The sequence below is a fragment of the Marinobacter sp. tcs-11 genome, from assembly GCF_002049515.1.
Taxonomy (GTDB): domain Bacteria; phylum Pseudomonadota; class Gammaproteobacteria; order Pseudomonadales; family Oleiphilaceae; genus Marinobacter; species Marinobacter nauticus.
The window spans coordinates 115343-173013 of the sequence record NZ_LLYU01000004.1; the positions used below are offsets into that span (position 1 = coordinate 115343).

51 protein-coding genes (2 of these 51 running past the window's edge) are annotated in these 57671 nt (G+C 59.4%); 27 read left to right on the top strand and 24 right to left on the bottom strand.

The features are described from left to right. The 7 genes from ARC85_RS06645 to ARC85_RS06675 form a co-directional block, all read left to right on the top strand. Nucleotides 1-707, top strand: the end of a protein-coding gene (locus ARC85_RS06645; RefSeq protein WP_014420393.1) for a dynamin family protein. The gene continues 1258 nt to the left of window position 1, outside the view; the window shows 707 of its 1965 coding nt (coding positions 1259-1965); the start codon falls outside the window, past its left edge; the stop codon is at nt 705-707. 171 nt (nt 708-878) lie between these two features. After that, entirely contained in the window at nt 879-2027 is a 1149-nt protein-coding gene (gene metX, locus ARC85_RS06650) for a homoserine O-succinyltransferase MetX (protein ID WP_121208266.1), read from the top strand. Continuing rightward, a complete protein-coding gene (gene metW / locus ARC85_RS06655) occupies nt 2024-2626 on the top strand; it encodes a methionine biosynthesis protein MetW (RefSeq protein WP_011784076.1) in 603 nt (200 codons plus the stop codon). Before metX ends, metW begins: the two co-directional genes overlap by 4 nt. Continuing rightward, nucleotides 2623-3075 (top strand): DUF4426 domain-containing protein, encoded by a 453-nt coding sequence (locus tag ARC85_RS06660; RefSeq protein WP_153740798.1) that lies wholly within the window; start codon nt 2623-2625, stop codon nt 3073-3075. Before metW ends, ARC85_RS06660 begins: the two co-directional genes overlap by 4 nt. 4 nt (nt 3076-3079) lie before the next feature. Beyond that, nucleotides 3080-3679 (top strand): RdgB/HAM1 family non-canonical purine NTP pyrophosphatase, encoded by a 600-nt coding sequence (gene rdgB, locus ARC85_RS06665; protein ID WP_153740799.1) that lies wholly within the window; start codon nt 3080-3082, stop codon nt 3677-3679. Between the two features lie 4 nt (nt 3680-3683). After that, the gene (gene hemW / locus ARC85_RS06670; RefSeq protein WP_153740800.1) at nt 3684-4832 is read left to right on the top strand and encodes a radical SAM family heme chaperone HemW; all 1149 of its coding nucleotides are present in this window, start codon (nt 3684-3686) and stop codon (nt 4830-4832) included. Beyond that, a complete protein-coding gene (locus tag ARC85_RS06675; protein ID WP_014420389.1) occupies nt 4832-5383 on the top strand; it encodes a hypothetical protein in 552 nt (183 codons plus the stop codon). Before hemW ends, ARC85_RS06675 begins: the two co-directional genes overlap by 1 nt. Before the next feature lie 2 nt (nt 5384-5385). On the opposite strand, the gene trmB is transcribed toward ARC85_RS06675, so the two are convergent. The 3 genes from trmB to ARC85_RS06690 form a co-directional block, all read right to left on the bottom strand. Beyond that, nucleotides 5386-6102, bottom strand: coding sequence for a tRNA (guanosine(46)-N7)-methyltransferase TrmB (gene trmB, locus ARC85_RS06680; protein WP_014420388.1), 717 nt, complete (start codon nt 6100-6102; stop codon nt 5386-5388). 71 nt (nt 6103-6173) lie between these two features. Further along, a complete protein-coding gene (locus tag ARC85_RS06685; RefSeq protein WP_153740801.1) occupies nt 6174-7706 on the bottom strand; it encodes a YifB family Mg chelatase-like AAA ATPase in 1533 nt (510 codons plus the stop codon). 66 nt (nt 7707-7772) lie between these two features. After that, a complete protein-coding gene (locus ARC85_RS06690; RefSeq protein ID WP_011784069.1) occupies nt 7773-8024 on the bottom strand; it encodes an accessory factor UbiK family protein in 252 nt (83 codons plus the stop codon). A 378-nt stretch (nt 8025-8402) separates the two neighbouring features. Between ARC85_RS06690 and glnK the strand changes: the two genes are divergently transcribed. Together glnK and ARC85_RS06700 are read left to right on the top strand one after the other, a co-directional pair. Then, a complete protein-coding gene (gene glnK, locus ARC85_RS06695; protein ID WP_011784068.1) occupies nt 8403-8741 on the top strand; it encodes a P-II family nitrogen regulator in 339 nt (112 codons plus the stop codon). A 67-nt stretch (nt 8742-8808) separates the two neighbouring features. After that, nucleotides 8809-10080, top strand: a complete 1272-nt coding sequence (locus ARC85_RS06700; RefSeq protein ID WP_011784067.1) for an ammonium transporter AmtB — start codon at nt 8809-8811, stop codon at nt 10078-10080. A 63-nt stretch (nt 10081-10143) separates the two neighbouring features. Here ARC85_RS06700 and speE read toward each other — a convergent pair whose 3' ends face one another. Beyond that, nucleotides 10144-11025, bottom strand: a complete 882-nt coding sequence (gene speE / locus ARC85_RS06705) for a polyamine aminopropyltransferase (RefSeq protein WP_011784066.1) — start codon at nt 11023-11025, stop codon at nt 10144-10146. A 138-nt stretch (nt 11026-11163) separates the two neighbouring features. Between speE and speA the strand changes: the two genes are divergently transcribed. After that, complete coding sequence (gene speA / locus ARC85_RS06710) at nt 11164-13077, top strand: biosynthetic arginine decarboxylase (protein WP_286714558.1); 1914 nt, start codon at nt 11164-11166, stop codon at nt 13075-13077. A gap of 27 nt (nt 13078-13104) precedes the next feature. On the opposite strand, the gene ARC85_RS06715 is transcribed toward speA, so the two are convergent. Beyond that, the gene (locus ARC85_RS06715) at nt 13105-14142 is read right to left on the bottom strand and encodes an AraC family transcriptional regulator (protein WP_286714559.1); all 1038 of its coding nucleotides are present in this window, start codon (nt 14140-14142) and stop codon (nt 13105-13107) included. Nucleotides 14143-14378: 236 nt separating this feature from the next. Between ARC85_RS06715 and ARC85_RS06720 the strand changes: the two genes are divergently transcribed. Together ARC85_RS06720 and ARC85_RS06725 are read left to right on the top strand one after the other, a co-directional pair. Further along, on the top strand, nt 14379-14978 hold the full coding sequence (locus ARC85_RS06720) for a sigma-70 family RNA polymerase sigma factor (protein ID WP_286714560.1): 600 nt from the start codon (nt 14379-14381) through the stop codon (nt 14976-14978). After that, the gene (locus ARC85_RS06725; RefSeq protein WP_206855169.1) at nt 14975-15613 is read left to right on the top strand and encodes a ChrR family anti-sigma-E factor; all 639 of its coding nucleotides are present in this window, start codon (nt 14975-14977) and stop codon (nt 15611-15613) included. Before ARC85_RS06720 ends, ARC85_RS06725 begins: the two co-directional genes overlap by 4 nt. Before the next feature lie 34 nt (nt 15614-15647). Here the strand turns inward: ARC85_RS06725 and ARC85_RS06730 are convergent, their stop codons facing one another. Next, nucleotides 15648-16382, bottom strand: coding sequence for an SDR family NAD(P)-dependent oxidoreductase (locus ARC85_RS06730; protein ID WP_286714561.1), 735 nt, complete (start codon nt 16380-16382; stop codon nt 15648-15650). A 176-nt stretch (nt 16383-16558) separates the two neighbouring features. Here ARC85_RS06730 and ARC85_RS06735 point away from each other — a divergent pair, with 176 nt between their 5' ends. Then, nucleotides 16559-18334 (top strand): acyl-CoA dehydrogenase C-terminal domain-containing protein, encoded by a 1776-nt coding sequence (locus tag ARC85_RS06735; protein WP_153740806.1) that lies wholly within the window; start codon nt 16559-16561, stop codon nt 18332-18334. Nucleotides 18335-18533: 199 nt separating this feature from the next. Here ARC85_RS06735 and ARC85_RS06740 read toward each other — a convergent pair whose 3' ends face one another. Then, complete coding sequence (locus ARC85_RS06740) at nt 18534-19691, bottom strand: helix-turn-helix transcriptional regulator (protein WP_286714562.1); 1158 nt, start codon at nt 19689-19691, stop codon at nt 18534-18536. 232 nt (nt 19692-19923) lie between these two features. Here ARC85_RS06740 and ARC85_RS06745 point away from each other — a divergent pair, with 232 nt between their 5' ends. The 3 genes from ARC85_RS06745 (at nt 19924) to ARC85_RS06755 (ending at nt 24760) form a co-directional block, all read left to right on the top strand. Further along, the gene (locus tag ARC85_RS06745) at nt 19924-21915 is read left to right on the top strand and encodes a hypothetical protein (protein ID WP_228224333.1); all 1992 of its coding nucleotides are present in this window, start codon (nt 19924-19926) and stop codon (nt 21913-21915) included. 148 nt (nt 21916-22063) lie between these two features. Further along, on the top strand, nt 22064-22870 hold the full coding sequence (gene tcdA, locus ARC85_RS06750) for a tRNA cyclic N6-threonylcarbamoyladenosine(37) synthase TcdA (protein ID WP_286714563.1): 807 nt from the start codon (nt 22064-22066) through the stop codon (nt 22868-22870). Nucleotides 22871-22891: 21 nt separating this feature from the next. After that, nucleotides 22892-24760, top strand: coding sequence for a cation:proton antiporter (locus ARC85_RS06755; protein ID WP_199453060.1), 1869 nt, complete (start codon nt 22892-22894; stop codon nt 24758-24760). Between the two features lie 15 nt (nt 24761-24775). On the opposite strand, the gene ARC85_RS06760 is transcribed toward ARC85_RS06755, so the two are convergent. The 4 genes from ARC85_RS06760 to ARC85_RS06775 all read right to left on the bottom strand — a co-directional run bounded on the left by ARC85_RS06760 (nt 24776) and on the right by ARC85_RS06775 (nt 28289). Continuing rightward, nucleotides 24776-25756 carry an NADP-dependent oxidoreductase gene (locus ARC85_RS06760; protein ID WP_113879497.1) on the bottom strand — a complete coding sequence of 327 codons (981 nt, stop codon included), beginning with the start codon at nt 25754-25756 and terminating at the stop codon, nt 24776-24778. 81 nt (nt 25757-25837) lie between these two features. Beyond that, the gene (locus tag ARC85_RS06765) at nt 25838-26308 is read right to left on the bottom strand and encodes an acyl-CoA thioesterase (protein ID WP_286714564.1); all 471 of its coding nucleotides are present in this window, start codon (nt 26306-26308) and stop codon (nt 25838-25840) included. After that, a complete protein-coding gene (locus ARC85_RS06770) occupies nt 26305-27393 on the bottom strand; it encodes an SMP-30/gluconolactonase/LRE family protein (RefSeq protein WP_286714621.1) in 1089 nt (362 codons plus the stop codon). Before ARC85_RS06770 ends, ARC85_RS06765 begins: the two co-directional genes overlap by 4 nt. A gap of 101 nt (nt 27394-27494) precedes the next feature. Continuing rightward, entirely contained in the window at nt 27495-28289 is a 795-nt protein-coding gene (locus ARC85_RS06775; protein ID WP_228224338.1) for an alpha/beta fold hydrolase, read from the bottom strand. Between the two features lie 384 nt (nt 28290-28673). Between ARC85_RS06775 and ARC85_RS06780 the strand changes: the two genes are divergently transcribed. The 3 genes from ARC85_RS06780 (at nt 28674) to ARC85_RS06790 (ending at nt 31871) form a co-directional block, all read left to right on the top strand. Beyond that, a complete protein-coding gene (locus ARC85_RS06780) occupies nt 28674-29714 on the top strand; it encodes an AraC family transcriptional regulator (protein ID WP_286714565.1) in 1041 nt (346 codons plus the stop codon). Continuing rightward, on the top strand, nt 29711-31147 hold the full coding sequence (cls, locus tag ARC85_RS06785; RefSeq protein ID WP_286714566.1) for a cardiolipin synthase: 1437 nt from the start codon (nt 29711-29713) through the stop codon (nt 31145-31147). The genes ARC85_RS06780 and cls overlap by 4 nt, the downstream gene beginning before the upstream one ends. Before the next feature lie 64 nt (nt 31148-31211). After that, nucleotides 31212-31871 (top strand): GntR family transcriptional regulator, encoded by a 660-nt coding sequence (locus ARC85_RS06790; protein ID WP_286714567.1) that lies wholly within the window; start codon nt 31212-31214, stop codon nt 31869-31871. Nucleotides 31872-31883: 12 nt separating this feature from the next. Here ARC85_RS06790 and ARC85_RS06795 read toward each other — a convergent pair whose 3' ends face one another. Together ARC85_RS06795 and ARC85_RS06800 are read right to left on the bottom strand one after the other, a co-directional pair. Beyond that, the gene (locus ARC85_RS06795) at nt 31884-34130 is read right to left on the bottom strand and encodes a patatin-like phospholipase family protein (RefSeq protein WP_286714568.1); all 2247 of its coding nucleotides are present in this window, start codon (nt 34128-34130) and stop codon (nt 31884-31886) included. Next, nucleotides 34108-34716, bottom strand: a complete 609-nt coding sequence (locus ARC85_RS06800) for a hypothetical protein (protein WP_286714569.1) — start codon at nt 34714-34716, stop codon at nt 34108-34110. The genes ARC85_RS06795 and ARC85_RS06800 overlap by 23 nt, the downstream gene beginning before the upstream one ends. Before the next feature lie 239 nt (nt 34717-34955). On the opposite strand from ARC85_RS06800, the gene ARC85_RS06805 reads away from it, so the two are divergent. Continuing rightward, complete coding sequence (locus ARC85_RS06805; protein ID WP_286714570.1) at nt 34956-35321, top strand: hypothetical protein; 366 nt, start codon at nt 34956-34958, stop codon at nt 35319-35321. 13 nt (nt 35322-35334) lie between these two features. Here ARC85_RS06805 and ARC85_RS06810 read toward each other — a convergent pair whose 3' ends face one another. Further along, nucleotides 35335-38082, bottom strand: a complete 2748-nt coding sequence (locus tag ARC85_RS06810; RefSeq protein ID WP_023008370.1) for an ATP-binding protein — start codon at nt 38080-38082, stop codon at nt 35335-35337. A 117-nt stretch (nt 38083-38199) separates the two neighbouring features. Between ARC85_RS06810 and ARC85_RS06815 the strand changes: the two genes are divergently transcribed. After that, nucleotides 38200-38433: a DUF2789 domain-containing protein gene (locus tag ARC85_RS06815; RefSeq protein ID WP_023011756.1), complete on the top strand. Its 234-nt coding sequence runs from the start codon at nt 38200-38202 to the stop codon at nt 38431-38433. Nucleotides 38434-38442: 9 nt separating this feature from the next. Here the strand turns inward: ARC85_RS06815 and ARC85_RS06820 are convergent, their stop codons facing one another. The 7 genes from ARC85_RS06820 to ARC85_RS06850 all read right to left on the bottom strand — a co-directional run bounded on the left by ARC85_RS06820 (nt 38443) and on the right by ARC85_RS06850 (nt 46922). Then, on the bottom strand, nt 38443-39828 hold the full coding sequence (locus ARC85_RS06820; RefSeq protein WP_014420365.1) for a GGDEF domain-containing protein: 1386 nt from the start codon (nt 39826-39828) through the stop codon (nt 38443-38445). Nucleotides 39829-39839: 11 nt separating this feature from the next. Then, nucleotides 39840-40814 (bottom strand): tyrosine recombinase XerC, encoded by a 975-nt coding sequence (gene xerC, locus ARC85_RS06825; RefSeq protein WP_286714571.1) that lies wholly within the window; start codon nt 40812-40814, stop codon nt 39840-39842. Continuing rightward, nucleotides 40811-41560: a DUF484 family protein gene (locus ARC85_RS06830; RefSeq protein WP_286714572.1), complete on the bottom strand. Its 750-nt coding sequence runs from the start codon at nt 41558-41560 to the stop codon at nt 40811-40813. Before ARC85_RS06830 ends, xerC begins: the two co-directional genes overlap by 4 nt. An 18-nt stretch (nt 41561-41578) precedes the next feature. Next, complete coding sequence (dapF, locus tag ARC85_RS06835) at nt 41579-42505, bottom strand: diaminopimelate epimerase (protein ID WP_286714573.1); 927 nt, start codon at nt 42503-42505, stop codon at nt 41579-41581. A gap of 14 nt (nt 42506-42519) precedes the next feature. Further along, nucleotides 42520-43770: a diaminopimelate decarboxylase gene (gene lysA / locus ARC85_RS06840; RefSeq protein ID WP_222447622.1), complete on the bottom strand. Its 1251-nt coding sequence runs from the start codon at nt 43768-43770 to the stop codon at nt 42520-42522. Between the two features lie 36 nt (nt 43771-43806). Continuing rightward, a complete protein-coding gene (gene lptM, locus ARC85_RS06845; RefSeq protein ID WP_286714574.1) occupies nt 43807-44001 on the bottom strand; it encodes an LPS translocon maturation chaperone LptM in 195 nt (64 codons plus the stop codon). A 71-nt stretch (nt 44002-44072) separates the two neighbouring features. After that, nucleotides 44073-46922: a class I adenylate cyclase gene (locus tag ARC85_RS06850; protein WP_286714575.1), complete on the bottom strand. Its 2850-nt coding sequence runs from the start codon at nt 46920-46922 to the stop codon at nt 44073-44075. A 127-nt stretch (nt 46923-47049) separates the two neighbouring features. Here ARC85_RS06850 and ARC85_RS06855 point away from each other — a divergent pair, with 127 nt between their 5' ends. Next, a complete protein-coding gene (locus ARC85_RS06855; RefSeq protein WP_286714576.1) occupies nt 47050-49494 on the top strand; it encodes an EAL domain-containing protein in 2445 nt (814 codons plus the stop codon). 72 nt (nt 49495-49566) lie between these two features. Here ARC85_RS06855 and ARC85_RS06860 read toward each other — a convergent pair whose 3' ends face one another. The 3 genes from ARC85_RS06860 to argH all read right to left on the bottom strand — a co-directional run bounded on the left by ARC85_RS06860 (nt 49567) and on the right by argH (nt 53825). Beyond that, nucleotides 49567-50169, bottom strand: a complete 603-nt coding sequence (locus ARC85_RS06860; RefSeq protein WP_121208241.1) for a DUF2931 family protein — start codon at nt 50167-50169, stop codon at nt 49567-49569. Beyond that, a complete protein-coding gene (locus tag ARC85_RS06865; protein ID WP_286714577.1) occupies nt 50169-52271 on the bottom strand; it encodes a T6SS phospholipase effector Tle1-like catalytic domain-containing protein in 2103 nt (700 codons plus the stop codon). Before ARC85_RS06865 ends, ARC85_RS06860 begins: the two co-directional genes overlap by 1 nt. 144 nt (nt 52272-52415) lie before the next feature. Next, a complete protein-coding gene (argH, locus tag ARC85_RS06870) occupies nt 52416-53825 on the bottom strand; it encodes an argininosuccinate lyase (protein ID WP_286714578.1) in 1410 nt (469 codons plus the stop codon). 59 nt (nt 53826-53884) lie between these two features. Here argH and ARC85_RS06875 point away from each other — a divergent pair, with 59 nt between their 5' ends. From ARC85_RS06875 to ARC85_RS06895, 5 genes are all read left to right on the top strand, one after another. Beyond that, nucleotides 53885-55003, top strand: coding sequence for a sensor histidine kinase (locus tag ARC85_RS06875; RefSeq protein WP_011784034.1), 1119 nt, complete (start codon nt 53885-53887; stop codon nt 55001-55003). Beyond that, nucleotides 55000-55758 carry a LytR/AlgR family response regulator transcription factor gene (locus tag ARC85_RS06880; protein WP_011784033.1) on the top strand — a complete coding sequence of 253 codons (759 nt, stop codon included), beginning with the start codon at nt 55000-55002 and terminating at the stop codon, nt 55756-55758. The genes ARC85_RS06875 and ARC85_RS06880 overlap by 4 nt, the downstream gene beginning before the upstream one ends. 85 nt (nt 55759-55843) lie before the next feature. Further along, a complete protein-coding gene (gene hemC, locus ARC85_RS06885; RefSeq protein ID WP_011784032.1) occupies nt 55844-56785 on the top strand; it encodes a hydroxymethylbilane synthase in 942 nt (313 codons plus the stop codon). Beyond that, the gene (locus ARC85_RS06890; protein ID WP_273031222.1) at nt 56766-57578 is read left to right on the top strand and encodes a uroporphyrinogen-III synthase; all 813 of its coding nucleotides are present in this window, start codon (nt 56766-56768) and stop codon (nt 57576-57578) included. Before hemC ends, ARC85_RS06890 begins: the two co-directional genes overlap by 20 nt. A 10-nt stretch (nt 57579-57588) precedes the next feature. After that, nucleotides 57589-57671: the beginning of a uroporphyrinogen-III C-methyltransferase gene (locus tag ARC85_RS06895; RefSeq protein WP_206769614.1), read on the top strand. Its footprint extends 1033 nt past the window's final position; 83 of the gene's 1116 nt are visible here — the first part of the coding sequence; it begins with the start codon at nt 57589-57591; its stop codon lies beyond the right edge, outside the window.

Here is a 57671-nt window from a genome sequence, read left to right on the forward strand (position 1 = left end):
GTTCATCGCGTCGGCTGATGGAATCCCAGGGTGACATGCTCACCAAGCTGGTCAGCGAAGATCGCTTTGAGCAGCACGCCAGCCAGGTACGGAAAATGATGTCGAAAAGCTGGACCACGGCCGGCATGAACCGGGCCATGGAACACTTTTTCGAACTCCTGGAGAGCGACCTCACTAACCTGCTGAGCGAAGGGCGGCTCGCGGAGAAAATGGTAGGCGCCATCTATCGCAGATACAACGAAGACACCCGCGCCCGGCACCTGGAGCCCATTCCGCTACGGGCCGGCCGGCATGTGATTGCCATTCGTGAATTGCGCAAGAAAGCCCGGCGTTTCCGCAATAACCCGAAGAATCTGCTGTCGGAACAGTCAACGGTGGTCCGCCGCTTCTTCAATGTGATGGTGAGCGAGGCCCGCACGCTGCATGGCCGGGTGCGCAAAGATGTAGAGCGCTGGCCACACGAAGCCCTGCTGCCAATCATGCAGTTCTCCATGGAACAGAAACAGCTGCTTGAGCACCAGATCCGCCGCCTGCGCGACATGGTTCGCACCGATCGGGACAGCCGGGCCGAACGCCAGCGTCTGGATCATGCCACGGCAGACCTGCGCAAGCAGCTGGAACTGGCCGACGCCATGATGCGCCAGATTCGCAAGCCGGCACCCACGATGATCCAGCAAAAAGTCGTCAATATTTCCGGCGCCATGTAACCAGGCACTGGCGAGCCGCACTACTTTGGTGCGACTCGCCAGACAGGCACCCTAAACGCCGGTTGCAGCAACCTCCCCCCGCCTTTAAACTGCAGTGCTGGCGCCAGTTCCGGTGCCAACCAAGGCCTGTGGCCAGACACCAGTGGACCGAACCAGGAACTCATCACACCCATGCCTGATTCCCTGCCCTCGGATTCCGTGGGCCTTGTAAGCCCGAAGACCATCCACTTCGACAAGCCGTTGGAGCTGGCCTGCGGCCAGACGCTGGAAAGCTACGATCTGGTGGTGGAAACCTATGGCAAACTCAACGCCGATGCCAGCAATGCGGTACTGATCTGCCACGCACTCAGCGGCCATCACCATGCCGCTGGCTACCACTCGCTGGATGACCGCAAGCCGGGCTGGTGGGACAGCTGTATCGGCCCCGGCAAGCCCATTGATACCAACCGGTTTTTCGTGGTCAGCCTGAACAATCTCGGTGGCTGCCACGGCAGCACCGGCCCCAACTCCAACAACCCGGAAACCGGGAAACCCTATGGGCCGGACTTCCCGGTCGTTACCGTGGCTGACTGGGTCGCCAGCCAGGCCCGACTGGCGGATCATCTGGGCATTCAGCAATGGGCCGCTGTGGTTGGCGGCTCCCTCGGAGGCATGCAGGCCCTGCAGTGGAGCCTGGACTACCCGGACCGGCTAAGGCATTCCGTGGTCATCGCCTCGACTCCACGCCTGACCGCACAGAACATCGCCTTCAACGAAGTCGCACGGCAAGCCATCACTTCGGACCGGGAATTTTTCGAAGGCCGCTATTACGACGAGAATCTGGTGCCGAAGCGCGGCCTGATGCTGGCCCGGATGGTTGGCCACATCACCTATCTTTCAGACGCCTCCATGGGCGAAAAATTCGGCCGTGAACTGCGTGAGGAAGCCTACAAGTTCGGTTTCGACGCCGAGTTCCAGGTGGAAAGCTACCTGCGTTACCAGGGCGAGCGCTTTTCCGAAACCTTCGACGCCAACACCTATCTGTTGATGACCCGGGCACTGGACTACTTTGACCCCGCCTACGACTTCGGCGGCGATCTGTCCAAGGCCCTGGCACCGGCACAATGTGAATACCTGGTACTGTCCTTCAGCACCGACTGGCGATTCTCGCCAGCGCGCTCCGAGGAAATGGTCAATGCCATGATTTCCGCCAGAAAGCGCGTAAGCTATGCCGAAATTGATGCACCCTGGGGCCATGATGCCTTCCTGATCCCGACCCCCAGATACACCGATATCTTTACTGCGTATATGGACCGGGTAGCACGGGAGGTCGGCGCATGAGAGCAGATCTTGAGATTATTCAACAGTGGGTGCGCCCGGGCCACCACATTCTGGACCTGGGTTGCGGCGACGGCACCCTGCTGGATTTCCTGCAACGGGAGCGCAATGCCACCGGATTTGGCCTTGAGATCAACCCGGACCACATCACCACCTGTATGGGCCGCGGCGTACGGGTGATCGAGCAGAACCTGGATACCCAGGGCCTCGACAACTTCGATGATGGCATGTTCGATATTGTCCTGATGACCCAGGCCCTGCAGGCGGTACGCCGCCCGGACAAGGTCATTGATGAAATGCTGAGGGTGGGTCGCGAAGGCATCGTCACCTTCCCCAACTTTGCCCACTGGCGACTGCGCTGGGGCCTGGCGCTGAGCGGCCGAATGCCCGAATCCGATGCACTGCCGTATAAATGGTATAACACCCCCAATATCCGCCTTTGCACTTTCAAGGATTTTGAAGCGCTGTGCCGGCAGAAAGGCATCAAGATCAAAAGCCGCCGGGTAGTGGACGGGCAGCATCAGAACAGCTGGCTGGCGCGGCTCTGGCCCAATCTGTTGGGGGAAATCGCCATATACCGCATCACACGGGAGAGCACATGATGAACCTTCTGACTGCAAGCAAGACACTGTTTCTGGCGTTCGGGCTCATGCTGGTATCGATCACCAGCCAGGCCGGGCAAAAGGATTTCGGAGAATATCAGGTGCACTGGAGCGTGCTCCCCAGCACCTTCCTGGCGCCGGAAGTGGCACAGGCCAACAATCTGCAACGCAGCCGGGGCATCGGCATCGTTAACATCTCGATCATGACCGACGACGAGCACGGCCAGATCCAGCCCGTCAGTGGGCAGGTGGAAGGCCAGGTCTCCAACGATATCCAGCAGGTGAACTTTCTGGCGTTCCGGCGCATTCAGGAAGGTGATGCCGTGTACTTCATTGCCCAGTACCAGTATCAATCCGGAGATCTGATGACGTTCAACGTCACGGCGCGCCCCAGCGGCCACCAGGAAGACCTTCCGATCCGTTTTTCCCATACCCTGTTCAACGACTGACACCATGGCCCGCAAACTCGTCATCGCCAGCAACAACAAGGGCAAGATCGCCGAACTGACTGATCTGCTCGCGCCACTTGGCTTGCAGCCGGTCGCCCAGGGTGAGCTTGGGGTATCAGAGGCCGAAGAACCGGCCGTTACCTTCGTTGAGAATGCCATTATCAAAGCCCGCCATGCAGCGAGAGTCACTGGCCTGCCTGCGCTGGCCGACGACAGTGGCCTGACCGTGGATGCCCTGGACGGCCGCCCGGGCGTTCGCTCCGCCCGCTTTGCCGGCGAAGAGGCAACCGACAATGATAATGTCGAGGCGTTGCTGGCAGCGTTGAAAGACACGCCTGAAGCAGAGCGCAGCGCTCAGTTTCACTGCGTTCTGGTTTATCTCCGCCATGCTGACGATCCCACGCCGATCATCTGCCATGGTCGCTGGCCAGGCCGCATTCTTGCCGAGCCGCGCGGGCAAGGCGGCTTCGGTTACGACCCGGCCTTTCTGGTACCGGAGCATGGATGCAGCGCTGCCGAGCTGACACGGGAGCAGAAAGGCAGGATCAGCCATCGGGGACGGGCTCTGGCCAGCCTTCTGGATCAACTCAGGGCGGAGCTTTAATACTGTGACCGCCACCCTGCCCGTGGCGGTCTGCCCGCCCTTGAGCCTGTACATTCACGTGCCCTGGTGCGTGCGCAAATGCCCGTACTGCGACTTCAACTCCCACGCTGTCAAGGGAGAGATTCCCGAACACGCCTACCTGAACGCCCTTCTGGACGATCTGGATCAGGATCTGAGCCTGGTACGGGAACGCCCCATTGAAACCGTGTTCATCGGTGGCGGAACCCCGTCCCTGATGAGCGGCGCGTTCTACCACCGCCTGTTCGAGCGGCTCCGGGAACGGCTAACATTCAGCCCCGAGGCCGAAATCACCCTGGAGGCCAATCCCGGCACGCTGGAGACCGGTCGATTCGAGAGCTTCCGGGAGGCTGGCATCAATCGGCTGTCCATCGGTGCTCAAAGCTTTGATCCGGCGCAACTGAAAACCCTGGGCCGGATTCACGACAGCGCGTCGGCCCACAGCGCCATTGAAGCCGCCCGCAAGGCCGGTTTTGATAACTTCAATGTCGACTTGATGCATGGCCTGCCCGGCCAGACACCGAGTCAGGCTCTGGATGATTTACAGGCAGCGTTGAGCTACCAGCCCCGGCACCTGTCCTGGTATCAGCTCACCATCGAGCCCAACACCGAGTTTTTCTCCCGACCACCCGCCCTGCCGGACGATGATCGGCTCTGGGAAATTTACCAGCGCGGGGGAGCTCTGCTGCGCCAGGCGGGCCTGGACGACTATGAAGTCTCCGCCTGGAGCCTGCCGGGCGCCCAGAGCCGGCATAACCTGAATTACTGGACCTTCGGGGATTATCTGGCCCTTGGGGCAGGCGGCCATGGCAAGGTGAGCCTTGCCGACGGGCGCATCCTGCGATACTGGAAGACCAGGCAGCCCGACGCGTATCTCAACCGGATCGGCTCCCGCACCGCTGGCAGTGAAGCCATAGAGCCGGAAGACCGGCCCCTGGAATTCATGATGAATGCGTTGAGACTAAAAAGCGGCACCGACGAAAGACTGTACGGTGAGCATACAGGTTTACCACTGTCGTCCATTGCGGTAAAACTTGAGCAGTTACGAAACGAAAACCTGATCGTCCCCGACCGTCTGCAGGCGACGGCAAAGGGGCAAAGATACCTGAACAGCCTGCTGGAGCACTTTCTCTGATGGACTCAGCCCAGCGCCCACCGCTTATTCCCATGCGCCCGATGAAGCTGCCCATGAAAGTTTCCCTGGTGGCTGCACTGGCACTGTGGCTGGTTCTGGTGGCGCTGAACCAGCCACTGCATACGGCCGCCGCGCCTCAGGGGATTGTCAGTTTACAGCTGGCCGGTACCGCCGAGCAGACTCACGCCATTCTGCGCAGCTGGCGGGACGGCAATCTCGCCATGGCACGGCTATCACTGTGGCTCGACTTTGTGTTCATCGTGGTCTATCTGGCCGCGCTGCTTCAATTAACCCGCCACTTCACGCGGGACAGACCGGGTATCCGGGAACGGATGGTCGCCCGCTGGGTGCGCGCCCTGTTTGTCATCGCAGGCATCAGCGATGTAGCGGAAAACATTGTTCTGCTCAATAACTTCAATCCGCCTTCAGATTCCCTGAGCCTGACCGCCACCATTCTGGCGCTGGTGAAATTCACCGGCCTGATACTTGGCATGGCGGGCCTGGTGGTCATCCGTGCTTCCCGCCGCAGGCCCCTGACTCACTCCCACTGAACTCAGTTGGTGCGATAAAACAACAAATCCCATACTCCGTGGCCAAGATTTTCGCCACGCTTCTCGAACTTGGTGATCGGGCGGTCATCAGGCTTGGGCGAATAACCACCTTGCTCCTGGGTATTGGCAAAGCCTTCTGACGCACTCATCACTTCCAGCATGTGCTCAGCGTAGTTCTCCCAGTCTGTGGCCAGGTGCAGAATACCGCCCACCCGCAGCTTATGGCGGATGCGCTGAACAAATTCCGGCTGGATCAAGCGGCGCTTGTGATGCTTTTTCTTGTGCCACGGGTCCGGGAAGAACACCATCACCCGATCCAGGCAGGCATCTGGCAGACACAGGTCAATCACATCATTGGCATCAATGCTGTAAACCCGCACGTTCTCGAGACCACGCGATTCCACTTCTTTCAACAAAGCGCCGACGCCCGGCAGGTGTACTTCCACCCCGATAAAATCCTGCTCGGGTGCCGCTTCGGCCATATCGGCAAGGGATTTGCCCATCCCGAAACCGATCTCCAGGTTGAGCATGTTATCGCGGCCAAACACCTCACGGGGGTCGATCATGCCATTGTCACGGCTCAGTCCGTACTTGGCCCAGTTGCGATCGAAGGCCTTCTTCTGACCTTCGGTCATCCGCCCCTGGCGCAGTACAAAGCTGCGAACACCGCGGCGTGTGGTGACCGGATTCGTATCCTGAGTCTCGTTCTGGTCAGTCATTCTGTGTCCTCAAGCTTCAAAGCGGATCTCGTGGAATAAACCTGGCACACAGTTTACCAGAGTCAGTAGCTTCAGGCGGAGACAACCGACCCCTGGCCAGTCTGACGGTCGAGTTGGCGGTAACCCAGCGCCTCCATCAGGTGCGACTGGCTCAGGTGTTCAGCACCCTCCAGATCCGCCAGGGTGCGGGCCAGTCGTAATATTCGATGGAGCGCCCGGGCCGACAACCCCAGTCGCTCCATGGCCCGGGTCAACAACCGCTCACTGGCCGCATCCAGCCGGCAAGCCTGATCCAGCAACGCTCCCGAGAGGCCCGAGTTGAGCATCCCACGAGCCTTCTGCCGGGCCCTGGCAGCCAGAACCCTGGCCCTGACACTGGCGCTACTCTCACCGGACGCCCCGGAACCGAGCAAGACCTCTCCGGACTGCACTGGAACCTCCACATGCAGATCGAACCGATCCAGCAACGGCCCCGAGATCTTTGCCCGATAACGCATCACCTGTGCCGGCGTGCACTGGCACTCGATATTGGGGTGACCACTGTAACCACATGGGCATGGGTTCATGGCGGCCACGACCTGAAATCGCGCTGGGAAAGTGACCTGCCGCGCCGCCCGGCTGATGGAGATTTCGCCAGTTTCCATAGGTTCCCGCAGCACTTCCAGGACCCGCCGTTCAAACTCCGGCAGTTCATCCAGAAACAACACCCCCCGGTGCGCCAGAGAGATCTCACCCGGGCGAGGACTGCTGCCACCGCCCACCAGCGCCACTGCAGACGCCGTGTGATGAGGCGCCCTGAATGGTGGCTGACGCCAGCCACCTGGCTTTAGCGGCTGGCCAGCAACGGAATGCACGCTGGCCACCTCCATGGCTGCCTCATCTGGCAAACCTGGCAGAATGCCCGGTAACCGGCTCGCCAGCATACTTTTACCGGTTCCTGGCGGGCCGAAAAACAGCAGATTGTGACCGCCAGCTGCGGCCACCTCCAGCGCCCGACGGGGCACTTGCTGGCCTCGCACCTCTGAGAGATCGGCCACAGACACCGCTGCGGAACCGTCTCCCGGCGTTTCAGATCGAGGAACAGGAACCAGCCTGGCACGGCCCGTCAGATGCTCACACACTGTCAGCAGATGGCTCGCGGCAAGCACATCATCACGGCTGGCAAGGGCAGCTTCCTCGGCGTTGTCCTGAGGTAGCAACAGCGAACGGCCTGCTTCGCGAGCCGCCAGTACCGCGGGCAATATCCCCTTGAGGGGCCGAAGCGCACCATCCAGGGACAGTTCCCCGAGAAACTCGTGGCTTTCGAGGCTTTCGGGGGGAATCTGGCCGGAGGCTGCCAGGATGCCCAAGGCAATGGGCAAATCAAAACGGCCACCTTCTTTGGGCAGGTCAGCAGGCGCGAGATTGATGGTGATTCTACGGGCGGGGAATTCGAAACCGGCATTCAGCAGTGCACTGCGAACCCGATCCTTGCTTTCCCTCACTCCGGTTTCCGGCAGCCCGACGATGGATAATGCCGGCAGGCCACCAGACAGGTGCACCTCAACGGTAACCGGGGGAGCAGACACGCCAATGCTGGCGCGCGAATGGACAATAGCGAGCATGACAACCTTCCATGGCACAGAACAATCAGTCGTTGCGGGCAGCGACCCTGCCGCCCGGGCAAACCATCAGGAACTCTGGCGTTGCTCCAGTTCGGCAACACGTTTTTCCAGGGCCTCAACCTTTTCACGGGTTTTCATCAGGACCGCCTGCTGGGCATCAAATTCTTCCCGGGTCACCAGCTCCAGCCGGGACAGAACCGACATCACCGTGGCCCGGGCCTGGGTTTCAAAATCTTCCCGTGCTGCCCGAGCCATATCGGGAACAAACTGGCCAAACTGACCCTGCAACTGAGAAAAAATTTCCTGGGGCCCTTTCATCAATCACCTCTCGTATCGGTTTTTCGGCGATATCAGACTATTTTCCGTGTCGCCGGGGTGTTTGCGGGAGTGTATCACACCCTACCCCCTGCCATACTGTACCCGGTCGGCATTATAATGGCCGCGGCCGATGGCCCGACTGCGCTGTTTTGAGACAATCACAGGCACAACGCACCACAACAGTGCATCAAGCTGCGCCATTTCGGCACAGACAATAATTAAGAGTTTGTTTTAAAAGCTATTTTTTGCGTTGGCATACCCGATGCTAAAGCCCTCGTACGCAATCCGCACAATTGATGTGCGAGGTGGCAGCATCCCGAACTCAACAACCGGCCGACGGGCCCTCACTGTTGGGACGGCTTTACCAAGGAGAAAGCAATGAAACTTGTGACAGCGATCATCAAGCCTTTCAAATTGGATGATGTCCGTGAGGCACTATCCGAGATTGGCGTACAAGGCGTAACCGTCACTGAAGTCAAAGGCTTCGGTCGGCAGAAAGGCCACACAGAGCTCTATCGTGGCGCGGAATACGTGGTGGATTTCCTGCCCAAGGTCAAAGTGGAGATCGCCATTGGCGACAACCTGCTGGACCAGGTCATCGAAGCCATCACCAAAGCAGCCAACACCGGCAAGATCGGCGACGGCAAAATATTCGTGACTGAACTGGAACAGGCTATCCGGATCCGGACAGGCGAAACCGGCGAAGAAGCAGTCTGATCCAGAACTGACACCTAGCCAACGCAAAAAACTTATAACCTGAAGAGCCTTGTGCGGAGGGCTTCCTATGGAAAGCAATCTCTTTCACCTGCAGTATGCAATAGATACCTTTTATTTTCTCGTGTGTGGCGCATTAGTCATGTGGATGGCCGCAGGCTTTGCCATGCTCGAGTCCGGCCTGGTGCGTGCTAAAAACACCACCGAAATCCTGACCAAGAACGTCGCGCTCTTTGCCGTGGCCTGCACCATGTACCTGGTGTGCGGTTACGCCATCATGTACGGCGGTAACGTCTTCCTCTCCGGCATCGCCGATGTGGACGTGGACGGCGTACTGGGTGACTTCGCCACCCGTGAAGACGGCTTCACCGGCGGCTCCATCTACTCGGCGGCCTCTGACTTCTTCTTCCAGGTCGTGTTCGTGGCCACCGCCATGTCCATCGTGTCCGGCGCGGTTGCCGAGCGCATGAAGCTGTGGGCGTTCCTGGTATTCGCGGTCTTCATGACTGGCTTTATCTACCCGCTGGAAGGCGCGTGGACCTGGGGTGGCGCCGATGTGTTCGGTATGTACAACCTCGGTGATCTTGGCTTCAGTGACTTCGCCGGCTCCGGCATCGTACACATGGCAGGTGCCGCTGCGGCCCTGGCTGGCGTACTGCTGCTTGGCCCGCGTAAAGGCAAATACGGCCCCAACGGTGAAATCCGTGCCTTCCCGGGCGCCAACATGCCGCTGGCCGCTCTGGGTACCTTCATCCTGTGGATGGGCTGGTTCGGTTTCAACGGTGGTTCTGTACTGAAACTCGGCGACGTAGCCAGTGCCAACTCCGTGGCCATGGTGTTCCTGAACACCAACGCAGCCGCTGCCGGTGGCGCTATTGCCGCCCTGATCACCGCTCGCCTGATGTTTGGCAAGGCTGACCTGACCATGCTGCTGAACGGTGCGATCGCCGGTCTGGTGGTAATCACCGCCGAGCCATCCACCCCGAGCGCGCTGACAGCCACTATCTGGGGCGCCCTGGGCGGCATCCTGGTGGTACTGAGCATCGTCACTCTGGACAAGCTGCGCATCGACGATCCGGTCGGCGCCATCTCTGCCCACGGTGTCTGTGGTCTGCTGGGCCTGCTACTGGTACCGGTTACCAACGGCGATGTGAGCTTCAGCGGCCAGATCATCGGCGCCCTGACCATTTTTATCTGGGTATTCGTGGCCAGCCTGGTTGTCTGGGGTATCCTGAAGGCCGTCATGGGTATCCGTGTGACCGAAGAGGAAGAATACGAAGGTGTCGACCTCTCCGAGTGCGGTATGGAAGCCTATCCGGAGTTTGTCAGCGGCAAGCAGTAACACCGCTACCTACCGGAACAAAGAAGGGCGCCCTTGTGGCGCCCTTCTTCTTTAAGCTCTGGTTCAACCCTCTTCCGGGCGAACCTCATCTTCCAGCGCATCCACCATAAACTGCGGCATGGCCAAGGCACCGTGGTGCACCCCGGCATTATAGTAACGGGTGACAAAGGGGCGGTTGTTGGCATCTTCCTCGCGGAAATACTTCAGCGGGTTTTCCTTGCTGCCCATGGTGCAGCTCCACCAGCCCGTGGGGTATACCGGCTGGGGGAATGGCAATGTCTGCACATGGCCAAAACCGGCTTTGTGCATGTCATCGTGAATGTCCTTGATGATGGTATTGGTGTGCAGCAGGGGGGATTCGCTCTGCTGCACGATGATACCGCCCTCCCTCAGGGCCAACATGGCATCGCGATAGAAATCCAGTGCGAACAGGCCTTCCGCAGGACCCACCGGGTCGGTACTGTCGATAATCAGCACATCAATGCTGTTCGGCTCGATATCACGCATCCACTGGATGCCATCACCGAAAAAGAAGTTGGCACGGGGGTCGCCATTAGCTTCGCACAGTTCTGGAAAATACTTCTCAGACATGCGGGTTACCCGCTCATCGATCTCCACCTGCCAGGCTTCCTGCACTCCAGGGTGTTTCAGCACTTCTTTCAGGGTGCCGCAGTCGCCACCACCGACGATGACCACTTTTTTCGGGTCCTTGTGGGTGAACAGCGCAGGATGGGTCATCATTTCGTGGTACAGGAAATTGTCCCTGGTGGTCAGCATCACACAGCCGTCCAGAACCATCAGGTTGCCGAAGGTTTCGGTTTCATAGATTTCGAGTTTCTGAAATGGCGTCTGCTCTTCATGGAGCTTGCGCTTTACCTGCAGGGAAAAAGCGGTGCCCTGGTCCTGAAATACCTCGGTGAACCAGCCTTCGTTCAATGCGGTCATGTCTGTCTCCCACTGTGTGCCGCTGCAATGTGCCGGGGCATCTGAAAGGGGCGTATTGTAGGTGCAGTGGTCAGCTCCTACAATGCAGCCTGTTACCGGCCCGCCGGCCGCCCCGGGTTTCCTGACAGGATAGCAACAATGGCTGAAACCGCTGCATCACCAGCCCACAAGGTCTACAACATCGCTCACTGGAGTGACGGATACATTTCAGTCAACGGTCAGGGCGAGGTTGAAATCTGCCCGGACCGGGGCAGAAGCGACGCCCGCATCAACCTGCCAGCGCTGACTCGTTCACTGGCCGATGCAGGTGTTCCCCTGCCGGTTCTGATTCGTTTTACCGATATCCTGCACGATCGGGTCAACAAGCTCTGCAATGCCTTCAACAAAGTCACTCAGGAGCAGGGCTACCGGGGCCGCTATACCGCGGTTTACCCCATCAAGGTAAACCAGCAGCGCCGGGTGGTGGAGGAACTGCTGTCAGCCGAACCGGCCGCCTCGGCCAACCAGGTGGGCCTTGAAGCCGGCAGCAAACCGGAGTTGATGGCCGTACTGGCGCTGGCAAAGCAGGCCGGTTCGGTGATTGTCTGCAACGGCTACAAGGACCGGGAGTACATCCGCCTGGCACTGATCGGCCAGAAACTGGGTCACCGGGTGTTTATCGTGGTGGAAAAGCAGTCGGAACTGCCACTGATTCTGGAAGAAGCAAAAAAGCTGGGCATTTCCCCGCTGATTGGCGTGCGAGCCCGGCTGGCGACTATTGGCAAGGGCAACTGGCAAAATACCGGGGGCGAGAAATCCAAGTTCGGTCTGTCTGCCAGCCAGGTACTGGATGTGGTGGATACCCTGAAACAGGCCGGAGCCCTGGGCACCCTGCAACTGCTGCATTTCCATCTCGGCTCACAGATTGCCAATATCCGGGACATCCAGACCGGCTTGCGTGAGTGCGCTCGCTTCTACACGGAACTGCACGCGATGGGCGCCCCCATCGGTACCGTCGATATCGGCGGCGGCCTGGGTGTCGACTACGAAGGAACCCGTTCCCGCAGTAGCTGCTCCATGAACTACAGCGTATTCGAATACGCCTACAATGTGGTGCACGTGCTGCAGTCCGAGTGTGACCGTCAGGGTATCCCACACCCGGACCTGATCAGTGAATCCGGCCGGGCGCTCACCGCGCATCACTCGGTACTGGTCACCAATGTGATTGACCGCGAATACCCGGACAACCGCGAGCCTACGGAACCCGCTGCTGAGGCCCCCGCGCCGCTGCAGGATCTCTGGCGAGACCTGGAAAGTCTTCAGGATGAGGACTCGCCCCGCTCACTGGCGGAAATCTATCACGACATCCTGCACGCCATGGCCGATGTCCACGCCCAGTTTGCCCACGGTTTGCTGTCCCTGCAGGAGCGGGCCCGGGCCGAAACCCTGTACGTGCGCTGCTGCCGGATGCTCCGGGCCGAGCTGGACAGCGCCAACCGGGCGCACCGGGAAATCATCGACGAGCTGAACGAGAAGCTTGCGGAGAAACTGTTCGTGAACTTTTCCCTGTTCCAGTCCCTGCCCGATGTCTGGGGCATCGATCAGATCTTTCCGGTGATGCCGATCAACGGGCTTAACCGGTCACTGAACCGGCGGGCCGTGATTCAGGATATCACCTGCGATTCGGACGGCCGGATTGATCAGTACGTGGACGGCCAGGGCATCGAAACCACCTTGCCACTGCCCGAACACGACCCGGAATCCCCCTTGCTGATGGGTTTCTTCATGACCGGCGCCTATCAGGAAATTCTTGGCGATATGCACAACCTGTTCGGCGATACCCACTCGGTGGATGTGAAGCTGGACCACCGGGGGCAATATCAGGTGGGGGAACCCATTACCGGGGACACCGTGGCGAAAGTACTGCGTTATGTGAATTTCGAGCCCGCCAACCTGCTTGAGGCCTACCGGCAGAAGTTCCGGCACAGCGGCCTGGCTGAAGAGCTGCAGCAAACGCTGCTGGCCGAGCTGTCCTCCGGGCTTGAGGGCTATACCTACCTGGAAGAAGGATAAGACGTCAGGACGGATGAAAAGGCGTGATCAGGTCTGATTGTCCCGGCGCCAGGCCGAGGGCGACATTCCTTCCCACTTGCGAAAGGCCCGGCCAAAATTGGACGGGTCGCTGTAACCCAGATGCTCGGCGATCTCGTCAATGCTCATCGCCGAATGGCGCAACAGCAGCTCCCGGGCCCGCTGATGTCGCACACTCTCCTGAAGACCATGAAACCCGCCACCCTCGGCGGAGAGCTGCCGCCGAAGCGTTCGTGGCGACACCCCCATTTGCTGCGCCACATCCTCGAGGCCGGGCAAACGCCCATCCCGGGCAGACTCCAGCAAACGCAAGACCCGATCGCTCACCGAGGCAGATGCTTCCATCTGGCGCATTTCTTCCTCGCACTGGGCTTCTGCCACCCGGCGGGCAACCGGATTGGACAGTGACATCGGTAACCCCAGAAACGACTTGCGAAAGCGCAACTGGTTTACTCCCGCCGAGAACGTGACCTTGCCGCCGAACAGATACTGGTAGCGCTCAACATCCTCGGGGCGAGGGTAATCCACCAGGCACCGCCCGCCATCCAGTAACTGAGTGCCGAATAACAGGTAATTCACGTCCATCAGGGTGGCCATCACCACTTCAATATTAAACCGATGAAGCTTCTCGGTGTCGTGGTGAATTTCCAGTTGAATCACTGCATCCTCATCCTCGACAAAGAACGCCAGCGACATGTAGGCAAACCGGATCCGGAAGTATTTGATCAACACCGCCAGCGCCTGCTCCAGGGTGTCGCAACTGATGGCAGCCTGGGACAGGGCTCCGTGCGCGGTGAATTTCAGACGTTTGCCGTATTCCAGCCCCAGGCATTCATCACCACAGCGGGTCAGTGCCTGCTGGCATAACGCAGTGAACTGATCGAGCGTAATGAAATTGTCGGGATGACGGAGCTGGCTGTTTCGAATACCGGTCACTGACACGAGATCCGAACGACGCACCCCACGCTCCTCTGCCAACTGGCAGAGAATTTCAGCGTAATGCACCCGCATAACGGGCAAAGAGCCACTGGAGAGCGTTGCGTTCATGGTCTGGAATTTTTGATCGTTGTTTTACCGATCAGACTAGCCCCTGCCGGGGCAACCGGCAATAACCCCGGTGACGCAGTTCTTCCGGCCTTCAGGCCATCCCGAGAATTTTTTTCAGAATCCATGAATCCGCCCGGTAATCCATTGCGTAAACACTCTCACTGACAAATCTGTGACGAGTGCATAGAATGATGACCATAGCCAGCTCAAATACGATAACTGTCAAGGAGCGCCCGGTGACAACACTGGAGCAGCAACCAACGAAAACCGAAGGGCGCAAAGACCCCTGGGGTGTTTTGTTGGAAAAAGTCGGCAAGCATCAGGATCGGGCGGCTTATCATGCTTTGTTCGAGCACTTTGCCCCGCAGATCAAGTACTACGCAATCTCGAACGGGCTGGCCAGCCACGCGGAAGAGCTGGTGCAGGAAGTCTTCGTCTCTATCTGGCGCCGTTCCTGTCTTTACGACTGGCGCAAGGCGGCCGCTTCCACCTGGATTTTCACCATTGCCCGGAATCAGCGCATTGATATGCTGCGTAAAATGCAGCGGACCAGTGTTGAGATGGCGGTGGAAACCGAGGATCTCTGGCAGATTCCGGGTGATAACGAAGACGAACCAGTTACCTCCCTGCACCGCCTGATGTCCGAGCGGCGCATCCGGGAGTCGCTGAGCCAGCTCCCGGAAGAGCAGATTACCGTAATCGCGAAGGTATATATGGAGCACAAATCCCATCAGATGGTGGCAGATGAGCTCAACATTCCTCTCGGCACCGTGAAAAGCCGGGTTCGCCTGGCACTGAACAAACTGAAAGTGATTTTGCAGGATCAAAACGTATGACACGGCACCATCCCGACAGCCTGAGTCTGATGGAGTACAGTGCGGGCAACCTGAGCGAGCCCCATGCACTGTGCATCCGCCTGCATCTGGAGCAGTGCCCCCACTGCCGTAGCCGGGTCGATACCCTGAACAGCCTGGGCGCGGTCATGATGGATCACCAGCCAAAGGTGACGGTGGCTGATTCGAGCTTTGATCAACTGATGGCGCGCATCGATAGTTCCCCGCAAGCATCATCTCCGGTGGTTCCTCAACCTAAGGTGAGCCCTCTGCAGAAACTGCTCGGGGATGACATCAATGCGCTGCCCTGGAAACGTCAGCTTGCGGACGTGAGTGTGCTCGACATTACCGACAAGTTTCCCGGCCAGAACGAGAGGGTCGTTCTGCAAAAACTGGTAGCGGGCGGCAAGGCGCCGGCCCATACCCACCGTGGCGATGAAACCACGATTGTGCTTCAAGGGGCATTTGCAGACCAGAAGGGCGTATTCAATCAGTGGGACTTTGTGGTTCTGAACGAACAGGACGAACATCGTCCGGTGGCCGTCGGCTGCGAAGACTGCATTACGCTGTCCGTGCTGAGCGCCCCCCTGAAGCTGACCGGGACCTTCACCCGCCTGCTCAATCCGTTCCTGCGTTAACAGTATGCTGCGGCGCCGCCGCAGCATGACTGCGCTACCATGGCAGATCACTGCCATCCCAACTGATAAAACGTCCATTATCCCTGGCATCAAGGCTTTCCAGAACCGAAAACAGATTGCCTGCCGTCTGCTCTGGCTCGTGTACCGTTAACCGCTCCAGCGACTGCTGAAACGGTTGGCTCAGCGGCGACAAGGTGGTGCCCGGGTGCAGGGAAACGCAGGCCAGTGGCGCGTAACGCCTCGACAATTCAATAGAAAGGTTCTTTACCACCATATTCATGGCCGCCTTGGAGGCGCGATAGGCGTACCAGCCCCCTAACTGGTTGTCCGAAATAGACCCCACCTTCGCAGACACCGCGGCAATACGCTTGAAGTGCTTTCCCCTCAGCGCCGGAGCGAGCCTCTGAATCAGCAGGGCAAACCCGACGCAGTTCACCTGGTAGCTTCGCATCATGCTTCGGCCATCAATATCCTCCAACCGTTTCTCCGGAAACAACTGGTCATCGTGCAGCAGGCCTGCGGCATAAATAACGGTGTCAACCGGACCAGAAGCTTCCAGCACAGCCTTGAACTCGGCGACATCAAGCACCTGCTCGTCTTCTGCATCCCAGGCCATCAATCTCACGCCAGAGTGATTTTTCAAAGCGTCCGGCGCCGTCTCCGGCATCCGGCACAGCCCAACCAGGCTCAGGTCCGGATAGCTCCTCAGATAACGTCGGGCCAATGCCGCACCGATGGCACCGGACACCCCCGCAATAACGGTCGTCATTCACCGATCTCCCGATTATCAATCAACACCATGCCGTTGATACGAAAAATCAATGCGTTCGGGCCATCCTGAAGCAAACCAAATAATTCAAACGCCCGTATGAAGAGAGGCTTCCAGATCAAAACGACGACATCCGGCGGTCGTTGAGACCGTCAAATCAAAACAGGAGAGTATCCATGCAATACCAGGCACCAGCGAACGATCTTCGCTTTCTGTTGTTTGATGTGTTGGGTGCAGACAAGCTGCACGAGCTGGAAAAATATGCCGATGCCACACCGGACCTGATCTCCGCGGTCATTGATGAGGCCGGCAAGCTGGCGGCAGAGGTCATTCAGCCCACCAACCAGGTTGGCGACCGTCAGGGCTGCAGCTACGACCCCGAAACCAAACTGGTCAAGACTCCAGACGGCTTCAAAGAGGCCTACCAGAAGTTTGTCGAAGGTGGCTGGACCGCGCTGGACGCGCCACTGGAGTTTGGCGGCCAGGGCCTGCCTCACACGCTGAAATTCGTGGTGGACGAGATGGTGTGCTCCACTAACCTGTCGCTGGGCATGTACCCCGGCCTGACGCATGGTGCCATCAGCGCCCTCTTTGCCCACGGCTCGGAAGAGCTTAAGCAGACGTATCTGGAAAAACTGATTTCCGGCGAATGGACCGGCACCATGTGCCTGACCGAGCCCCATTGTGGCACCGATCTGGGCCTGATTCGCACCAAAGCCACGCCGAATGATGATGGCAGCTACGCGATTGAGGGCACCAAAATCTGGATCACCGGCGGTGAGCACGATCTGGTGGACAACATTGTCCATCTGGTGCTGGCCAAGTTGCCGGGCGCGCCAGACACCACCAAAGGGATTTCCCTGTTTGTGGTACCCAAGTTCCTGCCAGACTCCGGTGAGCGCAATCCGGCCTTCTGTGGTGGCCTGGAGCACAAGATGGGCATCAAGGGTTCCGCCACCTGCGTCATGAACTTTGAAGGCGCCAAGGGCTGGCTGGTGGGCGAGCCCAACAAAGGCATGAGCGCCATGTTCACCATGATGAACGAAGCTCGTCTGATGGTGGGCATGCAGGGCCTGGGCCTGGCGGAAATGGCTTACCAGGAGAGCCTGGCATTCGCCAGGGAACGTCTGCAAAGCCGCTCCCTGAGTGGCCCGAAGAATCCCGACGGCCCGGCCGACCCGATCATTGTGCACCCGGACGTACGCCGCATGCTGATGCGCCAGAAAGTGCTGAACGAAGGCATGCGTGCACTGGCACTGTTTACCGGCCACCAGCTGGATCTCTCCGTGGCACACCCGGACGAAAAGGTGCGTGAAAACGCCGATGATCTGGTGCAACTGCTGACGCCGGTGGTCAAAGCCTTCCTGACCGATGAGGGCTACAACAACGCCAACTGGGGCCAGCAGGTACTGGGTGGCTCCGGCTTCACCCAGGACTGGCCGCTGGAACAACTGGTACGCGACGGCCGTATCGCCCGTATCTACGAGGGCACCAACGGCATCCAGGCGATGGATCTGGTGGGCCGCAAACTGTCGCTGAAGGGCGGGCAACTGGTACGCGCCCTGTTTGCCGAGCTGACGGGTTACCTGAAAGACAATCCTGATGCGCCCTACCGGGAAGAACTGAAAGGCGCCGTCAAGGGTCTTGAGCAGGCCACTCTGTGGCTGGCCCAGAATGCCCCGAAAGATCCGGAGCAGGCTGGCGCTGCGGCGACACCATATCTGCGTCTGACAGCCCTGACCGTCATCGGCTATCTGTGGTCCCGCATGGCTGCCGTGGCTGGCCAGCAGCTCGAAGCCGGCGCAGGTAACAAGCCACTACTGGAAAGCAAGCAGGTATCCGCCCGTTTCTATTTCGAGAAACTGATGCCTGAGGCGGACTGGCTGCTACGGGATATCCAGTCCGGCAAAGACAGCCTGATGGCCCTGGAAGATGAGCAGTGGATGGCCTAAGCGGCAGAGCTTCCGGTCAGGCCAAAAATCCTGGCCGGAAATGACCGACAAATGGCAATTTGTGACCTTCATCAAGACAGATCAGAAATTGATAATGGTCACGTTGATTAGTGTCTCTGAACTAGTCCAACCCGCCTCCTTGCGAGGCTGGTACCTTCTTGAAGCCGCGCTATGCGCGGCTTTTTTTATGGCCACGGCATTAAACAGAGCTGCAAGCCCGCGACAACAGTGACACCAACTCGCCCTGACGGCTCGTGCCGGTTTTCCGGAATATATTGTTAAGGTGGTACTTGACGGTTTCCCGTGACCGCCCCGAGGTTACCGCAATATCCGACAAGCTCTGACCACCAACAAGCTCCGCCGCTACCCCTGCTTCCGCATCCGTAAGATCGAACAGGCTCTTTAGCAGATCGTCGTTGATTTCGTTGCTCCAGCTCCAGTCGTGTAATGTAACGAGCACCCCCTGTGCCATGCTCTCTGCCCCGGCCGCTCCCTGCAGGGGAGTTACAATCAGCGTGATGCGCTGCGGCCCCTGTTCCAGGCTGAAAACCTGGTCATCGAGCTCCCGCCTTGCAATTGATGCCTCAACAGCCGCTGATAAAAGCACCGCAAACTGCCGCGCATTCTCGTTCCCATGGGCCACCAGCATGCCATCCTTGTTTACCCACAAACCTGCGTTGCGTTTAAGGATGTCATCTGCCTTGCCATTCCTGAAGGCCACCCGGAAGGATGCATCACAAATGATGATGCCCCGATCGACACGTTCAAGTACCAGTCGCTCAACCGCCGGACCACACCGCCGCTGCATCAGCCGGGTATACAGGCCCACGGCTCGGTGCAGGTGGGGCAGGAATCCATCGAAGACGCTGAGCTCTTCATAACTGAATTCAGGTTGGCCAGGAGAGCGCTGCATTCCGAAAAAGTTCAGGTAATGCCCGTCCATATAGGCAATCGCTCCGGCCGCTTCGCAAGCCCCGTAGCTTTCTAACCACTCTTCGGCCCGGGTATCGCGCCGCAAGCGCTTAACATCGGGGCCAAGATCGAGGTTACTGGCAACAAACCTGCAGCTACCCTGGCGGTTGACCGATATCGCTTTTTCAACCAATACGTCCCGGTGGGAAACATGTTCGGAATAGAAGCTAAGAGCCTCTTCGGGAATATTCACGGTCCAGGCACCGAGAAGAGCATTCTCCGCAGTGTTATAAATTGCAAACGATGCACTGTGGCCGTTAAACACCTGGATAAACCGCTGCAGAAACGGAAAGAAACCTTGTTCCGAGGTAACCGAATCGTAGATCAGGCCGATCAGTTCATGGAAGTCATGATTGAAAAAGCCTTCCCGGTCGGAGCAATGCACAGCGGTCCACTCTTGTATCGATGTTTCCTACACAATTTAGTGTAGGTTTCAAAGATATTCCAACCTCTCATAGTTACAAATTTCATACAAGTAGCCGGCCCGCACTCCCCAAACGGGTGGGGCGCCCCCCGACCACCCTTGCTATATCTCAATAACCCTTCCTCAGGGAGCCTTCGGGCAGAGCCTGGTTCATCCGGCGAATCAGGGTACTTTTTTGAATCAAGGAGTTGTTATGAACGGTTTTAAAAAACTGGCGTTGGCCGCAGCGGTCTCTTCGGTTGTTGGTATTGCGGGATGTGGAGGAAGTAGCGGTGGAGGGAGTACCGGGGGCGAGACAGTATCCGGAGAAACTATTTCAGGTACCGCCACCGCTCCTGGTGAAGAAGGTACTATAGCCAGCTTTACCCAGCCGAGTATTTTTGAAGTCGCATTGAACTTTGTTGTAGCTCCTGTCGCTGCAGCCATTACCGGGCTCAACCCCGTAAAAGGTGCCACGGTAGAACTCATTCGCGTGGATGATGAGGGCAACCAAATCGGCGACGTGCTCGCTCAAACCGCCACGTCAACAACAGGAAACTACAAGCTAACACTGCCGCAAGGCGTTAACCTTGCAGGTAATCTCGTGGTTCGAATTACCGGGCAAAACAATAAGCAACTGCGCGCACAGGTTGTCGAAAAAGACGTCGATATAAACCCGGTGTCCGAGTTTGTTCTTCGCAAGTTCATCGAGACGGGTGCCGACCTAGATCAGTTGGTTGTCACCGATGTGGTCAAACTAAGTGGCAAGGTTGAAGAGTTTGATCTGACTGCCGGGGCCAATCTTGATGAAATGTTCAGCACACTGGAGAGCGAAGTCGGCGATTTCGTAGAGAGCGAGGTTGCCGTGGTAGCCGGTGGCAAGGGTGAGGCCAGCACAGTCGCTGGCGATTACCGGAGCGCCGCCTTCGCACTTGAACTCCACGACGCTGAAAATCACAGTTCGGGCACCTATGCCCACAGTTTGTGGGCATCCAGTTTTCAGCTGGCAGACGGTGGCGAAAACGTCGTCAACGTCACCCTGGTCGATGAAGATGATCTCTACGGAAGCCGGGGAGGCCCATCCTTGTCCAGCGCTGAATGGCTCAACCATGAGTCCGAATTCGAAGAGGTTAATGAAACCTTCGACGGCATTCTGACCCAATCGGGCATCCTCGCTATCCAGGGCGAGTTCGAAGAGGAAATCGAAGAGGAGGAAGGCTGGCGCTGGCCTGCAGTAACCTACAATCTGGTGCAGGCTGGTGAGCGAGGCCTGTTTTTTGTCCAACCCAATGAAGCCAGCGTTCGTTACGCCGTGATCGATACCAACGACGACGGCACACCCGATGCGCTAGACCCCTCCCAGAAACTGGGCGACGAGATCTCCCGGTCTTTTGAGGTCTTTGCACGGCAACCAACCAACTTTCAGAGCAGCGACCTGTCAGGCCAGTTTGGCCGGGTTTATATCGCGTCTGAAATCACGACCGGTGAGCTGATACTGAAAACCGAAGTCAACACCATCACCTTCGACGGCAATGGAAACTTCAACTACGCAGAGGTCATGGAAGGACATGGTCACCAGATCAGTCTTTCAGCAAGTGGCCCGGGCTATGTGCCGATTACAGACCCAGCGGACACTGGCACCTTTGTTGTCGACAGTTCCGGTGATATCACAGAGGCCGGTGGTGAGCCTGCCGATGGTTTTATTAACGATACCGGCGACTTCATTGTCATGTCTGGCGGCGATGGCGAGCTTGGCAGTTACTCTGAGCTCGACATGACCCTGATGACCAAGCTGCCCACAGACAGTGGGCCCAGCGTGGCAGGCAAGCAATACCGGTTACAACTTATTTCGATGAAACTGGATACTCAGGAGCGTTTCCTGCTTTCCAGCAGCAAGTTCAATACTTTCCTGACCATGGCAAGTGAAACCGAAGGCGCAATCAGCGGTAGCTTCCTGGAAGTAGAAAAGACCACCCTGGGTGGGCAGCTATCTGTTTCTACCGACATGGTGGATGGTGCAGAGGCCTCTGCCAGCATCAGTGCCAACGGTGCAACGACGATAACCGTCGGTAGCTCTGAGGGTTCAACAACCTTGGATGGGTTCTTCAATGCAGACGCCTCACTTGGCTTGTTTGCACTGCGCTGGGAACCCACCGAGGGCGATCCGGATGAACTGGGGCTCGTGATTCTGACCGAGACAAACTAAGACCTGACCCGCAACCAAGCAGCGGCAAAAAGGCGGGCTCCCATGAGCCCGCCTTTTTGTTCTGAACCCACATGGTCGTCAGGAGGCTCGCTGCGGTACAATCTGCGCCAAATTCATGTTGAACTCTTCTGCCTACCGGAAAGCCTCAATGGCATCAAACCCTGCACAGACCGACGACTACGCTTTCCGCTTCGGAGGCATAGAACGCCTCTACGGCCGCAAGGCCCTGCATGCTTTCCGCCATGCTCACATCGCCATTGTTGGTCTCGGTGGCGTCGGTTCCTGGGCGGCAGAAGCTCTGGCGCGTAGTGGTATCGGCACCATCACCCTGATTGATATGGACGACATCTGTGTCTCCAACACCAACCGGCAGCTACACGCTCTGCAGGGCCAGTATGGTCGAACCAAAACCGATGCCATGGCGGAGCGGTTGCGCGCCATCAATCCCCAGGCGGATATTCGGGTGCACTTTGGCTTTCTCACGGTGAAGAATGTCGGCGAGCTGATCACCGAAGATATGACCGGCGTGGTGGATGCCATCGACAGTGTGAAGGCAAAAGCGGCGCTGATTGCCCACTGCCAGCGGCGCAAGATTCCGATCATCTGTGCCGGTGGTGCCGGGGGCCAGATGGATCCGACCCAGATCCAGGTTGCAGACCTGGCGAAAACCACACAGGATCCATTATTGGCCAAGGTCCGTAATATGTTGCGCCGGGAATACGGTTTTTCCCGAAACCCGAAACGGCGCTTCGGCGTAGAAGCTGTATACTCACTGGAACAACTGACCTATCCCGCCCCCGACGGCGAGGTATGTCAACAGAAACCGACAAGCGATGGCCCGGTGCGGCTCGACTGCGCCACCGGTTTTGGTGCTGCCAGCCCGGTGACCGCGAGTTTCGGCTTTTTCGCAGCGTCCCGGCTGCTGAACCGCGTCGCCCGTAAGGCCAACGCCTAATTCAACCATCGGGGCCCTTTTATGGCCGTAAGCACCACGTTAATTCTGGCCGGTATCGGCGTTTCTTCCCTGGTCTGTCAGTGGCTGGCATGGCGAGTACGCATGCCGGCTATCCTGTTCCTGCTCGCCGGCGGCATCCTTGCCGGCCCGGTGACCGGCTTCCTGCAACCGGAAGCCATTTTTGACGACCTGCTGTTTCCCGTCATCTCCCTGGCAGTGGCCATCATCCTGTTCGAGGGCAGTCTTACCCTGCGCTACGAGGAAATAAAAGGCCACGGCAAGATGGTGCGTAACCTGATTCCGGTGGGCACCATTGTCACCTGCATCATCGGTACCTTGGCCGCCCGCTGGATTCTCGAAGTGTCCTGGGAAGTCGCACTGTTGTTCGGCGCCATATCCGTGGTCACCGGGCCCACGGTGATTGCGCCCCTGCTCCGGGCTGTACGACCCACCTCCAAGCTGGCGAACATCCTCACCTGGGAAGGCATCATCATTGACCCGGTGGGCGCATTGCTGGCGGTTCTGGTGTTCGAGGGCATCGTTTCCTGGGGCCAAGGCAATGTTTTCAGCCATTCCCTCTATATTTTTGGCAAAACCCTGCTGGTAGGCTTTGCCATCGGTGCCGCCGCCGGCTACCTGAACGGCCTGGTCCTCAGAAAGCACTGGATTCCCCAGTACCTGCATAACGCCGGCACACTCACCTTCATGCTCGGTGTCTTTGCCATTTCCAATGAACTGGCCCACGAATCGGGGCTGCTCACCGTGACCGTGATGGGCATCTGGATGGCCAACATGAAGCAGGTTCCGGTCGACAGCATTCTGGAATTCAAGGAATCCCTCAGTGTCTTGCTCATTTCGGCCCTGTTTATCATTCTGGCCGCCCGTGTAGAGTTTGCAGCCATCGCCGAACTGGGCTGGGGCCTGGTTGCTGTGCTGGCCATCCTCATGCTGATTGCACGCCCCGCGAGCATTTTCCTCTCGGCCATTGGCACCACACTGAACTGGCGCGAAAAGCTGTACCTGAGCTGGATTGCTCCACGTGGCATTGTCGCTGCGGCGGTCTCAGCGCTGTTCGCATTCCAGCTTGAGCGAATCGGCTATGAGAGTGCCGGCGTACTGGTACCACTGGTGTTTATGCTCATCATCACCACCGTTACCCTGCAAAGCCTCACTGCCCGACCCGTGGCAAAACTGCTGGGGGTTCAGGAACCGCCCGCGCACGGCTTCCTGATTCTGGGCGCCAACCCGGTGGCCCGGCTGGTGGCCCAGGCCCTGAAAAAGCATGACATTCCCACCATGCTGACCGACACCAACTGGGAGAACGTGCGCCAGGCGCGCATGGAAAACCTGCCGGTGTATTTCGGCAACCCGGTGTCGGAACATGCCGCCACACATATGGACCTGACCGGGATCGGCAACCTCCTGATACTGTCGCCATACAAGCAGATGAACAGTCTGGCCACCTACCATTTTCTGGACTGGTTCGGAGATGATTCGGTGTTTGGCCTGGTGGAAGGCGACCAGGATCAGCGGGCGCGGCTTCAGACCGCAGGTAAGGTCCAGCGGACCCGGGGTCTGTTCGATGGTGTCAGCTATGCCAAGCTGGCGAGCCTGGTCAGCCAGGGCTACACCGTGAAAACCACGCAGCTAAGCGAAGAGTTCAGCTACCAGCAGTTTCTGAACCAGTATCAGAACCAGGCCCTGGTGTTGTTCGTACGCGACAGTCGGGACCATATTCACCCGGTCAAGGACATGGAAACCCTCGAGCCCGGTGACGACTGGGTACTGATCAGCCTGGTTCCCCCACAACCCCAGAAGGAACGTCGGGACCGGGAAGAACCTGCCGGTGAGAAGGGCGACAAAACGGCAAGCGGTGCCGCTCCAGCCTGACGCTATTCGCCTCCGTCAGCGGCAGTCGAGCACCAGCTTGCCACGGACGTGGCCGCCCTCCAGCAATGCGTGGGCGGCCTGCACCTGATCCAGCGGGAAAGCCTGTTCAATGTGAACCCGCACATCGCCGTCCTCAATCAGCTCGGCGATCTCGTCCAGGTGAAACACATCCGGCCTCACGGTCATACCATGGGCCCGAAGCCCCATGGCCTCGGCGGCACTGACAATGTCATCGGCGGTCACGGTAGGAATGGTCACCAGCACGCCGGTTTCTGACAAGGTATGCAGGGAGCGTTTGCCGGCTTCCCCTCCCACCAGGTCCAGTACCACATCCAGGCCATAGCACTCCTCAGCCACGTCGGTAGTGTGGTAATCAATCACTTCGTGCACGCCGAGCTCTGCCAGAAAATCCCGATTGGCCGGTGAGGCTGTTGCCACCACATGGGCACCACGCTCCAGCGCAAACTGAACCGCAAAATGGCCGACACCGCCCGCGCCTGCATGAATCAGTATCTTCTGACCGGATTCCAGCCTGGCCACCTCAAACAGGGCCTGCCAGGCCGTTAATGCCGCCAGCGGCACCGCGCCGGCAGTCACCAGATCAAGCTCATCAGGGACGATGGCCAACTCGTCAGCACGAGCCAGTGTGTACTCCGCATATGCACCACCGCCGGCCGGAAAGCCCACCATACCCATCACCCGGTCGCCCGGGGCCAGGGTGGTCACGCCCTCAGCAACGGCGACGACCTCACCGGCAACGTCGTACCCCGGCGTCCAGGGCAGCCGGTTTTCGATCTGTCGGGCGGCGAACCCCAGCCCCTTCCGGGTTTTCCAGTCAATCGGGTTCAAACCGGCGCCATGCACTCGGATAACCACTTCACCCTCCCGGGGCTCAGGCACCGGAGCCTGCGCCACCTGAAGCACCTCCCGCTCACCAAACTCGCCGTAGATCACGTGCTGCATGAGGATTGATTGACTAACGTCGGTAGGTTCCATGATTGCCTCCGGAGTGCATGGGGTCAGATGTCCCTCGAAGGGCATCAAGGATGAGACTAGCAGATATTTCCGGCGACGGCCCTAGCGCGGCAGGCCCCGGCCGCCGGGCACCAGGGCGCCGGACAGAATATCGACGAATGCTTTCGGGGCCCGTGCCGGGCGCTGGGATTTCATATCAACGCAGGCGTGAGTGGACAGGCCCCGCAACAGGGTTTTGCCATCGGCCCGGCGAATCAGCTGGAACTGTCGGGCCGAGCGGAAACGACCATCCCAGTCAGTCAACCAGGTGCCCAGCACCAACTGGTCGCCGGCATTGGCGGACATCAGGTAGTCCACGTCGGTGTGGGTAATGGCCATGGCCTTGCCGGTTTCCTCGTGCAGGGCCCAGGTCATGCCCAGACTCTCGATGTGCGCCCAGCTCACTTCCTCCAGCCAGCGGATGTACACCACGTTATTGGCGTGGCCAAGTCGATCGGTATCTTCGGCCTGAACCGTGATTTTCAGGGTGAACGGGCCGGGCAAATCCCAGCTCAGGGCGGGGGCATCAGTCATGGGGTTGCTTCTCCAAGGCCAGGGATGGCCTGCAACGGTAGCCGGCCAATACGGTCGTTGTGAAGTGAACCAAAGTATAGAACACCATCGTGGGGATTAACTGAGGTAATCTCCTGCAGATGAGTACCGCGAGTGTCGTGCAGGCTGGTCAGCATCTGGCCCTTGCTATCGAAGGCGACGACCAGACCGTAGTTCTGGGGCTTGGGCTTCAGGCTGTCCGGCAACTTGGCAACCAGATCCTTCAGCCAGGGGGACTTGTGCATGGCATCGACCCGGGGATTACGCAAGGTCGGGAAGGCGACCCAGTAACGGCCCACACCGTCCACCGCCAGGTTGTCCGGAAAACCCGGCAGGTTGTCGGCAAATACCTCAGCCCTGCCAGCCTTGGGGCCACTGATCCAGTACCGGAGAATGCGGTATTTCCAGGTCTCGTTCACCAGCACATAATCGCCCTGAGGGGCTACCGCCACACCGTTGGCAAAGTGCAGGTTGCCCAGCAGCACCTCGGTTTTCCGGGTCTTCGGATTGTATCTCAGCAGCCGGCCGTGAGGACGCATCTCCAGCAAGTCGAGTACGTAATCAGGCTGCTGGAAGCGGGAACTGGCGTCGGTGAAATAAATTCGGCCATCGGGGGCGATCACCACATCATCCGTGAACCGGAAGGGGGTGCCCTCGGCCTCTCGGGTAAGCACCGTGATGTCACCCTGAGGGGTAATGGATAACAGGCCTTTCCAGGCGTCGGCGACAATCAGATTGCCGTTGCTGTCAAACACAAGTCCAAGCGGCCTGCCACCGGTTTCCAGCCAGTGTTCCACCGTACCATCAGGGTGAACACGAACAATCCACCCATCCTGGGTACCGGTGTAGAGCACACCATCAGGGCCGATGGTGGTGTCTTCCGGGCCGTACACCTCGCCACGGGCAAGCAGATCCGCCAGCCGCAACCGTTCATTGGGCGCCAGCACACCGGTCATGGCCGGTGGCGAAGGCGCATCCCAGGCTTTACTGTCAATCGGAGACGGGGTCAGCAGAAAGCTGCCAAGCAACAAAAAGACAACCAGCAAGCCAACCAGCAACCATTTCATCATGCGCGCCCGTTCCCTTTTATGATTCTTTGTCCGCAGGCGACCCGGCGGATAACTCCGTGTGCCTAACCTTAGCAGACATCACAGGGTTTCTGACAAGATCAGGCCTGTTCCAGAAAACGCCGGCACAGCATGGCAAAAGCGTCCGGTTTTTCTGCGTGCAGCCAGTGCCCGGTGCCTTCAATGATTTTCAGCTCGGCGCCCGGAAACAGGGTACGAATCGTGTCCCGGTGTTTCTCCTGGATGTAGGCCGAATCCGCTCCCTTGATAAAAAGCACCGGCCCCTCAAACGGTCCCTGCCCTTCCGGCGCGGCCGCCAGCTTGCCATAACAGGCATCAATGACAGGCAGGTTCAGCCGCCAGCGAAACGTCACCTCATCATCGGCCTGCTCCTGGGCCGGAATACGCTCCAGGTTTTTCAGCAGGAACTGGCGCACGCCCGCCATTTCAACAAACGCTGCCAGGCGGGCATCCGCCTCGCTCCGGGATTTCACGCCACGAAGGTCCATCTGCTGCATGCCTTCAAGGATGGCGTCGTGGTGGGCCTTGTAGGTAACCGGCGAGATATCCGCCACAATCAGTGACTGCACCCGCTCAGGGTGCTTCAGGGCAACCTGCATGGCGACCTTGCCGCCCATGGAGTGGCCCAGCAGACTGGCTTTTTCAATACCCTGGGCATCCAGATAGGCAATGACATCCTCGGCCATGGCCGGATAGTCCATGTCGTCGGTATGGGGAGAGCTGCCGTGATTGCGTTCATCCAGAGCGTGAATCTGCCAGCCGTCTTCAAGCCGACGGGCAATACCGCCCAGATTTTCCAGGGAACCAAACAGTCCGTGCAGCAGGATCAACGGTTCGCCCTGGCCGGAAATTCGGTGGTTCAGTGCAACACTCATGGTCTGGCAGCCTCCGGTTATCGGATCAAACCGGATACACTACCACTGCCAGTTTACGGGGCAAGGGGAAATTGGTGCCAACCCCACGGGCAGAAAAAAGCCGGGCAGGGCCCGGCTGGAAGGTCACAGACATACGCCTGAAAGATCAGCAATAGAAAATGCTGTCCAGGTATTCAGCGAGTGCCAGAACGTTTCTGCGCTCGGTTTCGCTATGGGGTACAAAGATTTCCTGTTCCATACAACACCTCCACTTTGCAACGCATTACTTCAACCTGATAGCCAACATGCTATCGTTGAAGCAGTGGCAACCCGTTGACTCACTGTCCCAATCATTTGACATTTTGTATCAGTCCATCAGATAACAACCGGGAGCAGAACCCAGGCATGCAGCCCCAGACCGAATATCCGGAATCGCCCCAGGTGGCGGCATCCAGCACACTGGCGCTGGTGCATTATCTGGAAACACGGGGTCTTCTGGATCGTGTCCGGGTGGAACAGGCTACCGGGCTGACACTGGCGACTCTGAAAGATCCGGATCTGCGGGTACCCGCTTCTGCCCATTACCGTTTGTGGGAACTGGCCGAGCAGTTGACCGCCGATCCGGGCGTCGGCCTGCATGCCGGCCAGGTCATCGACCCCGAGCGCATGGGACTGGTCGGCCATGTGTTCTTCAACTGCGACACTCTGGGCGAAGCCGTGGTGCAGTATGTCCGGCTGCACCGACTGATCAACGAATCGGTCACCCTGAGTTTTGAGCAAACCCCGGACCAGGCCATCCTGACCTGGCAGCCGGATCATCCGGATCATTACTGTCGACAGGACATGGACCGCACCCTGGCCGCTGCCCTGTGCCGGACCCGGCATTTTATCCATCGCGGTATCGAGGCTGATTGGCTGGAAATTGCCCACCCGGAGCCGGCGTACGCCGATGAATATCGCAAACTGTTCGGTGGTACCGTCCATTTTGGCTGTGGCATTACCCGCATGGCATTTGACAGCAAGCACCTGGGCCACCCCATTCCGCACCGCAATCCCTACGTTTACTCAGCGGTGCTGAAACAGGTCAATGCGGTCATGGCCAGGCTACAGACCCGCCGCTCGTTCAGCCGCAAGGTGCGACGGCTCATTTCCCGTCAGATGGCCACCGACCGGATTGATGCTGACACCCTGGCCCGGCAGTGTCATATGAGCCGCCAGACCCTGTACCGAAAACTCAAGAAAGAAGGCATGAGCTTCCACGACCTGGTGGAACAGGTCCGCAAGGACAAGGCCCTTCGCTATGTCGCCGACGACCAGTACGCGCTTGGCGAAATCGCCTTTCTTCTGGGGTTCTCCGAGCTGAGTGCCTTCAGCCGTGCGTTCAAGCGCTGGACCGGTGTTGCCCCGGCCCAGTTCCGGGCCAGTCATCAGGGGCGCGAGTCATGATTTCAGAAAACCTTTCGCTGCTGGCCATTCCCCTGGCGGCGCTGTACCTGGCGGCGCTGGCCTGTATTTATCGCATCCTGCTCACCTATCGTACGGCCCAGGGTGCCATTGCCTGGATTCTCGCACTGGTGGGCCTGCCCTACATTGCCGTGCCCATGTTCCTGCTGTTTGGCCGCTATCGCTTTGGTGGTTACGTCAAGGCGCGCCGCATAGGCGATGAATCCCTCACCAACCTGTTGGATCAGTTTGAAAGCCAGACCACCTCCATCACCAATCCGGGCCAGGAGCATTTCAGCGATGAGCTGCCGGTGCTGTGCAAGCTCGGCCGGCAACCGTTCACCAGCGGCAACCGGTGCACGCTTCTGAGAGACGGCGAAGCCACCTTCGAAGCCTTGTTCGATGCCATGGAAGACGCCCGCCACTACCTGCTGCTGGAGTTCTATATTGTCCGCTCAGACCGGGTCGGCCAGCGCATCAAGGCCATCCTTGAACGCAAGCTGGCCCAGGGCGTGGAGGTCTGGTTCCTGTACGACGATATTGGCAGCGCGTTTCTGTCCCGCAAATGGCTGAATGAACTCTCAGCCGCCGGCGCCCGCATCGCCTCGTTTGGTGACGGCAATATCCGGCGCCGGCGCTTCCAGATCAACTTCCGTAATCACCGCAAGCTCCTGGTCTGCGATGGCAAGGTCGGCTTTGTCGGCGGCATCAACCTGGGCGACGAATACCTGGGCACCGCCATGGACCAGGAGCCCTGGCGCGACACCCATTGCCGGATAGAAGGGCCGGCGGTCACCGGCCTCCAGCTGGCCTGGCTGGAAGACTGGAACTGGGCCAGCAATACCCGGCCGGAGCTTAACTGGGCGTCCATGTCGTCGCCTCCCGGCGACCAGGAAGTGCTGGTGTTGCCCACCGGCCCGGCAGACACCTGGGAAACCTGCACGCTGTTCTTCCTGAACTGCATCAACAACGCCCGCACCCGGATCTGGATTGCCTCGCCCTATTTCGTGCCGGATTTCCAGATTATGAATGCCCTGCAGCTGGCGGCATTGAGGGGGGTAGATGTTCGCATCCTGATCCCGGAGAAAACCGACAGTCCACTGGTTCGCCTGGCCGCCTATTCCTACCTGGTACAGGCCAGTCAGGCCGGCATCGGCATCTATCGTTACCAGCCCGGCTTCATGCACCAGAAAGTGGTTCTGGTGGACAGCCGCTACGCTGCCATTGGCACTGCCAACCTGGACAACCGTTCCATGCGTTTGAACTTCGAGATTACCGCCGTTAACACCAGCCCGGCGTTCATCCGGCAGGTGGAAACCATGCTGGAGGAAGATCTGGGGGCCAGCCGGCGCATGACCGAAAACGACTATCGCCAGCGCTCCATCCTGTTCCGGCTGGGCTGCCGGGCGGTACGACTATTGGCGCCCCTGCTTTGATCTGGCCCCGGGCGGGCGCTTGTGCGAACATGAGCGCTCGACTGATGCTGTAAACGACCATTTCATGAACGCATTCAAGCCCAGAGAAACTCTGACCGAGCAGGTCGCTCGTCACATTGAAAACCTGATTGCCTTCGAGCAACTCCGTTCCGGCGAGCGCATCTATGAAAGTGCCATGGCCAAACAGATGGATGTCAGCCACGGCTCCATCCGGGAAGGCCTGCTGCTGCTGGAGAAGCGCCACCTGGTGCGTAACGTGCCCCGCAAGGGCGCGTTTGTCACCCCCCTGGACGAGCACTTTGTCCGCAGTCTCTACGAGACCCTGGAACTGTACCTGACCCACACCGGGCGAAAGCTGGTGCGTCAGTGGCAGCCGGCTGACATGCAGCGGCTGGAATCCCTGTACGAGCAGATGCGTGACCGCTTCCAGAAAAATGATCTGATGGCGTTTCTGGAGCTGGGGATTGAATACACCAAGGCCTCATTGGCGTACGCCGACAATTACTTTATTGTCTCTGCCATTGAGGATCTCTGGCCCTCAGCCAAGCGCTGCGCCTTTGTCGCCTTTCGCCACGGCGGCACACAGGTTCTGGAAGACAACCTGGCGCATATGGAAGAGTCCATCCAGGTGATACGGGAACGAGACGAACAGGCCCTGGCCGATATCCTGCACCGTTATGCCGTGCAGCAGTGTGAGCAGGTGCTGTCCGCTCTGAATCACTGATACCGCGAAAACTCAGTAGAACAGCTGAGTGAACGAGAAGCCGATATTGAGATACGCGGTCCATTCGTCTTCGTTGTTATAGGCGGCCGAGAGCTGTACCGGCCCCAGGAAGGTATCTACCCCGGCGAACACACTCCAGGATCGCACCAGCCCCGACCAGGTGGCGTCGTCCATCTGCTCCCAGGCATTGCCGGTCTCAAATCCTACGCCGGTGAACCAGGGCAGCACCGGCCCGCCGAATTCACGCCGGGCCCAGGCCGCCAGTAAAGCGGCATCATTTCCTGTGATCTCCCCCGGGGCGTAGGCTGACAACTGCCGAAAGCCGCCAAGGCGCGCTGCGTTCTCAACGCCCGGTTCACCGCTGATGACCTGCCGGGTATACAGCAAGCCGGTGAGATTGAAACGTTGCCAGGTGCCGGTTCCCAGCAACATGCCGGTGAGGGCATCGAACTCCCGGTCACTGCCAAACGCTTCCCGCTCTACTCTGGCCCGGATACCGGCAAAAGCACCGGATTTCGGATAGAAAGCATCACTCAGGGAATCATGCACCAGTTGCAGGCTGCCGTAGCCCTGATGCACCTTACCGGAAGGTGCAACCGGAACGCCCACTTCGTCATCCACGGTGGCATAGCCACGGACAAAACCCAATCGGATTTCGCCATCGCCGCCCAGTTCCATGCCAAGGGCCAGATCCACTTCCCGAAAGGTCACATCAATCTCGGAAATACGATCACCGTTGTCGTAGATGCTGTAATCATCCCGGCGATATTCCACCCCAACCACCGCAAACCGGTCATAACCGTAATCGAGAGGCTGGTACCATTGGCTACGCACCCAGGGCTGAGTGCCCAATTGAAGCCCCGTCTGCCATTCCGCGCCCAGGCGATTGAGTTCGGTCATCCGCAACCCGGTGGCCAGATTGAACCGGGTATCGCCGTCGAAGTTGTCCTCATAATTCAGGCCAAACGACAGGTAGTTGGGCCCCCAGCTCTTCTCCCTGGCCTGAATAATCAGCACGGGGCCGGCCTCGGACGGCCGCATGGACCAGGACACCGTCTCGTAATACCCCAGCCCGTAGATGCGTTTGAGATCGGCTTCCAGTTGTTCCACATCGAGCGGCTCACCCTCTTTCTGCCGGATCCGCTCGCGCAGAAAATCACTGGCCAGGCGGTCGCCCTTACGGAATTCGATCCGGACAACCGGCCCCGGTGCCAGTTCCTCGGCCCGGAGCCGGGCACGGTAATCCCGCCACTCCGAGTCAGACACTGCCAGCCGGTTCAGGGCCACAGCATGATCCCTGGCTCCGCTGGCCCCCAGCTCAAACAGCACCGGCGCGTCGTAGAAATCGGCAGAGGTGTAGCCTTGCAGATCTGGCTGGATCAGGATGTCGCGTTCGGTTAACAGGCCCAGCTGGAATTCGGTGTTGCGCCGGGTCATCAGCGTGGTGAGCTGCCCGACCACTGAAAAGGCCTCGCGCATGTCCTCTGTGGTCATGAGCGGATCGGTGATATCCACGGCAATGACCACATCAGCGCCCATGTCCCGGGCCACGCTGACCGGCAGGTTGTTGGCTACCCCACCATCCACCAGTAATCGCCCGCCTCTTTCCACCGGGGCGTAGACGCCGGGAATGCTCATACTGGCACGAATCGCGTCGGCCAGGTTGCCGTCGCCAATCACCACTTCAACGCCGGTTTCCAGATCAGTGGCCACAGCGCGAAACGGGATGGGTAGCTGATCAAAGTCATCCACCAGCGCGGCATTACGGGTCAGCTCGTTGAGAATAAAGCCGAGATTCTGGCCGGTAACCAGTCCGCCACCAAACCGAACGCCCTCGGAACCGACGCCAATGCCCGGCACCAGTGGCAGGCGCCAATCGTCCTGCTTTCGGCGCACCGGCTTATAGGCCCGGCCAGGGTCATCGCGAAAACTGGACAGCCAGTCCAGCCCGATAAACCGCTGTTCGATTTCTTCCACCGGCATCCCGGTGGCGTACAGGGCGGCAACGGCCGATCCGGCACTGGTACCGACCACCACATCAACCGGCACCTGCATTTCTTCCAGCACCCGCAGTACCCCGACATGAGCCATGCCTTTGGCACCACCGCCACTGAGCACCAGGCCAATGGTTGGGCGAGCGCTACTGGCGCCAGCATCGGCGAAAGCAGAAGGGAATACGGGCAGGACAAGCAGAATGCACAGTAACCAGGACGGCCAACGAGTGCTCACAATCCCGTCACGAGCTCTGTTTTTTGTCATCGTCGGCCAGTGACAGATGGGAAGTATCCGGCACGACCGGTGGGGGAAAATCCCGTTTTACCCCCAGATCACTGCCGGCCGGAGCCAGTGTCCAGTCATCAAGATGCTCAAACATCGGTGCCTCAGCCTCCTGATGCTCAACCAGAGTCACCCCGACCGGGTCCAGGCTCAGGCCGGAACCGGCCAGAATATCATCCACCTTTTCGCCGGCCACCGGTAGGCGGTCGCCCGGCTCAACCGCTGGAGTCTCACCGGATTTCGCCGCCGGTTGCTCTGGTTTCGGTGCCGGGGCCTGAGGCGGGGCAGGCGTTGACGCTTGAGCCTGAGCTGATGACGCCGGTGCGGGTTGGGCCGGCCCGGCTCCGGGCATGAGCTGAACATACGCCACCATCCCGTGTTTTTTCAGCACTGCCAGGTACTTCTCGGCCTGAACCTGCTCAAGTTTGTTACGAATGACCACCGGTTGCCCACTGAACATGCGGTCCAGCTGCTCGACGCTGGCCTTGAACAGAGCCCGGGCATTATTGCGAGCGGTTTCCAGATCGGTGCCTGGCGTGCACTCTCCTTTAAACACGAGCTGGTACATGGCTATCCCTCTGCTTTTACAACAACTGTTGGTCAATGATAGCTGAAATCACAGGCTACAACAGGCATTAACCAACGCCGGGCCTTACCATCCGGAAATCATTTCAGCATTGCAAACAATTGAAAAATCCAGCGCCCACAGGAGGAAAAGTACGCCACACTCTGCAACAATCAACTGTAACCAAACTTTACACTTGGTTACACTAACAAGAATCGCAGATTACCTTTCGGGAGCCTCACATGCGCACCTTTACTACCGCCCTTCTCTCTGGTCTGGTGCTCGGCTTGTCATCGGCGCAGGTATCCGCCGAAAACCTGGATGTATTGATGAGCCAGGTTTTTCAGGCCAACGAAGCCACCTACATAGGCTATGAAAGCATCGAGCGCGAGGACATTCCCGCCCGGGCCAGCGTAGACCGGAAATACCTGATTGTGGATTTCCGCTTTCCGAACCAACAGCCGGCCGCCGAACAACTCCCGGCCAGCGTACACAAAGTGTGCATGACCCTGCTGAAAGATCGTGAACTGATCCGCTCGCTGTCGGATTCCGGCTACGACATGGTGGCCGTGGCCTTTGACCGCCAGTCCCAGTTTGACTGCCTCTAGCCTGTAGCCCAGGCTATTCCTGTCCCAGTAGGCGGGGGAATGCATCCAGGGCGGTATTCACCGCGTCCAGATTAAAGGCCTCCACATCCGCCAGCAGCTTCTCACCGTAGCGCGTGACCGACGATGAGCGGTGCCGCTGCCCCCATTCGATAATGCGCACGGCAAAATCCTTCATCTGTTCCGGGTCGCCGCTCTCGCGCACTTCCTGCCATTCATTACCGAAGTCTTCAGCCAGTTTTTCCCGCAGCCAGCCCCGCTCATGCATGCTCATGGTCTGGGCCAGCAGGCGCTCGGATTCCTCCGGCGCGCCATCGTCATCAGCCTGCTCCACCGTCGCTTCTACCCTGGGCAGTACCACCTTGAACGTCGAGCCCACATTGGCCTCACTTTTCACGGTCAGTCTGCCGCCCATCATTTCCACCAGTTTTCGGCTGATCGCAAGCCCCAGCCCGGTACCGCCATAACGCCGGGAACTCTGGCCTTCCTGCTGCTCGAAGGCTTCAAAAATGCGCTCCTGCTGGTCCGGGGCTATGCCGATACCGGTGTCAGCTACGGTCACCACCAGCCGGTAGTAACAAACCTCGGAATCGGCATCCGCCGGCTCGCCCAGCGGCTTGGCGACCGCTCGCACGGTAACCCCGCCGTCGTGGGTGAATTTGATGGCATTGCCCACCAGATTAAACAGCACCTGTCGCAAGCGGGTTTCGTCCAGCATCATCGCCGAGGGCATACCCGATCCCACGCTTACTTCCAGGGTAATGCCCTGCTCCGTCGCCCGCAGGTCAAAGATGTGGCGGACATCACTGAGCAGCCGGCGCACGGAAACAGGGCCGAAATCCAGGCGCATCTTGCCGGCCTCGATCCGCGACAGGTCCAGAATGTCATTGATCAGCATCAGCAGGCTTCGACTGCCCGCCCGGATGGCATTGAGGTAATTGCGCTGTTGGGGATCTGTGACCGAATTGTAGAGCAGATCGCTGTAGCCAATCACCGCGTTCATAGGCGTTCGGATTTCATGGGACATGTTGGCCAGGAATTCGCTCTTGGCACGGCTCGCAGCCTCCGCTTCCCGGGCCAGCCGCTCCGCCTCAAGCTTGGCGGCACGGAGTTCATCCTCACTCCGGCGCAGCGCGTTCTCGGACCGGATTCGCTCATCCACTTCCAGTGAAAGTTTGCGGTTCCAGTACAGGAAGATCAGCACCACCACGATGGCTATCAGAATGATCCGCCGAACCACGGTGTAATCGGCTTCCTGTTCGATATCCAGGTGAATCCAGCGATTATAGATGGCTTCGGTTTCGGACGTCGGCAGACTGCCCAGCGCCTTGTTCAGAATGCGGTGGAGCTCAGGCTGGGCCGGGCTGACCGCCAGTCTCAGATCGTACTGGTAAGGGGTAATACTGGTAATCCTCAGGTTCGACAGACCGAGCCGTGCCACCGTGTAGCTTACCGCCGGGATATGCGTCACCATCACATCCAGATCGCCGTTGGAAAGCGCAAGCAGCCCGTCTTCCACGGTCTGCTGGGGATAGAGGTCGAGATTCGGATGATTAATCAGCAGATAGTCATGACTGGCCTGGCGGTTTACCACGCCGACCCGCTCATCCCGAAGTTCACGCAGGTCTCCGATAAAGCGACCGGTGTCGCGGATCGCCAGCGCAATGGGCACGTTGACATAGGCCCGGGTGAACAGGAATTCCTGCTCGGTACGAGGCGTGCGGGACATGCCGGGAAGCACGTCCAGCTCACCGGATTTCAGTTTTTCCTCGGCGCCGGCCCGACTGTCTACCGTCACTCGCTGGAAGCGAATCCCCAGATCCTTCTCCAGCCGGCTGAGCAAGTCGGCGACCAGCCCCGTGGGCCGGCCATCCTGTTCAAACTCGAACGGCGGCCAGTCCGGCCTCAGTCCGACGGTAATCTCCGAGTTACTGGCCAGCCATTCCAGTTCACCGGCGGTCAGGGCCACGTTTCGGGTCTCGACTTCGGGCAGCTCCCCCGCCAACCAGGACTGGCGAATATTGCGATGTTCCTGATGGGTCAGTGACGATACCGTGCGATCAAACACCCGAAACATGCGCTCCTGCTCAATGGGAACCTGCAGCACCACATCCACAGGTCGCCGATCCAGCAACACCGCCAGCCCGACACCATTGATCATCGCCGATTCGAGGTAGTCAGACACCACCGGAACCGGCCCGAGAAAAGCATCTGCCTCGCCCGACATAACCCGGCTGACCGCCTCACCCAGGCTGGAAACCGGTACCGGCGTAAAGCTTTCCACCGGGTCCAGCAGCGGAAACTGATTGGGGTCGTCGCCGACAATGACAACCTTCGCTGCCTCCAGATCAGACAGAGTCCGGATTGCCGGGTCGCCGGCATTCACAAACACCCCGTAGGTGAGTGACATCAAGGGCGCTGTGTGTCGCACGCCGGGAATAACCGGGGCGCCGGGCAGTCGGGTGGTCAGGATCAGGTCCGGCTCTGGCCGCTCAGTGCCCAGCATCTGGTTCATCAGAAAGGGCTCAATGGGCAATCCCAGCTTGGAGGACAAGCGGTTGAGGTAGTCCACCCAGATGCCCGCCATGCGCCCCTCCCCGGTATCGAACACCAGCGGCACCTGGGTATGCCTGACCCCCACATTGAAGCCATCCTGTTCTGCAAGCCAACGCAGATCTTCAACGCCCAGTACGGGCGCCGGCGAATTCTGGGGTGGATCCGCCAACACGGCCCCTTGAAAAAGCAGCAACAGGAGGCAAAACATGAACTGTGAACGAGACTTCACTGGATATCCTCGGCGGGTCCACTACATTTCAGGAAAACCATACCTGCAAACGGGCAGGATTGCATTTTGCCAATGAGCTGATGGAGGTACGTAACCATGGACACCAGCAAACACAGCCTGAGCACCCTGTTCGAACAACTGGGTCTGCCCTCCGGTCAATCGGAAGTCGAGCATTTCATCGCCCGACATTCACCATTACCCAGTGAAGTCGCTATCCAGGATGCGCCCTTCTGGTCAGAGAGCCAGTCCCATTTTCTGGAGGAAGGGCTGGAAGATGACAGCGACTGGGCGGAGGTGATTGATGAACTGGATGCCCTGCTAAGGCGCTGATTGGCTGGGTCAGAGCACCGACACCCGATTTCGGCCCTCATCCTTGGCCTGATAGAGGGCCCGATCAGCCCGGTCAAACACCGACTCTTCGGTGTCGTCGTCCTGAAAACCGGTCAGCCCCGCTGAAAAGGTAATGCTTACCGGCTCGCCGCTGAAATGGAACGGCAGGCCGGATACATGTTCGCGCAGGGAATCCAATACCTTGCGGGCTTCATCTGTGGGCGTTTCCGGCAGAAGCACCACAAACTCCTCGCCACCGAACCGGGCGATAAAATCCGTCGACCGCAGGCGAGTGCTCATCTCCCGGGCCACCAACTGCAGCACGCGATCCCCTGCCTTGTGGCCATAGGAATCGTTGATGCGCTTGAACAGATCCACGTCCAGCACAGCCACCGTGAGCGGGTGCCGGTAGCGCAACCAGCGATTGTATTCAAACGACAGCCGTTCCTGCCAGGCTTCACGGTTGGGCAGCTGGGTGAGCAGATCGGTCAGGGCTCGCTGACGCTCTTCACGCACCTGGGCCTGCATCTGTTCCGAATGGGCCTCCATGGCCGCGACTTTCTCCTGCATGGCTTCCAGTTGGTTCGCCAGCAGTTTTTCACGCTCGCTTTCCGACGTCCGGAACCGCTCCAGCGCACTGCCAATAAATTCCAGGCGTTGACTGACCGACTGCTTCAAAGCTTGAATATCCTCGCTGGCGCGGATGTCATCCCCCACCTTGTCCAGCTCGGCACGGATTTCCCGGTCCAGCGTTGCTGTGGCGTCCTGCCGGCCAGTCTGGGCGTCACTCTGCTGGGCAAAATGCTCCCGCAACGCCTGCAAGCGTTCATCCAGACGTTTCAGGAAGGCCTCGAATTCGCGCTGGCTGCGGGTAATGGCGGCAATCACCAGATCGGCGACCCGGTTCAACCCCTCCCGGAGCACTTCCCAGTCGTTGCTGGTCAGCAAGGTCTGCTGTAATTCCCGGGCTTCTGCTTCTGCGGCCGGCTCCAGGGAAGCCTGTTGCAACAGTTGCCCCAGTAACTGGCCGATGCGGCGTGCAATTCTCAGTCGCTGGGTGGTATCCGCCAGATCCACACCTTCTGCCGGGGCTTGCGGTTCCGGTGTGGGCGACACAGCCTGAGGCCCGGCCTGCTCGTCCAGCAGGGTAATCTGCCGGTCAATCTGGTCCTGCAGTTCCCGCCAGTGCTGCAGGTTGATCTGCTTCTTACGGATATCCTCCCGCAACCGACCCAGCAATTCATCCAGCTCCGGCCGCTGTCCTTCGGAGGCCAGACTGGTTCGTACCAGCATTCTTTCCAGCAGATTACGTTCGGATTCCCACTGTTTTTCCCGATGCTCTGCTTCTTCCAGTTCCCTGAGATATTTCTCTTTCCAGGAATCTTCAGATGCCATGAACTACTCCCTTAGTGGCCGGCACGATGCTCTTCCTCTTCACACCCGGTGCGATCGGTCGTTCGGCGGCGCGCCCGGGGATGGCTCTGATCATAAACCCGGGCAAGATGTTGAAAGTCAAGATGAGTATAGACCTGGGTTGTGGCAATGTCCGCATGACCCAGCAATTCCTGAACCGCGCGCAGGTCGCCACTGGATTCCAGCATGTGACTGGCAAAGGAATGCCTGAGCAGGTGGGGGTGCAAACGCTGGTCCGCGCCGTGCAGAATACCCCAGCGAGACAGGCGACTCTGGATACTGCGCCGGCTCAGGCGGGTGCCCCGCCGGCTGACAAACAGTGCCTTCTCACCCTCGGTGACCAGTGCCCGCCGGCAGGACAACCACTGTTGCAACGCCGCCACGGCCTTACGGCCGACCGGCAGCACGCGCTCCTTGTTACCTTTACCGAGAACGCGGATTTCTGGGCCCTTCAGATCCAGAGCCGACAGATCGGCCCCGGCCAGCTCCGCCAGCCGAAGGCCGGAGGAATACATCAGCTCGAACATGGCCAGATCACGGATTTCGAGGGGGTCTTCGGGGGTGGCATCCAGTAACTGGCCAATCTGATCAACATCCGCAACGCGGGGCAAACGCCGACCACTTTTCGGCGCCCTGATGTCCAGAGCTGGATTATCGCTCGCAAGCCCTTCGCGAAGCAGGTACTGGTAGAAGCGCCGAATCGACGACAGGTGCCGGGCAATGCTGCGCCCGCTCAGTCCATCCCGGCTGAGTCGGGCTACGTAGCGCCGAACATCGTGGGCAGACAGCTCTGACCAGTCGTTGAGGCTATTATCCGCAAGCCAGGAGATCAGGCGCTGAAGGTCGCGCTGATAGTGTTCGCAGGTACGGGGTGAATGCCGTTTCTCGGATTGCAGATGACCAATGAAGCCGGTCAGCGCCGCCAACTGGCTCGCTGATCCTTTGTGGTCACTCGCCGCCGCGCTCACCCCTGGCCGGTCTCCGCGGTCAGGTCCGTCACCGGAGCGCCGGTACCATGGCGCTTGAGCATGGGAGGCAAAAGCCGGCTCAGGGTGTCGCTGATGTAGCTCAGGAACAGTGAGCCCATGCTCTGATCAAAGTAACCGGGTTCACAACTGCCGACAGCAAACACACCCACCAGACCTTCGTGGCGCAGGGGTACAAGGGCGACGGAGGCGATGGGATCGTCACGGTCCGGGAACAGGAATTCACGCTCATTCTCACGGAACTGGCCACAAACGGCCCGTTCCCCCTCCAGCAGGCTTCCCAACCGCTCACGTGCCGCGGCCGCATCCACCATATGCAAGGCACCCTGTGACTGAAGCTGACCGGTTTCACTGAACAGAAGTACCGACGCGGCATCCAGGCCAAAATCGCCCCGGATACTGTCATCAATGGCAGCGGCCATATCCTGCAGATTACGGGCTTCAATCACCTGCATCAGCAGGCGTTTGCTTTTCTCGAACAACCGGTCGTTGTGGCGGGCGATGGACACCAGTTCCACCAGCTCCCGGCGTAACGTGTCCCGCTGTTCCCGGAACAGGTGCACCTGGCGCTCCACCAGGGAAATCGCCCGGCCGCTGTCATGGGGCAGAGTCAAACTGCGCAGGAGCTCGTCCTGGCCGATAAAAAAGTCCGGATTGGCCCTCAGATATTCTGCGACCTGTTCCCTGGTGAGTTCGCCGGCCTTCTGGCGGGCCGTTTGTTCTGTCATCGTGTTCTCCTGATCGGTTCAGGCCCCGTTTTTATGAGGTCGGGTGTTCGGGCGGGCACTCCTGCGGCGCCGGGGCTGGGGTTCGCCAGGCAGCCGCAACTGGCCTTCAAATACCGTGGTTGCAGGCCCTTCCATCATAACAGGGGCACCTTCCCCCTGCCATTCAATGACCAGCCGGCCACCGCGCAGCTCGACTTCGACCCGGCTGTCCAGCAGGCCACGGAGACAACCGGCCACCACTGCTGCACAGGCACCGCTGCCGCAGGCGAGTGTTTCGCCGGAGCCCCGCTCAAATACACGCAACCGGGCACGGCGGCGATCAATCACCTGCAGAAAGCCAATGTTGGCCCGGGCCGGAAACCGGGGATGCTTTTCCAACTGCGGGCCGAGGCTTTCAACCGGCGCCGTATCGATATTGTCCACCACCAGTACCCCGTGGGGATTACCCATGGAGATGGCCGACAGCTCGACCGTCTGGCCATTCACGTCGACGGTATACACATCCTTGCGCTGATCTGCCGCAAAGGGGATCGCGGGTGGATTGAGCTCCGGCACTCCCATATTGACGGCCACCAGGCCGTCCCGACCCACCTTGAGTTCAATCACACCCTTGGCGGTCTGCACCCGGATGACGCGTTTATTGGTCAGACGCTGATCGCGCACAAAACGGGCGAAACAGCGGGCACCGTTGCCGCACTGCTCTACTTCTGAGCCATCGGCATTGAAAATGCGGTAACGAAAATCCACATCCGGCAACCCCGGTGGTTCCACCACCAGCAACTGGTCAAAGCCAATGCCGAAATTGCGATCCGCCAGTTCCCGGATGGTGTCCGGGGCCAGCCGGAATGGCTGGCTGATGGCGTCTACCACCATGAAATCGTTACCCAGCCCGTGCATCTTGGTAAAACGCAGAATCGGGCCCTGGCCGCGTCGTTGCTGAGACATCTCGTTCTCCCCGCTCATTCCGGCAGGCAACTTTCCGGCGCCAGCTGGTCGTCCAGAGTTTCCCGGCGCCGCACCACGTGCACCTGATCTCCGTCCACCATCAACTCCGGGGGCCGGTTGCGGGTGTTGTAGTTAGAGGCCATAACAAATCCGTAGGCCCCGGCCGAGCGCACCGCCAGCAAATCGCCGGCTTTCAGGCGCAGAGCGCGATCCTTGCCGAGGAAATCGCCGGTTTCGCACACCGGGCCCACCAGGTCCCAGGGCCTTTCCTCACTGTCCTGATGGGGCCGAACCGGAATAATGGCCTGCCAGGCACTGTAGAGCGCCGGTCGGATCAGATCATTCATGGCCGCATCGATGATGGCAAAATTCCGGTGCTCGGTGCACTTCAGGAATTCTACCCGGGTCACCAGAATACCCGCATTCGCTGCGATGGAGCGCCCTGGCTCGAGCACCAGATCCAGCTCCCGATCGCCCAGGCGTTCATTGAGCGCTTTCACATAATCTGCCGGTTGCGGCGGGGTTTCCTGGTTGTAGGTCACACCCAGACCGCCCCCCATATCCAGATGGCGAATACGGATGCCCTGCTCTGCCAGGGTGTCGATCAGAGAAAGCACCCGGTCCAGGGCATCCAGGAACGGCGAAACTGAAGTCAGCTGTGAGCCGATGTGGCAGTCCACCCCGTGGATATCGAGGTTGGGCAGGCTGGCCGCGCGGGCATAGACTGCTGGCGCCTCAGCAATGTCAATGCCGAACTTGTTTTCCTTCAGGCCGGTCGAGATGTACGGGTGGGTGCCCGCATCCACGTCCGGATTCACTCGCAGGGAAATGGGCGCTTTCACTCCCAGTTCGCCAGCCACCTTGTTCAGGCGATCAAGCTCGGTGTCGGATTCGACATTGAAACAGCGAACGCCGGCCTCCAGGGCCCGCTTCATTTCCCACTCCTGCTTGCCAACGCCGGAGAATACGACTTTACCGGCATCCCCACCGGCACGGAGCACACGCTCAAGCTCTCCGGCCGAGACTATGTCAAAACCCGCCCCCAGACGAGCCAGCACATTGAGCACCGCCAGGTTGCTATTCGCCTTGACCGCATAACACACCAGATGAGGGCGATTCTTCAGGGCCTCATCGTAAGCACGGTAATGGCGCTCCAGCGTCGCCCGGGAATAGATGTAGGCTGGCGTACCAAAGCGCTCGGCGATATCGGCAACGGCAACGTCTTCGGCGTAGAGTTCGCCGTTACGGTAATTGAAGTGATCCATGCTGTTCCTGAAAGCTTAAGGTCGGGGTGGTCTGGCTCAGGGCCGTTCATTGTCCTCATCGGCATTCTCGCCCGCTTCTGCGGCTGCCGCGGTGTCACCAGTCTGCGATGGTACGGCGTCGGGCACCGGCGCGTTCCGGTACAGCGGCCCTTTCTGGCCACAACCGGATACCATCAAAACCACAAACACCGAGAGCGCGACGGCCAGGCGGCGCACAAGCCCAAGCTGCATACCCAATCCCCTGAGTGAATAATGGCCGAAGTATACCCGACACCCGGGCCGCACCGCGAGGATTCACATGATCAGGACAGGTGCTGGTTAAGGGCATCTTCCAACTGCGCCCGGTAGAACAGGTACTGGCTGGTCTGGATATCGCGCTGATACAGCTGTGGGTCGAGATCGTGGGGCAGATGCAGGTCAGTCAGATACACCGGATAGGGGTCCGGGCTCTGCCGCAGGGAGCGGATGTAATGGGCCACTGCTGGAATCAAACGGTCGCCATATTCCTGCACGGTAAACTCCTGATCGTTGCAATACAGATCAAAGCGCAGAATGCTGTCACCCTGTTGCACGCCCACCGCCTGCACTTCGAGGCCGGACACGGGCATTCCGGCGACCAGCTCTGGTCTCGGATCGGCCTGCCATCGGCCATCCCTGAGTACCAGTTCGTAACACCGGATACCGGCGACCGGCTCCAGATTATCTGCCTGGCGCAACTGCCGGCGCTCAACAACACTGTCCAGAAATCGCAATAACGGTGCCAGTAGATGACGGCGTTGCTGGGCCTTCAGCTGGCGATGCCACAGACTGCCGTACTCATCCACCACCCAGAGCTGGCCCTGGTCTCCCTGCAGCTGCCAGAATACCTGGATGTTACCGGCTTCGGAGGCTTCACATACCGCTTTCAATAGGGGAGCATCCTGAAAAGCATAGCGATCCGGCACCACCGGCAGAAAACTGTCCTGGGGCTGGAACAAGGCATCCATCAATGCCGCGCGGCTATCCAGGGCAACAAACCCCGGCTCCTGGCCATTGAACTGGAGCAGAAAATAACGCTGATCCATCTCGATGATATAACGCAAGGGATGAGGGCCGGTGCCGCCTGCAAAAAACTGTCGGAGCACATCGGCAAACAGCTCACTCACACGCCGGGCAATGGCCTGTCCGTGCCCCCGGCTGGGCGCCATCACTCGGATATCCGGCAATTCCGCAGGGTTGATCGCCACCTGAGCGAGCACATTCTTCAAACACTGGATCAGGGTGTCCCCGGCCGCGTAATGCTGCAGACTGACTTCGTGCCAGCTGTTCAGGGTAATCTGGTCGATGGTCACCACCAGGTTGTCCCGGGCTCCACTGAACCCGAGCGAGTCGTTGCGGGCGCTGAGTTTATGCAGCCCCCGCTCAGTCAGATGAGCCTGTGGGTCCACCGCCACATTCAGCAACAACAGGTTGCGTAAGGGCCGTACTGCACGGGACAGGGCCTGGCGGGGCGCCGGGGGCATAGGCACCGGCAGGAAACCAGCCAGCACATCCAGTATTTCCTTCAACTCGCTGACCGACGCCACGCTCTGGCCCGCTCGCACATTCAACCGTGTACTGCGACTGAGCAGACCGTTGCAGTAACACCAGACAAGCAACTCAGCCAGGTTGCCGGCGCGGCGAATAACCGGCTGCCAGAAGGCGTCGGACGGATCTTCAAGATCCCGGTACAACAGCCAGCCGTCTCCGGCTGCCCCCTGTTCACTGCGATGGTGAAACGACAGGTTCTCTTCTGCCAGCGAGGGCACCAGCCCCGGATTGATCAGCTCGACCTTACCGGCCTTGCGCTGGAAGGCGGCATAGAGCTTGCGGCCCAGCAGATTGATGTCATTGGCGCTGATCGACGCCTGTGCATCCTGTTCCCGGGCCAATCTGGCAAGCAGGCGGTAACTGTGGGTAAGCTCGGCAACCACCCGCCGGCGTAGTCCCATCACTTCCTCGGCACACCAGCGCTGACGATCATCCAGCCGGCCCAGATCCTCCGACGACCAGCCCCAGGTTTCAACCAGACTGCGCAACAACTGGACCCGCCAGGGATCACCCACCATACCCGCCCGGCTGAGCGGCAAGCCGGATTTCAGGTACAGGCTTCGGCGTACCAGCTCCAGCCGGTCTGCGCCGTCACGGGCCAGCAACCACTGCTCCAGTCTCTGGTACAAAAGCACGTAGGGGTCCAGGGCATCGGCGCTGATCACACCATTGTGAACCGCCTGCTTGAAGCTGGCCGAGAGCAGTGGTCGCTCCCGGTCGGTGGCGTAACATTCAATCAACAGTAGCTTGAGGATGGCTTTCCAGGGCGCATCGATTCCTTTGTAGAGCTGCCAGATACCAGCGCCAGGCAGTTCTGCGGGAGGAATGTCCGGCACCGCGCCAAAGTCGATGTAATCCCTGGCCTGGATAAACCGACACTCCACCAGCTGTCGCCGGCAGTGGTCGTAATCGGCCTCCCGGTCTACCGGGATCAGCCACCACAACGGATATTGGCCGGCGAGGTGAATGCTGGTGCGGTAGAACTCATCCAGCAACAGAAAATGCTGGGCGCTGCCGCAGTTTTCCCCGGTGACTTCCACGCGCTGTCGCCCGGCCCGCCAATCGGCGGCAGAGAACACAAACACGTGCAGCTCCACCCCCAGGCCACCGGCCCATTCCGACAGTTTTTCGGCTTTTCGCTCCAGGCACCGAATGCCCGACGCCGGCAAATCCTGACGGTGGCAGAGCCAGACATCCAGATCACTGGCCACCGAGTGGCCGAGGGTGCCAGGGCTTCCCATCAGGAACAGACTGTCCAGATCAGGCTTTCGAGTGCCCTTATCACGATAGTGAAAGCTACGGGCGTAACGGCGGGCCGCATCCAGCACTTCCGGGCCGGGCGTGTAACCATTGAAGCCGTCCGGGCAGTTACCATCCAGATAGCCAGGCAAGGCCGGATGGTTGCGGTGAAAAACCAGCGGCAACAACTCCAGCACCATCTGCTGCCGGTAAGTCAGTGCCGAGCACGCCCGCCGCCAGCGCTGCTCGTTAACCAGCAGAAACCGGTCCCGCAGGCGCCTGAGCGTCTTGCGGTCGATTCCATCCTCGAAATCGAGAACTATGGGCGCGGCGTGAACGGTCAAGAGAGCTCCGGCAAGAGGTTATTTTCGGCAAGATAGTCAGTATGATGAATGAATCGTGGCAAAACCTGTAAAAAAATAAAAGCACAGGCAGTGAACACGCTGCCAGCCCGAGCGAGGCACCCGAGCTGTGAAAGAGTTTCTGATTCAACGCTACCGGCCCGATCCGACGGGCCCCGTTATCCGGCCCACCCTGCTTCGGGTGGATGACGATGGCCGGATCATCCAGGCTGATCGCCATGCAGAAACCATGTTTGGCTACGACATCAGCGATCTGACCGGGCAGAAAGTCCAGCATATTCTGGCTTCCCGCCAGGACGATCCCTTCGCCCCCGCCCACCGACACCGGCTCGACAATGGCCAGACAGTGCTGGTGACGTTCCGCCACAAGGATGGCTTTTTCTTTACTGCCCTGCTCGGGCTGCGAATGGAGATCCGGGATTCAGACCAGGCCGCTACCGCCTCGATTACCCTCAGGGACAGCGATGCCATGGATAGCCGGATTCAACGACTGGCGGAGCAGAATGCCGGCTTTGGTCTCTGGGAACTGGACATGCCCAGCAACGAAATCAGCTGGTCCGAGGGCATGTATCGCCTGTTGGAGCTCAAACCCGGCAGCGAACTGACGCCTGAACAGGCGCTGTTTTACTGCCAGACAGGCCAGAACCGGGTACGAGCGATGTTCAGGCGCTGCATCCGCACCGGCCAGCCGTTTAGCATGGACCTGACCATTCTCACCAGCCGGCAACGGCCACAACGGGTTACTCTGGCGGGCCGTGCTCTGAAGAACGGCGGCCGGGTGCAAAAACTCGGCGGCGTGATGGTCAACCACAGCGAGGCGATGGTCCACGATCTGGAAAAACAACAGGCTCAGCAGATTCTTCAAGCCACGACCGCCGCATCCTCTGATCTTGTGGTGGCCATCGACACCGAGTTCAGGCTGCTGCATTTCAACACCCCCTGGTGCCAGCAGTTTCAACACGCCTTTGACCTGACGCCAAAGACCGGAGACAACCTGCGCAGCCTTCTGAAGGACTTCCCCAATGAGCGGAGACTGATCGAACGGCTATGGCAACGGGCCTTCGACCGTGAGCATTTTGTGGCAGAAATGCCCCTGAACCGCCAGGGAGAGGGACTGCCGATTTACGAGTTTCACTTCCAGAGCATCCGCGGAGACCGGGGTGAGGTCACCGGGGCCGTTCATGTCGCACGGGATATCAGCAACCGGATCCAGCACACCAGCAACAGCGATTACCGCATGCGACACGATCCGGTCACCGGGCTGATGAATCGCCGTTCCTTCATCGAACACCTGGAACGGGCCATGGGCCATCGCCACAAACGCCAGAGCACCGACGGCCTGCTGTTTCTGGACCTGGACAACTTCGAACAGTTCAACGAGGACGCTGGCAGCGGCACCTGCGACCGCTACCTGCGGGAACTGGCCGCCATGCTCGGGCTGCGCGTACGACAGCGTGATGCTCTGGCACGACTGGCCGGCGATACCTTTGCGCTGTTCATCGAGAATTGCCCGGAACCCAGAGCGAGAAAGATCGCCGAGGAAATCCGCGAACAGATTGCCCAGTTCAAGTTTGAATGGCAGGGGCAAACGCTGCAGACCAGCACCAGCGGTGGTCTGCTGATTCTGGACAGTGAGTTGCCGGAGCGGGCCGACACGCTGCTCACACAGGCTGCAGACCTGTGCCATACCGCCAAGACCTCAGGCCGGAACCGGATCCACACTGCCCATGCGCTACCGGATGCCGCCGGCGATACCGGCACAGACAAGCAGATGGAACAGCTGCGCCAGGCTCTGGACCAGCATCAACTGATCCTTGAGTTCCAGGCCCTGAAGCCGGTGGCGAGTGTGACCTGGGGCGACCATATTGAAATACTGTGCCGCATTCCCGGCCAGGAGCCGGACGACACCACCCTCCTGCCTGGACAGTTCCTGCCCCTGGCCGAGCGCTTTGACCTGGCCAAACGGCTGGACCGTCAGGTCATTCGTCAGACCCTGGACTGGCTGGGGCAGCACCGACTGCTGGAACCAAGGCTGAAATACTGCGGCTTCAACCTGTCTCTGGCCTCGGTACTGGATGACACCTTTTCCGATTTCATGGAACAGCTACTGGCACCCTCACCGTTCCGGGCGGAGTGCTTCTGCCTGGAGATCCGGGAAGCCCATGCCACCCAGTATCCGGACGAAGTGGCCGTGCTCTGCGATGCCCTGCATCGAATCGGTTGCCGAGTGGCGTTGGAGGGCGCTGGCGCCTCGGTGGAAAGCTACAGTCTGGCCGCCCACCTGCCGGTGGATATCATCAAACTGGACAGACGGGTGATGGATCATCTGGAAGATGACCCGGTTCAGCAAGTAATGGTGGATGCCCTGCATCGTATTGCAGAAGCCGCAGGCAAGGAGACCGTTGCCACCTTTATCGAGAGCGACGAGACCCTGAGAAAGGTCCGTACCCTGGGCATCCATTTTGGCCAGGGTTACCGGTTATCAAGACCCCGACCGCTGGCGGAGCTGAAGCCGGTGGGGGTTGAGCTGAGTACGGGCTGGATCGGCGGCTAAGTTATGTTGGGGGCAGGCTTCGTTCTACCCCGACCTCACACTGGGTCACTTTAGAACCGCTTCCGCGGCCGCTTACCAGCCCTCCATAGGGACGCCGTGTTCCCTGAGGTAGTCACCGTGTTTTTCGAGATAATTTCTGGTGCCTACCTCAAAATCATCCGGGTCACCCGGCACTTCCGTCGCCTGCATCCGCATCACCTCGATCTCATTGCCAATCTGGTTCGAAATCCAGACCACCACGGTACCGCCGGGCGCCAGGCCAATGGTCAGGAGGTTCCGGGGGCCTGAGCGCACATCAACCTGCGTAACATAGGTTGCGGGCTCCCGCATTCGGTCCAGCAGGTCTTCCGGCACCTGAATGATCTTGGTGTAATATTTCTGCTCCGCGTAGGAAAACCACTTGACCAGAATCAGTTCCGGAAAGGGGTCAGCTCTGCCCCCAGGCCCGGTTGGGCCACGGGCACCCTTCCAGCAGCACCCCACCGTGCCTATCGGCTGGCGCCAGCTCCGCTCCCCCGACTTCTCCAGGAACATATCAGTCACCCACACTTCATAGTGCTGTGGCGCCGCTATCCTGATCATCCAAAGAGTGTCGTCCGCCTTCGACCACGCCGAACAGCCGCTGCCCAACAGGGCGATGGCCATGACTCCCATGGCCAGAATTTTCTGAATCATTAGTCGCCCTCTGTCTGTGGATACACCAGGCGCTCGCCTGAAGGTGCTGGTGCATTGGGATGAAACCCCTGCAACTTCGCAGGCAAGCCCGCCACCATGGTCTCAATAGCGTTGTAGTGCGCCGAGTAATGGATATAGCGCTGGAGCAACAGATGCTCATATTCAGTAGCCAGTGAGGGGGCATCGCTCCCTTGTTCAACTTGCTCTAGAATTTGTTGCAGGATGGGGATCAGTTCCTCTGGCAGGGTATTGTCGGTTTTTTTGGTATCGATATCTTGCAGCGGCACACCGCTATCGGTGGCCAACCGATGCATCAACCTCACGGCCACCTGCGAATACTCCCCCCGCACCTGGCGCAGCATCCGCAACACCAGTTCTACCCGGCCATCCTGGGCCGGGTGCTCGTGGCGCAGGGTGACAATATCCAGCCGGGCTGGCCCTTCCGGGCCCTGGTCTTTCGGCCATGCCTGCAATTGCTCGGATTGCCGTACCGGCAGATTATATGGGCCAATCCAGCCTGCCGCCTCTATCTGTTGCCGCTTGGCCTCCAGGTTATCCCATTGGAGGGTTTGGTCCGGCCTGCTCAGCCGGTCGCGAGGCACCTGTAACCTGAGGCTTAACAGCACATCCTCTCGCTGGCTGTCGCCGTAGCCACCGCCAATATCGGAATGAACGCCCGGCAGGGAAATTTCCCGGAAGTTGGCCGGCAAGCTGCCGTCGCGGCTTCGCAGACTGTTCAGGGCAAAGTTCCTGCGGTGCTCATGGGCCGCGGTCAGGTGCACCGCCTGGCCCACCTTGCCTGGATCCAGGTACAACTCCACCGGGTGGTTGCGGTTGTTATGGGCCAACGCATCACCAGCAGCGAGGTTAACGATGGCGGCCACGGAGTCGAACAGCCCCACGAAGCGAATTTCTACCGTCTTCGGCCAGAGGATACCGCTGTCAGCCAGCATCTGGGCCAGCAGACCATTCTCCCCCTGATTTATCTCGTGTGCAGTATGGCGGCCAGCCGCCGCGCCCCGGCTGAAGCCGAACAGGTCCAACGTAAGTTTGTCGATGGGTTTGTCCAGACGGTCGGCGGGCAGGTTCTGCAAGACTTCTTTCACCCGCAAGGCCAGTTGCGAGAAAGCATAGTCCACCTGTGCGATAACGCCGGCCTCCCCCATGCCGGTGGCTGCGCTATACATCACATCATCCTCGCCAGTCTTGGTGCCAGCCCCAGGAGCATAAATTTTACGCCGGTAGGTGCTGGTACCCTCCTCCTCTTTTTCGTCTTCGACGTACAAATCCCAAAGCTTCGCCACATTGCTGGCCGCATTGGCGTAACTGTCGCCCAACATCAGACCCATCCGCCGCTCACACTCTTCCCGGCCGATGGTGTTATTTTCGTAGGGAATCAGGCACTCCTGCTCCAGCTGCTCAACGAAGGCCCGGGTATTGGCGGCGTTGTTCATGGTGCCATCGGTAAACAGGCCCACTTCCAGGTGTATCTTTGGGGCGGGTGCCTGAGAGGAGTCTGCCTTAGCGTCTTCGGTTGCGGATGCTGCAGACATCAACACGGGAGCCACCAGTGCGGAAGCCCCTAAGGGCAGGCTCAGCCGATGGTCATCCACGCTACCTTGAGCCGCCCGCTCCCGGCGCTGACGCTGCCGGTAGTTCATTGAGAACATGTTCACTTCCAGCGACCCGACACCCCAGGATTCGGATTGGCGCAACTGCTCGCAGGTGATGCCACAGTTGTTCAGCTCTGCTACTGCACACTCAATCTCAGATGGAACGTTCAGCCAACTGCCCTCTATCCGCCACTGGCCACCGGCAGGCAGACTGTTGTCTGGCCGCCAGGTCACCATCGGCGAGAAAGGCTTATTCCACTCCGAACAGACCAACATCAACTCGCCGTCTCTGACCGCCCGATGGACAGTTTCCGCTAGGTTCCGTCGGTCACCAGAGCCATACCTGAACAGCGATTGCATGCTTGAACGAAGATGGTTGTCCTGCTCAACCAGGAGGCGGGCCCTGTCGGCAGCAAAAAAAGGAGTTTCAACAAAGGGAATGTCGAGGACCTTCAATTCTGAAGGCCTGACCAGTTTCACAAAGCTCATCGTCAGCGTCCTTGTTGACGGTAGCAAGCAGGTAAAGTTAGCCGGACAATCCTAGCCGATATTGTGTATTTATGACAAAACCGCACCTTACGGTTTTGTCATAAACTTTTTTTCTAAACTGCCACGCCCATGACAGCCAATCGACTATGCCAGATTTTTCCGAGCGCGGGCCACCGCTGCACGTACCTGGTTTGGCGCAGTTCCACCCAGATGATCACGGGCCTGCACGGAACCTTCCAGGGTCAGCACGTCGAACACATCTTCGCCGATCACATCGGAGAACTGTTGAAGTTCCTCCAGCGTCATGTCTGACAGGTCACGACCTTCGGCGACACCGAAAGCAACTGACTTGCCGACAATCTCATGGGCATCACGGAACGGCACGCCTTTCTTGACCAGGTAATCAGCCAGATCCGTGGCGGTGGAGAAGCCCCGCTTGGCGGCTACCCGCATGTTGTCGGCCTTGGCCCTGATGGCCGGGATCATGTCGGCGTAGGCCTTCAGGCAGCCCTTGATGGTATCGACCGTGTCGAACAGCGGCTCTTTGTCTTCCTGATTGTCCTTGTTGTAGGCCAGCGGCTGGCTCTTCATCAGGGTCAGCAGGCTGATCAGATGGCCGTTTACCCGGCCGGTCTTGCCACGCACCAGCTCGGGTACATCCGGGTTTTTCTTCTGGGGCATGATCGAGGAACCGGTGCAGAACCGGTCCGGCAGGTCGATGAAATCGAACTGGGCGGAGGTCCAGAGCACAAGCTCTTCACTGAACCGGGACAGGTGGGTCATCAGCAGCGCGGCGAAACCGCAGAATTCAATGGCGAAATCCCGGTCGGAGACCGAATCCAGGCTGTTTTCAGTGGGCCGGTCAAAGCCCAGCAGTTCGGCGGTCAGATTGCGGTCAATCGGGTAAGTGGTGCCGGCCAGGGCAGCGGCCCCCAGAGGCATCACGTTCACCCGCTTGCGGCAATCCTGCAGACGATCGGCATCGCGCACCAGCATTTCGTACCAGGCCAGCAAATGGTGGCCAAAGGTAACCGGCTGGGCGGTCTGCAGGTGGGTAAAGCCGGGCATAATGGTGTCTGCCTCGCGCTCGGCCAGGTCCAGCAAGCCAGCCTGCAGGCGCGCCAGTTCCTCGGCAATCACGTCGATTTCATCGCGCAGATACAGCCGGATATCGGTGGCCACCTGATCATTCCGGCTGCGGCCGGTATGCAGTTTCTTGCCGGTGATGCCGATGCGATCGGTGAGCCGGGCTTCGATGTTCATGTGCACATCTTCCAGGCTGACGGACCATTCGAAGCGCCCGGCTTCGATGTCTTCCTTCACGCCCTTCAGGCCGTCGATGATCTGGTCGCGCTCGGCGTCCGTCAGCACACCCACCTTCGCCAACATGGTGGCATGGGCGATGGAGCCGGTAATATCATGATGATACAGGCGCTGGTCGAAGCCCACCGAGGCGGTGAAGCGTTCAACAAAGGCATCGGTAGGCTCGCTGAAGCGGCCACCCCAGGGTTTTTCGGAGGATGTGGTCTGGTCAGACTTTTTCTGATCCGTCATGGTCTATCTTTCCTGCTGACAGCCCGGCATCATCATGCCGGCAATGGATAAGTTAAAAGTTGCGGCAGTATAGCATTCCGGCCCCGGTTAAGGAGACTCCCCTGAAACCCGACAAAGGCATGAACCACAAGGACACCGACAGCTTCTACGTGCCCGATCTGTGTCGTGTGCGGGCCGTGTTCATGCTGTTGATTACCAGCGAACTGCTGGTTCTGGTGCTGGCCATCGTGCAGGCACAGAACAGCTGGATCGACTGGAACTACTTCGGTCTGCTGTCCCTGTTCGTGCAATGGACCACCCTCACCAGCGCCGCACTGATCTGTCTGTTGCGCCCCCGCCTGGCCCGCATGAGCAACAGCCGCGCCACGATGACCATCGCCGCCATTGTCTTGCTGGACGTACTGGCGTTCAGCCTGTTTGCCGACAGCGTATTGCACCCGCAGCCGGGCGTGGCGCTCTGGCAGGGCATTGCCAAGAAGCTGTTACTGGCACTGCTGATTGTCCTGATGGTGCTGCGTTATTTTTACCTTCAGCACCAGTGGCAGCAACAGCGTGAGGCGGAAATGCAGGCCCGGCTGACCTCCTTGCAGGCCCGGATCCAGCCACACTTTCTGTTTAACAGCATGAACACCATTGCCAGCCTGATTGCCACCAATCCGGAGCAGGCGGAAGAAGCAGTGCTGGATCTGTCGGAACTGTTCCGGGCCAGCCTGCGCACCGACGACCAGCTCATTCCCCTGAACCGTGAGCTGGAACTGTGCCAGCGCTACCTGGCGATTGAGTCTCTGAGACTGGGGGAACGCCTGCAACTGGAGTGGGATATTCAACCCGGGCTCGGGCAACAGGTAATACCACCCCTGACACTGCAGCCGCTGGTGGAAAATGCCATCTATCACGGCATTCAGCCGCGGCCGGAAGGCGGTGTCGTCCGGGTCGAAGTATCGGCCAAGGATCACTTTGTCTACCTTCTGGTGCAGAATCCCGCGCCGGAATCTACGGAACGCCAGCATCAGGGCAACCGGGTCGCCCTGAGTAACACCCAGGCCAGACTACAGGCACTGTTTGGCGAACCGGCCGTGCTCAAACACAGTCGCCAGGGCAATACCTACACCGTCACCCTTCGCCTGCCCCGGCGCAGCATCAACACCAGCAACCGTCAGTCACGAAACAGGCCATGAATACCGAAGACAGCAAACGCGTACTGATTGCCGATGACGAACCCCTCGCCCGCCAGCGCATTCAGCGCCTGCTGGAAGCCCTGCCGGATTACCGGGTTTGTGGCGAAGCGGTGGATGGCAACGACACCTTGCGCAAAGTGGCCGAACTGGAACCGGATATCCTGCTGCTGGACATCCGTATGCCCGGCATGGATGGCATGGAGGCAGCCGACCAGCTCAGCAAGCTCCACAATCCGCCCGCAGTGATTTTTTGTACCGCCTATGACCACTATGCCATCCAGGCGTTCGAGGTTCGCGCCGTCGCCTATCTGCTCAAACCGGTCCGGCGTGAGGCGCTGGCCGATGCTCTGGCCCGGGCCGGCAAGCTGAACCGGGTACAGAGGCAAGCCCTGGCGCAAAGTACCGATGCCGGTAACGACCAACTGGCGGTGCGCACGCACCGAGGCACCGAACTGATCGACCTGTCAGATCTGTACTACTGTGAGGCCGACCAGAAGTACGTGACTCTGCACCACCGCCACGGCGAGACGGTGTGCGACTACACCCTGAAAGAACTGGAGCAGGCTTACCCGGATCACCTTCTGCGCGTCCACCGACACACACTGGTTGGCGTGCGCTTTATCCAGGGGCTGCGGCGGTCGTCCGATGGACAGAATCAGCTGGCACTGAAAGGCAATGCCACCCTGCTGCCGGTCAGCCGCCGCCATGCCAGTACGGTCCGCCAATGGTTACACGAACACCAACCCTCCCCCTGAGGGGGTAGGCGGGGGTTCACCGCGGGACTTTTTTTCTGCCACAAGGTAACCTTGGGGCACATTTTCCCGAACGACAGTGAGTGACATGTCCAAACGTACCCTTCGCATTGCAACCCGCAGCAGCGCACTGGCGCTGTGGCAGGCGGAATTCATCAAGGCCGAGCTGGAAAGGCTGCATGACAACGTTGACGTTGAACTGATCAAGATCAAGACCCAGGGCGACAAGATCCTGGACGTCCCCCTGGCCAAGATCGGCGGCAAGGGCCTGTTCGTGAAGGAGCTCGAAGAAGCCATGCTGGACGGCCGTGCCGATCTGGCCGTGCATTCCATGAAAGACGTGCCCATGGAATTCCCCGAGGGCCTGGGGCTGGTCGCCATTTGCGAGCGTGAAGACCCCACCGATGCCTTCGTCAGCAATCAGTATGAACACATCGACCAGCTGCCTGAGGGCGCGGTAGTAGGCACCGCCAGCCTGCGTCGGGAAGCCCAACTGCGGGCCAACCGCCCGGATCTTCAGATCAAGGTACTGCGTGGCAACGTGAATACCCGGTTGGCGAAACTCGATGCCGGTGAATACGACGCCATTGTACTGGCCAGCTCCGGCCTGAAGCGTCTCGGCTTCCACGACCGTATCCGTTACTGTCTGCCAGACACGTTTTCCCTGCCAGCCGTTGGCCAGGGTGCTTTGGGCATCGAATGCCGGGTCGGTGACACGGAACTTCTGGAGCTGATTGACCCGCTCAATCACACCGACACCTGGGACCGCGTCAGCGCTGAGCGGGCGCTGAACCGTCGCCTTGAAGGCGGTTGCCAGGTGCCCATTGCCGCCTATGCCCTGCTGGAAGACGATAACACCCTGTGGCTGCGGGGCCTGGTTGGCGCAGTCGATGGTACCCAGATTTTCCGGGTGGAAGGCCGTGCCCCGCGCGCCGAAGGTGAACGCCTGGGCCGTGAACTGGCAGAACAGCTGCTGTCCATGGGGGCCGACAAGGTGCTGGCTGAAATCTATGGCCACACCCCACGCTGAGTTTCAGCAACCGTCTGAACTCCAGGGCCGGCGTGTATTGATCTGCCGGCCCGAGCCCGAAGCCAGCCGCCTCGCCGAGGCCTTTCGTAAGGCCGGTGCCGATGCCCGGGTGATGCCGATGATGGCGCGCGAGCCTTTACCGGAAACCCCGGAGCAGCGCGGCATCCTGCAGCAGCTGGACAACTTTTCCCACATCATCGCGGTCAGCCCCTATGCCGCCCGCCGGCTGATGGAGGAAATCGACCACTGGTGGCCTCAACTTCCCGCCGGCCTGCAATGGTACGGAGTGGGCGCCGGCACCGCCGCGGTCTTTCGCGAACATGGCCTGAAACCGAGAATGCCCGCCGAAGGCTGGACCAGCGAAGCGTTGCTGGCGCTGCCATCACTGCAGCGCGTTGACGGAGAGAAAGTTCTGCTGGCTCGGGGCGAGCATGGCCGGGAACTGATTCGTGAGAGCCTGGCGCAACGGGGCGCACGGATTACCACCCTGCCCCTGTACCGGCGCGTGCTGCCGTACTATTCTGCAAAACAGGTGAAGGCTCTGGTTGCCGACTTCCACCCCGAGGTGGTGATTGCGCTTTCCGGCGAAACCCTGAACAATCTGGTGAAGCTGGGCCACAGATACCAATTGGCTCTGACGCCCGACATAATCGTAGTACCTGCGGAGCGTGTAGCGGAACAGGCGCGCGCGCTGGGCTTCCGCAAGCCACTGGTGCCCGGTAGCCTGAACGATGACGACCTGGTCATCAGTGTTGCTTCCTGCCTGTCGCAGGAGGCCGGTGACAACGGATAACCAAGTAAGGATGCCCGTGACTGAAACAACAAAACAACTCCCCGCTCCCGTACAACCCGCCAGGCCAGAACGCCCACGCTTGTGGCCAGTGTG

What these genes read in the sequence shown, in the direction of transcription:
- metX (WP_121208266.1), top strand. Translation starts at nt 879, where the DNA reads ATGCCTGATTCCCTGCCCTCGGATTCCGTGGGCCTTGTAAGCCCGAAG.
- ARC85_RS06830 (WP_286714572.1), bottom strand. Translation starts at nt 41,560, where the DNA reads ATGACAGAACAAACGGCCCGCCAGAAGGCCGGCGAACTCACCAGGGAA.
- ARC85_RS06890 (WP_273031222.1), top strand. Translation starts at nt 56,766, where the DNA reads ATGGCCACACCCCACGCTGAGTTTCAGCAACCGTCTGAACTCCAGGGC.
- argH (WP_286714578.1), bottom strand. Translation starts at nt 53,825, where the DNA reads ATGACGGATCAGAAAAAGTCTGACCAGACCACATCCTCCGAAAAACCC.
- dapF (WP_286714573.1), bottom strand. Translation starts at nt 42,505, where the DNA reads ATGTCTCAGCAACGACGCGGCCAGGGCCCGATTCTGCGTTTTACCAAG.
- tcdA (WP_286714563.1), top strand. Translation starts at nt 22,064, where the DNA reads ATGGCATCAAACCCTGCACAGACCGACGACTACGCTTTCCGCTTCGGA.
- cls (WP_286714566.1), top strand. Translation starts at nt 29,711, where the DNA reads ATGATTTCAGAAAACCTTTCGCTGCTGGCCATTCCCCTGGCGGCGCTG.
- ARC85_RS06860 (WP_121208241.1), bottom strand. Translation starts at nt 50,169, where the DNA reads ATGATTCAGAAAATTCTGGCCATGGGAGTCATGGCCATCGCCCTGTTG.
- lptM (WP_286714574.1), bottom strand. Translation starts at nt 44,001, where the DNA reads ATGCAGCTTGGGCTTGTGCGCCGCCTGGCCGTCGCGCTCTCGGTGTTT.
- ARC85_RS06810 (WP_023008370.1), bottom strand. Translation starts at nt 38,082, where the DNA reads ATGTTTTGCCTCCTGTTGCTGCTTTTTCAAGGGGCCGTGTTGGCGGAT.
- ARC85_RS06795 (WP_286714568.1), bottom strand. Translation starts at nt 34,130, where the DNA reads ATGACAAAAAACAGAGCTCGTGACGGGATTGTGAGCACTCGTTGGCCG.
- speE (WP_011784066.1), bottom strand. Translation starts at nt 11,025, where the DNA reads ATGACCGCATTGAACGAAGGCTGGTTCACCGAGGTATTTCAGGACCAG.
- ARC85_RS06805 (WP_286714570.1), top strand. Translation starts at nt 34,956, where the DNA reads ATGCGCACCTTTACTACCGCCCTTCTCTCTGGTCTGGTGCTCGGCTTG.
- ARC85_RS06780 (WP_286714565.1), top strand. Translation starts at nt 28,674, where the DNA reads ATGCAGCCCCAGACCGAATATCCGGAATCGCCCCAGGTGGCGGCATCC.
- ARC85_RS06730 (WP_286714561.1), bottom strand. Translation starts at nt 16,382, where the DNA reads ATGACGACCGTTATTGCGGGGGTGTCCGGTGCCATCGGTGCGGCATTG.
- metW (WP_011784076.1), top strand. Translation starts at nt 2,024, where the DNA reads ATGAGAGCAGATCTTGAGATTATTCAACAGTGGGTGCGCCCGGGCCAC.
- hemC (WP_011784032.1), top strand. Translation starts at nt 55,844, where the DNA reads ATGTCCAAACGTACCCTTCGCATTGCAACCCGCAGCAGCGCACTGGCG.
- ARC85_RS06790 (WP_286714567.1), top strand. Translation starts at nt 31,212, where the DNA reads ATGAACGCATTCAAGCCCAGAGAAACTCTGACCGAGCAGGTCGCTCGT.
- ARC85_RS06745 (WP_228224333.1), top strand. Translation starts at nt 19,924, where the DNA reads ATGAACGGTTTTAAAAAACTGGCGTTGGCCGCAGCGGTCTCTTCGGTT.
- ARC85_RS06755 (WP_199453060.1), top strand. Translation starts at nt 22,892, where the DNA reads ATGGCCGTAAGCACCACGTTAATTCTGGCCGGTATCGGCGTTTCTTCC.
- ARC85_RS06715 (WP_286714559.1), bottom strand. Translation starts at nt 14,142, where the DNA reads ATGAACGCAACGCTCTCCAGTGGCTCTTTGCCCGTTATGCGGGTGCAT.
- ARC85_RS06735 (WP_153740806.1), top strand. Translation starts at nt 16,559, where the DNA reads ATGCAATACCAGGCACCAGCGAACGATCTTCGCTTTCTGTTGTTTGAT.
- ARC85_RS06725 (WP_206855169.1), top strand. Translation starts at nt 14,975, where the DNA reads ATGACACGGCACCATCCCGACAGCCTGAGTCTGATGGAGTACAGTGCG.
- trmB (WP_014420388.1), bottom strand. Translation starts at nt 6,102, where the DNA reads ATGACTGACCAGAACGAGACTCAGGATACGAATCCGGTCACCACACGC.
- ARC85_RS06690 (WP_011784069.1), bottom strand. Translation starts at nt 8,024, where the DNA reads ATGAAAGGGCCCCAGGAAATTTTTTCTCAGTTGCAGGGTCAGTTTGGC.
- ARC85_RS06760 (WP_113879497.1), bottom strand. Translation starts at nt 25,756, where the DNA reads ATGGAACCTACCGACGTTAGTCAATCAATCCTCATGCAGCACGTGATC.
- ARC85_RS06775 (WP_228224338.1), bottom strand. Translation starts at nt 28,289, where the DNA reads ATGAGTGTTGCACTGAACCACCGAATTTCCGGCCAGGGCGAACCGTTG.
- lysA (WP_222447622.1), bottom strand. Translation starts at nt 43,770, where the DNA reads ATGGATCACTTCAATTACCGTAACGGCGAACTCTACGCCGAAGACGTT.
- ARC85_RS06865 (WP_286714577.1), bottom strand. Translation starts at nt 52,271, where the DNA reads ATGAGCTTTGTGAAACTGGTCAGGCCTTCAGAATTGAAGGTCCTCGAC.
- ARC85_RS06675 (WP_014420389.1), top strand. Translation starts at nt 4,832, where the DNA reads ATGGACTCAGCCCAGCGCCCACCGCTTATTCCCATGCGCCCGATGAAG.
- ARC85_RS06685 (WP_153740801.1), bottom strand. Translation starts at nt 7,706, where the DNA reads ATGCTCGCTATTGTCCATTCGCGCGCCAGCATTGGCGTGTCTGCTCCC.
- ARC85_RS06770 (WP_286714621.1), bottom strand. Translation starts at nt 27,393, where the DNA reads ATGAAATGGTTGCTGGTTGGCTTGCTGGTTGTCTTTTTGTTGCTTGGC.
- ARC85_RS06815 (WP_023011756.1), top strand. Translation starts at nt 38,200, where the DNA reads ATGGACACCAGCAAACACAGCCTGAGCACCCTGTTCGAACAACTGGGT.
- ARC85_RS06880 (WP_011784033.1), top strand. Translation starts at nt 55,000, where the DNA reads ATGAATACCGAAGACAGCAAACGCGTACTGATTGCCGATGACGAACCC.
- rdgB (WP_153740799.1), top strand. Translation starts at nt 3,080, where the DNA reads ATGGCCCGCAAACTCGTCATCGCCAGCAACAACAAGGGCAAGATCGCC.
- ARC85_RS06800 (WP_286714569.1), bottom strand. Translation starts at nt 34,716, where the DNA reads ATGTACCAGCTCGTGTTTAAAGGAGAGTGCACGCCAGGCACCGATCTG.
- ARC85_RS06765 (WP_286714564.1), bottom strand. Translation starts at nt 26,308, where the DNA reads ATGACTGATGCCCCCGCCCTGAGCTGGGATTTGCCCGGCCCGTTCACC.
- ARC85_RS06660 (WP_153740798.1), top strand. Translation starts at nt 2,623, where the DNA reads ATGATGAACCTTCTGACTGCAAGCAAGACACTGTTTCTGGCGTTCGGG.
- ARC85_RS06700 (WP_011784067.1), top strand. Translation starts at nt 8,809, where the DNA reads ATGGAAAGCAATCTCTTTCACCTGCAGTATGCAATAGATACCTTTTAT.
- ARC85_RS06820 (WP_014420365.1), bottom strand. Translation starts at nt 39,828, where the DNA reads ATGGCATCTGAAGATTCCTGGAAAGAGAAATATCTCAGGGAACTGGAA.
- speA (WP_286714558.1), top strand. Translation starts at nt 11,164, where the DNA reads ATGGCTGAAACCGCTGCATCACCAGCCCACAAGGTCTACAACATCGCT.
- glnK (WP_011784068.1), top strand. Translation starts at nt 8,403, where the DNA reads ATGAAACTTGTGACAGCGATCATCAAGCCTTTCAAATTGGATGATGTC.